Genomic DNA, 57,671 nt, shown 5'->3' on the forward strand with positions numbered 1-57,671 from the left:
CCGCTCCATCGCCTCGCGCAGCAGGGCGTAGGGCTTGGCCGCGGCGGGGCTGTCGATGCCCAGGTAGTAACCCTTGCCCATCTGCAGCGGGTCGATGTCGCCACCGGCGACGAAGGCCAGGATCGTCAGCGTCTTCGCGGTCGGCAGCGGCAGCGCGTCCAGATCGTCGTCGCTCAGCGGTACGACGGTATCGGCGCCGTCGGGCTTGTAGCCCCGCCCGATCTCGTCCGGGGTGATCTCGATGCCCTCCAGCGAGCAGACCGGCTGATTGCGCACCCGGCCGCCGTCCGCCGTATGGATCCGCACAAAGCTGACCGACGTGGAGCTGTCCGTGGCGTTGTACGCGGCGACCGGGATCGTGACCAGGCCGAAGCTGATGGAGAACTTCGCCGTGGGGCGCATGGGGGCCGCCTTCATCGGAGCCATTCGGCACCATGCTAGGCCGGGCGGACGGAGCGTACATCCCGGGCGAATCCGGGTGCACCCATCCGGTGACGGCCGTCCGGCCCGCCCCCGGCGACGCGCCCGGGTACCTGCCGCCGCCCGGCTGCCTCCCGCCCGCTCAGGAGGCCGCGGCCGCGACCCGGCCGCTCCGGACCGCCTCCCTGAGCGCCTGGTGATCGCGCTCGTTGCAGTCCGCGTAGCGCTCCGCGAACCGCGCCAGCGCCTCCTCGAAGACCGTGCTCCTGCCGAGATAGGCGCCGATCGCGATCCGGTCGCCGGACCTGGCGTGCGCGCGGGCCAGGGTGGCCCCGCAGCGTACGGCGAACCGCCGCATACCCGTCGGCACCATCGCATCCGTCGGCATGATGCCCTTCCAGTCACGCAACTGGCGTATATAGAAGTCACGTTGGCGCCCGTCGATGCCGGTGGTCCGCCCCCACCCGAGGAAGATGTCGCCGGCGGCCTGCATCAGCCGCTGGCCGGCCACGACGCGTTCGCCCTGGTGGGTGTGGAGGCTCTGTCCGGCGTATGCGGCGAGCACGGACTCATCGGCCTCCTTGGCCTGCAGCAGCAGCGGGTCGTCCGTGTCCTTGCCGAGCAGCAGCGCGATCCAGCAACGGGTGCCCACACTGCCGACCCCGACGACCTTGCGCGCCACGTCGACGACCCGGTACTGCTCCAGCAGCCGGCGATGATCCGAACGCAGCGTGCGGCCGTAGCCCTCGACCAGTTGGCGGATCTGGTCCGTCAGCTGGCCCCGTTCGAGGTCCGGCAGCAGATCGCCCAGCGGCACGATCAACGGCGGGTCGGCAGCGATCCGCACCTCGCCGCCGCTCCTCCGGGTCAGTTTGCGATAGGCCTGCACGGTGTCGTGCGTACGGGCTTCCGCGATGGTGCGGGCCAGCCCCGCACGGCCTCTGCTGCTCAGCTCCTGCGCTTCCTCGGCCTCCACGTCGGCCATATCGGCATGGGCGTACCAGACCTCCAGGGTGCGCATGTCCGCGTAGCGGCGCAGCTGCTCGCGGTAGGACGCACCGGCGGCCCGGACGATGTCGGTCCGCACCTTCTCGGGGAAGCCGTTCCCGCGTCCCGCGATGGCGAAGCTGGCGGCCAGCCGTTTGACGTCCCACTCCCACGGACCGGGCAAGGTCTCGTCGAAGTCGTTGATGTCGAACAGCAGATGGCGTTCGGGGGAGGCCAGCAGCCGGAAGTTCAGCAGATGGGCGTCTCCGCACAACTGGGTCCGCAGCCCCGTGGAGGGTGTCGTGGCCAGGTCCGCCGCCATGATGGCGGCGGCGCCGCGGTAGAAGCGGAAGGGCGACTCCAGCATCCGCCCGTAGCGGAGGGGCACCAACTCCGGTACCCGCAGGGCCGACTGCCGTTCGATGATGTCCACCGGATCGGCACGGGAAGCCGTGGGGCCGAGCTCCGCATGACGCGAGCGGGGCACTTCGGAGCGAAGTGCCCTGCCCTGTTCCGCGCGTTCCTGCGGGGTGGGTACGGAGGTCATGGCCGGGACCGGATTTCGGTGGCTTTCAGGTCACCGGGTGGCCGCGGTGTGATGGTGGTCGTCCGTACAGAGCGCCCAGATGATGAAGATGTTGATGGCGACCAGCACGATGGCCCAGAACGGGTAGTGGGGGATCCACAGGAAGTTCGCCAGCGCACCGAAGCCCGCCAGGATGACACCGAGCACCCGCGCCCACATCGCGCCGGTGGCGAGCAGTGCGACACCCGCGAGGAGGATGATGATGCCCAGGATGAGGTGGATCCAGCCCCAGCCCGTGAGGCTGAACGAGAACACATAGTTCCGCGTGGTGACGAAGAGGTGGTCCTGCGCGATGGCGGAGATGCCCTCCAGGAAGGCCATGGCGCCACCGAAGATCATCAGAACTGCGGCGAAAGCTGTCCATCCGCTCACGCTGTGCTTCTGAGTGGCCATGGGTCACTCCTCACTTGAGAAACCTGGCCGTCCGAACCGGACCTGCCGACCGTCGGTACAGCAGATTCCACGTTTACACAGGTACCGGTCGGCCGCATGTCAGGGATGTTCGAAGGCCTGGAGCACCCCGGCCCCCGCGAAGCACAGCGCTCCCGTGAGGGTCCCCCAATTGGCGATCCCGACGCTGACCAGGCTTCCGGTCTCCGGTCGGGTGAAAGCGGCCACCGCGGCCACCATGAAGAGCACGGAACCGAGCTGATTGACCGCGACGATCCACCAGCCGAGACTGCGCCGGTGGAGGCACAGCGGGCGATGGCAGACCTCGGTGACCGCCAGTTGCCCGGAAATCAGGAACAGCAGGCAGCCGATCATGTCGGGTGCCCAGACCAGGCGGTTCATCTGCCGGGCCGTGAGGCCCTGCAGAAAGGAATCCAGCAGATTGATGCCGAACACCAGTGTCCCGGCGAACAGCACGAAGGTGGTCACCCAGTCGATCCGGCCGGGTTCGTAGCTCCACCAGCGGAAGCGGTGCGTGGTGAGCGCACCCGCCGTACCCTCCCGGCGCGGTGCGTTGATGGCCTGGACGAGTGAGGCATAGCCGCCGAGGGTGAAGAACGCGCCGCCGACGAAGTAGATCGTGGCGGTCACGGTCGGTCGTCCGGCGCTGAACTGGGCGAGCGCCGCACCGAGGGCGAACAGCGCCCCGCCGAGAAGGAAGGAGACCGCGGCGATGCCGTTGAGCCTGCGCAGCCGGACCAGTGCCACGGCGTCGGCGCGCCGCGCGCGGGTCCGGGTGGCCCCGGCGGGCCGCACCGCGAGCGTCCCGCGTTTGCGGGCCGCCCGCGACTCCCAGATGGCGGTGTCGCCTGCTTCGAGGCGCCAGGTCAGCCGGGTGGTGAACGGTCCCGCACCTTCGGCGCGCTCCTCGGAATGGCCCACCTGCCGAGCCTAGCGATCCCGTACGGGAATGCCGGTAGCGCCTCGTCAGGTCTTCCGGCATTCCCCGGCTCCGCCCCGGCGGCGGAGCGTCCCACGGGCCCATCCGGCTCCCCGGAGGCCGGGGTGGCGCCGGACGGCGTCTGTCGGTGCCTGCCTGTCGATGCCTGCCCGTCGGTGCCGGTCCGTCGGTGCCGGTCAGCCCGATGGCGTGGTGGTCCGGGCCGCCGTGCCGATGCCCGGCGCAGGGACCGGACCGGGCGCGGGGCCCGGCTCCGGTCCCGGAGTCGGCGGCGCCGGGTGGGGCGGGACCGGGTCCGGTTCGGGCGCCGGCACCGGAGGTGGCACCGGATCGGGTCCCGGGGCGGGGACGGGGCCGGGCGCCGGGCCCGGCGTGGGTCCGGGCGGTCCGGGTCCCGGGCCCGGTGTGGGCGGCACCGGATCCGGATGGGTGGGCCCTGGCGGTCCTGGTGGCTGTCGCACCGTCATGTGCTCCTCACGCGTCGCTCCTCGGCGGCCGAGCGCTGCACGCTCGCTCCGCGCGGCATGCTGGTCTCCTTGCCGGTCCTGCGCCGACCATGCGAAGTGCTCCGCACGAACGTCGGCCGTGCGAAGTGCTCCGCACGAACCGGCTGCCCGGCGTACGTCCCCACTCTGCGACGGCGGGGGGCACTCGGCGAGACGGGGGGCGGACGGGCGCACCGCGCACCCCCTCACCCGGACGCGCGAGCCTACGGCGAACCAGGAGCGGGTAACCCCGGCTCGATGACCCACAACTCACCGCGCAGAGTTGGTCGTTGCAGGATGTCGCCGGTGTCCTGGAGCAGGCGGGGCCACGGCCGCGCGCCTCACCCCTCCCGCGCCGCCCCTCCTGCCCGGGCCGCCCCTCCTGCCCGGCCGGCCTCCTACCCGGGCTCGTCGTCCACCGCCTGGTCGAGCTGCCGCCGCTCCTGCCGGGCCCGTTCCCGGTCCCTCGGCGAGGCATCCGTGACGTCCAGGAAGACCTGGTCGGCGATCGGCCACCTCTCCCGGATAGTGCTCTTCAGCCGTACCAGGACCTCCTCGACCTCCTCGCTGTCCAGGCCGGCGGCGAGGTCGACACGGGCCGCGACCAGCGTCGACCGGGTCCCCAGCCGCATCGACAGCAGGGTGGTCACGGTGTCGATCTCCGGCTGCGCCTCCAGGAACTCCAGGAGGGCCCGGCGCAGAGCCGGGTCGGCGGCCTCACCGATGATCTGGCCCCGCGACTCCTTGGCGAGCTGGTAGGCGACGAACACCAGCAGCGCACCGATGAGCATGGACGCCCAGGCCTCCCACTGGACCTTGCCGGTGATCATGTGAAGTCCCAGGCCGGCCATGGCGACCAGCACACCGAAACACGCCGTCGAGTCCTCGGCCAGTACCGTCCGCAGCGCGGGGTCGTCGGCCGAGCGGATCGCCTCCCGGATGCTCCGGCCGGTCTGCCGCGCCTGGCCGGCCACCTGCAGCACGGCGCGGACCAGTGAGGAGCCCTCCGCGACCAGCGCGACGGCCAGCACGACGAGGCCGACCACATAGCCCGTATGGCTCTCCGAGCTGCCCGAGCGCAGCGCCTCGATGCCCTGGAAGACGGAGAAGCAGCCGCCCATGACGAAGATGCCGACGGCGGCGAGCAGGGACCAGAAGTACCGCTCCTTCCCGTAGCCGAAGGGGTGTTTGCTGTCGGGCGCGCGTGTGCTGCGCTTGAGCGAGGCGAGCAGAAAGATCTCGTTGAGGCTGTCGGCCACCGAGTGCGCGGCCTCGGAGAGCAGCGCGGGCGAGCCCGCGAACAGCCCGCCGAGCAGTTTGGCGAGGGCGATCACCAGATTGGCGCCGAGCGCCACGAAAACGGTGACCGCGGTCCGGCTGTCCTCCTGGTCCTTGCCCTCGTCCTGGTCCGGTCGGCCGGTGGAGTGATGCGCAGTCTCAGCGTGCCGGGACAAGCGTGGCCTCCCCGTCGTCGGTTGGACAGCCGGAGCGATCGTAGCCGCCCGGCCAGGGTGGTGTATGTGGTGCGGAGCGGCACCGTTCCGTGGGATTGCGCCCCACGGAACGGCGCCGCCTTCGCCTCGGCCTGCTGCGTGGGGGTGGTGTCCCGCATGTTCGGCCGGATGCCGTCAGCTCGCCCAGGTCCAGTCGGTGACCTCCGGCAGATCGGTGCCGTGTTCCCGGATCCAGGCGTGGTGGCGGGTACGGACATCCGCCATCGCCTGCCGCAGCGCGACGGCGTGCACCCCGAGGCCCGGGACCCGGTCGATCACATCCATCACCAGCCGGTACCGGTCGAGATCGTTGCGCACGACCATGTCGAAGGGCGTGGTCGTGGTGCCCTCCTCCCGATAGCCGCGGACATGCAGATTCGCGTGGCCGGCGCGGCGGTAGCAGAGCCGGTGGATCAGCCACGGGTAGCCGTGGTAGGCGAAGACGACCGGCTTGTCGCGGGTGAACAGGGCGTCGTACTCGGGGTCGGGCATGCCGTGCGGATGCTCTCCCGACGGCAGCAGCCGGGCCATGTCGACGACATTGACCACCCGCACCGTCAGCTCCGGCAGATGCCGGCGCAGCAGGGAGGCCGCCGCCAGGATCTCCTGCGTGGGCACGTCACCGGCACAGGCCAGCACCACATCGGGGGTGGGAGTCTCCCCTGTTCGAGCGGAGCCGAGAGCCTGGGCAACGGTGCCGTCCTCGGTGCCCGCCCATTCCCAGGCACCGGCGCCGCGCGCGCAGTGGGCGCGGGCCTCGTCCAGGCTGAGCCAGTCGAAGCTCGGCTGTTTGCCGGCCACGATCACATTGACGTAGTCGCGGCTGCGCAGTGCATGATCGGCCACCGAGAGCAGGGTGTTGGCGTCCGGCGGCAGATAGACCCGCACCACCTCCGGGCTCTTGTTGAGGATGTGGTCGACGAAGCCGGGGTCCTGGTGCGAGAAGCCGTTGTGGTCCTGCCGCCAGACATGGGAGGTCAGCAGGTAGTTCAGTGAGGCGATGGGCCGCCGCCAGGGCAGCCGGCGCGAGGTCCGCAGCCATTTGATGTGCTGGTTGACCATCGAGTCGACGATGTGCGCGAACGCCTCGTAGCTGGAGAAGAGCCCGTGCCGGCCGGTGAGCAGATAGCCCTCCAGCCAACCCTGGCACAGATGCTCGGAGAGCACCTCCATGACCCGGCCGTCGTGCGCGAGGTGCTCGTCGGTGTCGAGTGTGGCGGCCTGCCAGGCCTTGCCGGTGATGTCGTAGAGCGCCTCCAGGCGGTTCGAGGCGGTCTCGTCGGGGCCCACGACACGGAAGTCGCGGCGCTCGGCGGTGGCCTCCATGACCGCTGCCAGCAGTCCGCCCAGCACCCGGGTCGGCTCGTGCAGTTCGCTGCCGCGCTTGCCGACCTCCACCGCATACCGCTCCAGTGGCGGGACGGGCAGATCGCGCAGCAGCAGACCGCCGTTGGCGTGCGGTGAGGCGCCCAGCCGGCGCGCTCCCTCGGGCACACACGCGAGCACGTCGGGGCGCGGCCGGCCCTCGTCGTCGAACAACTCCTCCGGACGGTACGAACGCAGCCACTCCTCCAGCTGCCGCAGATGCCCCGCGTTGTCGCGTACGCCGGGCAGCGGTACCTGGTGGGCGCGCCAGGTCCCTTCGACGGGCTTCCCGTCGACCTCGTGCGGACCGGTCCAGCCCTTGGGCGTACGGAGCACGATCACGGGCCAGCGGGGGCGCTCCGTCCCCCCTTCGGTGCGGGCCCGGTGCTGGATGGCGGCGATCCGGTCCAGTGCATCGTCCATGGCGGCGGCCAGCGCCTGATGGACCGTCGCCGGGTCGTCGCCCGCGACATGGATCGGATCGTGACCGTAGCCGCGCAGCAGGGCGTCCAGCTCGTCCCGCGGGATCCGGGCGAGCACCGCCGGGTTGGCGATCTTGTAGCCGTTGAGGTGCAGCACGGGCAGCACCGCGCCGTCGTGCACCGGGTCCAGGAACTTCGTGGCGTGCCAGGACGCCGCGAGCGGCCCGGTCTCCGCCTCGCCGTCACCCACCACGCAGGCGACGAACAGCTCCGGGTTGTCGAACGCGGCGCCGTAGGCATGGGTGAGGGAGTAGCCCAGCTCACCGCCCTCATGGATCGACCCCGGAGTCTCCGGGGCGACATGGCTCGGCACCCCGCCGGGGAACGAGAACTGCCGGAAGAGCCGGGCCATGCCCTCGCCGTCCCGGGTGACATCGGGATAGGTCTCGGAGTACGTGCCGTCCAGCCAGGAGTTGGCCACCACGGCCGGGCCGCCGTGCCCCGGCCCCCACACGCACAGGGCGTCCAGCTCACGGGCTTTGATGACGCGGTTGAGGTGGGTGTGCACCAGGTTCAGGCCGGGCGAGGTGCCCCAGTGGCCCAGCAGCCGCGGTTTGATGTGCTCGGGTCGCAGCGGCGCCGTCAGCAGCGGATTGGCCATCAGATAGATCTGTCCGGCGGCCAGATAGTTGGCGGCCCGCCAGTGGGCGTCGAGACGGTGCAGCTCGGCGGCGTCGAGGGGCCCCGGCGCCGCCGGCTCCCCGCTCGTCCCCGCCCCTGCCGAGTTCTCCGTACCGTGCATGCTCATCTCCCTGTGGTGGCGTGCAACCGGTGGCGTCCCCGTTCAGTCGGGTGGCTCGGGGGCCGGGTGGTCGCCCGGCTCCGCGCCGGGGGGCTCCTCCGGGTCCGGGCCGGGCTCCTCCGGTTCCGGCTCGGCCGGCACCGGGTCGTGCGGCACCGGGTGCGGGTCACTCGGCACGGGCCCCGGCCCCCTGGGCGTCGGTTCGGTGGTCATGGCGTGGACGGTCGTCAAGGTCATGGAACTCTCCTTCCTCCCCATCGTCCGTCCAATGCCTCCGGTCGGCCCGTTCAGGAAATGACCCGTGGGTGCGTTCGTGAAACGCTCCGTTCACGAGACAGAAGAAGGCAGCGGGACAGGGGAAACGCAGCGGGCGTGCCCCGGGCCGGCCGAACCGGCCGCTCAGTACACGTCTCAGTACACGTCTCAGTACACGTCGCGGACGTAGCGCTTCTCCGCTGCGAGCTGCTTGACGTAACCGGCCGCCGACTCCTTCGCCAGACCGCCGTGTGCGACGGCGATGTCCCGCAGCGCACGGTCGACGTCCTTGGCCATCCGGGACGCATCGCCGCACACATAGAAATGGGCGCCGTCCTGGAGCCAGGACCACAGCTGGGCGCCGTGTTCGCGCATCCGGTCCTGGACGTAGACCTTGGCGCGCTGATCGCGGGAGAAGGCGGTGTCCAGCCGGGTGAGCAGCCCGTCGCGGCGCAGCCGGCCGAGTTCCTCCTCGTGGTAGAAGTCCGTGGTCCGGCGCTGCTCGCCGAAGAAGAGCCAGTTGGGGGCGCGGTGGCCGCGGGCCCGCCGCTCGTCGAGGAAGCCGAGGAAGGGCGCGACGCCGGTGCCGGGGCCCACCATCACCATCGGGGTGGCCGGATCGGCCGGCGGCCGGAAGTGGGCGGCGCGCTGGACGAACACCGGCACCGGGCACCCGGGCTCGGCATCGGCCAGAAAGGTGGAGGCGACGCCCTTGCGCGGGTGCCCCCGGCGGTTCTCGTAGCGGACCACGGAGACCGTCAGCCGGACCAGGGCGGGATCGGTCAGCGGGCTCGACGAGATGGAGTACAGCCGCGGCTGCAGGCGGGTGAGGACACCGGCCCACTGTGCCGCACCGGCCCGTACCGGGTGTTCGGCGAGGACGTCGACGGCCTGCCGGCTCCAGGCCCACTGGGCCAACTCGCCCTTGTTGTCCGGCCGCAGCAGCTTCTTCAGGACGCGGTCACCGGTGCGTTCGGCGATCAGCCGGAGGAGCCCGGGGGTGATCCGGGCGATGTCGAGATGGCGGTGCAGGGCCTCGCCCAGCGGCACCGTGCCGAGGCCCGCGAGGTCGACGGCGGCGGCGGGGTCGAGGCCGGTGACGGCCAGCCACTCCGCGACGAGGTCCGGGCAGTTCTGCGGCAGTACGCCGAGCGCGTCGCCGACCTCGTAGTCCAGGGGGCTGCCGTCGTCGTCACGGGTGTCGAAGGAGAACTGCCGTACCTCCTTGGCGGCCCCGGGGCGGCTGAGCAGCTGATTGCCGACGAGACGAACCGTGGTGGGCGCGGCCTTGGAGGGGCGGGCAGGGGCCGGGGCGGCGGGGGCCGGGGCGGCCTCCGGTGCGAGTGCCCCGGCGGCCGGGGCCCCGGCGGTGCCGGTGTCCGCACCTTCGCCCGCACCTCCGTCCGCACCTTCGTCCGGCTTCGCGTCCGGCTTCGCGTCCGGCTTCGCGCCGGACTCCAGGGCCGTGAGGACCTGGTCGAGCCACTGCCCCGCCGGCTGCTCGTAGTCCGGTTCGCAGTCCGTGCGCGGTGCCAGCCGCACCGCGCCCAGCTCGGCGAGCCGGGCGTCGAGCCGGCGGCCGTGGCCGCAGAAATCGTCGTACGAGGAGTCGCCGAGCGCGAGGACGGAGTAGCGCACGCCGTCCAGCCGCGGGCTGTCCGGCGCGTTGAGGGTCTCCCAGAACCCGGCCCCGTTGTCGGGGGCGTCGCCGTCACCGAAGGTGCTGGTGACCAGGAGCAGATCGGTGCCGCGGGGCAGGGTGGCCGGTGCGCTGTCGGCCATGCTCAGCAGCGTCGCGTCCCGCCCCCTGCCCTGCAGCCGCCGGGCCGTGTCGGCGGCGGCCTCTTCCGCGTTGCCGGTCTGGGAGGCCCAGAGGACAAGGACCGTACGTGCGGGCGGGGCATCGGCCGTGGCGGTGGTGGCATGCGCCGGGTCCGCCGCCGTCGACGGCCGGGCATCCGGTGCCCGCGAGAACATCCCGGCCAGCACGCCGTTGACCCACAGCGCGCTCTCCGGACCGAAGGGCGCCTCGGCGGGCAGCACGGGCGTGCCGGCAGCGGTTCCGGAGCCCAGCCCGGCGAGGAAGCCGGAGAGGTAGCGGCGTTCGTGGTCGGCCAGCACCGGCGGGGCGGAACCGGCGAGCCGGAACACGTCGGACAGCGCCGCCACCGTCCCCTGGGTGCCGGGGCCCCGGCCCGTGCCGGGGCCCGTGCCGGAGTCCTGGCCCGTGCCGGAGTCCTTACCCGTACCGGTCTCGGGCGCGCCGCCGCCCGTATGCGCCGCGCCCGCCCCTCCCGGCCGGTGCCCCGCCTCGCCCGCCACCCTGGCCAACGACACCGCACACACCTTGAACTCGGGCTGGAAGGAGACCGGATCGACCGCGTCATGGGTGACCGCATTGACGCTGAGGTACTCGCCGAACAGATCGTTCCAGTGGAAGGGCGCAAAACAGTTCCCGGGCCGTACCCGGTCGGTCGGCACGGCGGGCAGCACCGCCCGTCCGCGTCGCGAGGCGACCTCGACGGTGTCGCCCTCCGCGATGCCCAGCGCCCGGGCATCGTCCGGATGGAGCTCCACGAACGGGCCCGGGTTGAGCTTGTTCAGCTTGGCGACCTTGCCGGTCTTGGTCAGGGTGTGCCACTGGTGCGGCAGCCGTCCGGTGTTCAGCACATACGGGAAGTCGTCGTCGGGCAGCTCGGCCGCCGGAAGGTGCGGACGGGCGAAGAAGGCGGCCCGGCCACTGGCGGTGGGGAAGGAAAGCCGGGGTCGGGTGCCGTCCGGCCGCTCCTGAAGGGTCTGGCTGCTGCCGTCGTTGAGGTAGCGCACCGGATTGCGGTCGGGGCCGTCGGCGGCCGCGCTGGGCCACTGCACGGGGGTGTGCCGCAGCCGCTCGTAGCTCACCCCGCGCAGGTCATAGCCGGTCTGCGGGTTCCAGGCGCGCTTGATCTCCTCGAATATCTCCTCCGCGCTCTCATAGCCGAAGGCGTCCCCGTACCCCATCTCGCAGGCGATCCGGGCGATGATCCGCCAGTCCGGCCAGGCCTCGCCGGGGGCATCGGCGGCCTGCCGCACCAGCGTCAGATTGCGCTCCGAATTGACCATCACGCCCTCGGACTCGGCCCACATGGCGGCCGGCAGCACCACATCGGCGTACGCATGGGTCTCGGTCTCCGCGAAGACGTCCTGCGAGACGACGAACTCGGCCGCCTCCAGTCCCTCGATGACCGTCCGGCGGTTGGCGACCGAGGCGACGGGGTTGGTGCAGATGATCCAGCACGCCTTGATGTCCCCGTCCGCCATTCGCCGGAACATCTCGACGGTTCCCCGGCCGGGTTCGTCCGCCCGCAGCGTCCCCGCCGCAAGGCCCCACAGCTCTTCGGTGAAGGCCCGGTCCCCGGCCACCAGCGTCGAGCGCTGGCCGGGCAGGCCCGGCCCCATGTAGCCCATCTCGCGGCCGCCCATCGCATTGGGCTGGCCGGTGAGCGAGAAGGGGCCGCTGCCGGGACGGCAGATCGCACCGGTCGCCAGATGCAGGTTGATCAGCGCGTTGGTGTTCCAGGTGCCGTGGGTGCTCTGGTTCAGGCCCATGGTCCAGCAGCTCATCCAGTCGCCCGCGGCGCCGATCCACTCCGCGGCCCGGCGGAGGTCCGCCTCCGGTATCCCGGTGATCTCCGAGACCACCGAGGGCGGATAGTCGCGGAGGAAGTCCGGCATCGCCTCCCAGCCCTCGGTGTGCTCGGCGATGAACTCCGTGTCGACGGCGCCGTTTTCGACCAGCAGGTGCAGCAGGCCGTTGAGCAGCGCCAGATCGGTACCCGGCGCGATCTGCAGGAACAGATCGGCCTTGGCGGCGGTGGCGGTGCGCCGTGGATCGACCACGATCAGCTTGGCGCCCGCCTTCACCCGTTCCCGCATCCGCAGGAAGAGGATCGGGTGGCAGTCGGCCATGTTCGAGCCGATGACGAAGAAGACCTCGGCGTGCTCGAAGTCCTGGTACGAGCCGGGCGGGCCGTCCGCGCCCAGCGACAGCTTGTAGCCGCTGCCCGCGCTCGCCATGCACAGCCGCGAGTTGGACTCGATGTGCCGGGTGCGCACAAAGCCCTTGGCGAGCTTGTTCGCCAAGTACTGGGCTTCCAGGGTCATTTGCCCCGAGACGTAGAGGGCGAGGGCATCCGGGCCGTGCTCGTCGACGATCTTCCGCAGCCGCCCGGCGGTCCGCTTGATCGCCGTGTCCATCGCCTCGGCCGCCGGCTCGTCGCCGCGGTCCGCGCGCACCAGAGCGGTCGACAGCCGCCCCGGCGCGGCGAGCAGCTCGGCGCTGGTCGCGCCCTTGGTGCACAGCCGCCCGCCGTTCGCCGGGTGGGCCTTGTCGCCGGCCGCCTTGCGGACCGTCCGCCGCCCGTCGGGGCCCGTCGCGACATCCAGCACGATCCCGCAGCCGACGCCGCAGTACGAGCATGCCGTCCGCACCTGCGTGAGGCTCTCGGCCGGCGGTTCCGGTGCGGTCACGGGTGGTCCCCTTCGTGGTCGGATGCTCCGCCCACGGTATGAATCGCCCGTTAACCGGGTGTCACGTCGAGTGATCACCCGTCGTTACGGCGGCCACACAGTCGCCGGCCGCGCCCCGTGAGGACGGCCGGCGGCCGCCGCTCAGGGAAGGAGCGCCTCCAGCGGTACGTCCGTATCGGCGAGCCGGTCGGGGTCCACGGCCTGGCCGCTCGCCACCAGGGCCCGGATCGGATCGGTGACGTCCCAGACGTTCACATTCATCCCGGCCAGCACCCGGCCGCCGGAGAGCCAGAACGCGATGAACTCCCGGGCAGCGGTGTCGCCGCGGAAGACGACCCGGTCATACCCCTTCGGTTCGACGTATCCGGTGTACTCCATGCCCAGGTCGTACTGGTCGGTGAAGAAGTACGGCAGCCGGTCGTAGCGGACCTCCTGGCCCAGCATGGCCTTGGCGGCGGTCTGCGGCTGGTGGAGGGCGTTGGCCCAGTGCTCGACGCGGAGGTGCCTGCCCAGGAGGGGGTGGTAGGCGTTGGCGACATCGCCGGCGGCGTAGATGTCCGGGTGGGAGGAGCACAGCTGCTCGTCCACGACGACCCCGTTGTCGACCTTGAGTCCGGCCGCCGCGGCCGGCTCGCTGTTGGGGGTGATCCCGATGCCGACGATGACCGCATCGGCCGCGATCCGGGTGCCGTCGGCCAGCCGTACCCCGTCCACCCTGCCGTCCGTGCCGGTGATCTCCGTGACCTGGGTGCCGCAGCGCAGCGCGACGCCGTGCTCGGTGTGGAGATCGGCGAAGATCTGGGCGACCTCGCGGCCCAGCACCCCCAGAAGGGGCAGCGGCCCCGCCTCCAGCACGGTCACCTCGGCGCCGGCCGCCCGCGCGGCGGCCGTGGTCTCCAGACCGATCCAGCCGCCGCCGATCACCACGATCCGGGACGCGGTCCGGAAGACCTCCTTGAGGCGGTCGCTGTCCGCCAGGCGCCGCAGCGTGTGGACCCCTTGGAGGTCGGCGCCGGGTACCGGCAGCGGGCGCGGTGTGGAGCCGGTGGCCAGCAGCAGCTTGGCGTAGCCCAGCCTGCTGCCGTCGGCGAGCGTCACCTCGTGGCCGGCCGGGTCGAGGGCGGTGACGGCGTTGCCAAGGCGCAGATCGACGTCGTGCTCGGCGTACCACTGCGGCGGGTGGACGTACACCTTCTCCTTCTCGGAGGTGCCCAGCAGATAGCCCTTGGACAGCGGCGGACGCTCGTAGGGACGCTCGCTCTCGTCACCCAGCAGCAGAACGGGGCCGTCGAAGCCCTCCGCCCGCAGTGTCTCCGCGGCCTTCGCGCCGGCCAGCCCCGCTCCCGCGATCATGAATGCTGTGTTCTGGGCCATGTCCCGCTCAGCTCCTTCGGACGATCGGTTACCCGGTCATCAGTTACCCGCCCGGAGCCCGGGCGGGTACCGCCGAAGGAGTTGCCGTCAGTCCCGCCCGGCGGTCCGCTCCAGATGTCCCCGCAGCGCCCGCGCCGTCAGATCGCGGTCCTCGCCCACCACGAAGGCCCGGACGCCGTCGGCGCGCCACTCGGCGCGGCGCTCCGGCGTGGTGGACATGGCGCAGAAGGGAACGGAGTGGCGGCCACAGGCGTCGCTCAGGCTCCGGACCGCTTCCCGGACGCGGGGGTGCCGGACCTGCCAGGGCACCCCGTACGACTGGGAGAGATCGCCGGGTCCTGGCAGGACCAGGTCGACGCCGCCGGGGGAGAGGATCTCGTCGATCGCCTCGACCCCCTCGGCGTCCTCGATGAGCGCCACGATCATGATCTCCGCGTTGGCCCGGCGGAGGTACTCGGCCGGGTCGATGCTGCCGAAGCCGGGGCCCCGGCCGCCGTTGAGGGAGCGCATGCCCTCGGGCGCGTAGCGGGCGGCGCGGATCGTGGCGTCGATGTCCGCGCGGCACCGGACGTGCGGGACGACGATGCCCATCGCCCCGGCGTCCAGGGCGCGCAGCACGGCGCCCGGATCGGCCTCGGGGACCCGGACGAAGGGCGTGAGCCCGGTCGTCTCGGCGGCCCTGATGAGGTTCTCCAGCCGCTGCGGGTCGACGAGGGTGTGCTCGGTGTCCAGGATGACGAAGTCGTAGCCGGCGCAGCCGATCATCTCGACCATGGTGGGCTCGGGCAGCGTGCTGAACAGCCCGTACACCTCCTCGCCCGCGGCGAGCCCGCGCCGGACCTGGTTGGGGCGGAGCATCTCAGACCTCCCCGGCCGCACCGGGCTCCCCGGCCGCACCGGGCTCCCCGGCGCCGAGGAAGTGGAAGCCGGGACGCGGATGCATCAGGAAGTCGTGGTGCGAGATGTTCCAGGCGTACGCCCCGGCGACCCCGAAGACCACCCGGTCACCGGCCCGCAGCCCCGGCGCCGGGACGTTGCGGGCGAGGACGTCCTTGGGGGTGCACAGCTGACCGGTGACGGTGACCCGGCCGCTCTGCGCCGCCGACCGCGGCCAGGGGTGCGGCCAGGGCGCGTCGGACGGCAGGACCGTGCAGGGCTGGTCGTGGCCCTTGGTCGCGGGGGTGCGCAGATGGTGGGTGCCGCCGCGGACCACGGCGAACTCCTCGCCGTGGCTGTGCTTCACATCCAGCACCTCGGTGGCGTACCAGCCGCAGTACGCGGTCAGCGCACGCCCGGGCTCGATGCGCAGGGTGAAGCCGGGGTGGGCGTCGGCGAGCCGCGCCAGGCCCGCACCGAACGCCGCCCAGTCGAACCGGCGCTCCGGGGCGGCGTAGTCGACGGCCATCCCGCCGCCGATGGTCACCTCGGTGAGCGGAATCCGGTGGTGCGCGGCCAGCCCGGCGGCCCAGGTGACCACGGCCTCCGACACGGCGAGCTGCTCGGGTGCCTCCAGGCCGCTGGCCAAGTGGGCGTGGATGCCGCGGAGTTCGAGCTGCGGGTAGGTGCCGTCGGTGAGCAGCGTGACGACCTCACCGGCCTGCGCGGGGTCCAGGCCGAAGGGGGTGGGGCGGCCGCCCATGGCGAGCGAACTGCCGTCCAGGGAACCGTCGTCGACCGGCAGGTTGAAGCGGGCCAGCACCGCGATACGGCGCTGTGGCGCCAGGCGGCCGGCCAGGCTCGCGAGCATGTGGAGCTCGTACACGCTCTCCACGTGGAAGCGCTGCACACCCAGCTCCAGCGCCTGGGTGACCTCGGCGGGCGTCTTGCCCGGTCCGCCGAAGGCGAGCGGCGCGTCCGGCACGGCCTTGCCGACGTGCGCCAGCTCGCCGCCCGAGGAGACCTCGTAGCCGTCCACGTACGGGCGCAGCGCCTGAAGGATCTCCGCCTCCGGGTTGGCCTTGGCCGCGTAGTACAGCTCGACGCGCTCGGGCAGTGCGGCCCGGACCTCGGCCAGATGCGCGCGCAGCGCCGTCAGGTCGTAGAGGTAGGCGGGCAGCTCCTCGGGAGCGAGGGCCAGGGTGCGGTCGCGGACGCCCGGGGTGAGGGCGGGGGCGGGAGTGGTCATCGTGCGCTCCAGGGGGTGGTGTCGTCGGTACGCACGGCGCCCGACAGAACGGCCTCGGCCAGCGGCGAGGGCAGCAGGACATAGCCGGCCTCACGGTCGGCCTTGCGCTCCCAGCGGGTGAGCAGATTGGCCTTCGCGGGCAGCGGGACGCCGGCCAGCAGGGCGGCCAGCCGCGGCGGGCAGCCGTACCGGTCCGCGTGGGTCTGCAGGGTGCGGCGGACCTGCGCCCACAGCTCCGTCTCGGTGTCCGGGTGCAGGTCGGCGAGCGCGGCGAGCATTTCGGCGACGTGGTTGACCAGCAGGCAGTACACCACGCGGTCCCAGCCGCGCTGGGCGTCGTAGGTCATCGGCGCCGCGATCTGCTCGGGCAGCGAGGCCAGCAGGTCGGCGTGGTGCTCGGGGACGAGCTTGGTGCCCTCCAGGTCGCGGAAGAGGACCTGGGCGGGCATCCCGTCGCCGTCGACGCAGACCAGCACGTTCTGCAGATGCGGCTCCAGCACCAGACCGTGGTCGAAGTAGGCGGCGAGCACCGGCGGCAGCAGCAGGTTGAGGTAGGCGGCCCACCACTCCAGCGCGGCCTGCGGACCGGCGCCGTCCAGGAGGCGGGAGATGTGCGCGGGGCTGCTGGGGTACTCGTCGGCGACCGCGCCCGCCAGCAGCGGGGTGGTGCCCGGCAGCAGCCGCTGGGACAGGCCCTCGCGGACGATGACGCCGAAGCCCTCCAGCAGCTCGGTGTCCGGGCGGCCGTCCGCGCCGGGCAGGGCGAGGCTGCGGTAGGCGGGCTCCCGGAGCACCGCCGCGCCGGGGAACCGGGTGGCGAGATCGGCGAGCGCGGGCGCCAGCAGCCGGGTGAGGGCCACGGCCCCGGACAGCTCGTAACTGGCGTTCTTGCGGAGGCAGTTGGTGATGCGGACGTTCAGGCTGAACTTCAAGAACGCGTCGCCGTCGTAGAGCGTGCGCACCGACGCGGTGGCGGCGAACGGCGTTTCGCTGCTTCCCAGGACGCGGATGTCGTCGCGGTCCAGCGCCTCTTGAAGGCCCGCGTGGTCGCGCAGCAGCTCGTACTGCCAGGGGTGGACGGGCAGCAGCCGGTAGCCGTCCGGGACGTCGGCGTGCAGCGCGTCCAGCGGGTCGGTGGCACCGTCGCCGGACCCCTCCTCGGCGATCAGCTCCTCGCGTACGGCGAGCAGCAGCAGCGGGAAGACGGCCCCGGTCTCGGGGGCGTAGGACTGCCAGGCGGTGGGGTCGCCGGTGCGGGCCTTGGGGGTCGGGTGGAAGCGGTGGCCGAGGATCAGCGACTGCTCGGAGGTGACGTAGGCGGCCTGCCAGTCGTCCGCATCGGCCGGGCCGGCGGCGGCGCCCTGCTCCGTACGGGCCGCCAGCGCCGCCGAGACGGCCTGGTGGCTGGAGGTGATCTGCGCCAGGAACTCCTCGTTGTCGACGCCGGTGCGCAGCGACAGCTCGGCGTGTACGTACTCGGCCAGCCGGCGCCAGCCGACCTCGGCCCAGCCGTCGGCGGTCTGCTCGGACACCGGGCCGGTGAACCGGTGCGCGCCGAGCAGCGAGGTACGGCGCAGCGCGACCCGCAGCAGCACGCCGCGCCGCGGCAGCCGCAGCAGCAGCCGGCCGTGGTCGACGGCGGTCTGGTGCTCGGGTCCGGACACCTCCCGCAGCAGGCAGTTGAGCAGGGTGTGTGCCACGGCCTGGTCCGCGCTGGGCAGAGTGGCGGGGGCGGCGCAGGCCGCGGCGGGGGCGGGTGAATTGGTCAGCGAGGGCATCACAGGCTCCTGCGGGTGCGGAGAGTACGGGGAAGGCGGGGGGCGGCGGTCGCCAACACGGTGACCAGCGCTATCGCGGTGCCGGTCAGGACGGGCGCGGTGGGGCCGAACCAGTCGTTGCCGACCGCGGCGGCCACCCCGGCGGCGACCGCGCCGGCCTTGGAGAAGAATTCGATCGAGCCGAACAGCCCGCCGGGGGCACGGCCCTTGGCGCAGTCGGCGGCCAGCACCGACATACAGACCAGGCCCAGGGTGAGGCCGGCGCCGAGCACCAGACGCACCGCGATGAACGAGGTGAGCGAGTCGGCGATGCCGTGCCCGGCCAGGCCCAGCGCGATACAGCCGAAGCCGAGCGCTATGCCCGCCCGGGGGCGGCTGCGGAAGAGCGAGTGCACCGGGATCGCGGCGATCAGGTAGCACATGTGCGGCAGGGCGAACAGGACGCCGGACACCATCGGTCCGGTGCCGGGTATGCGCTCCTTGATGAGGGAGATCAGGTACGGGAACGAGATGACGGTGGAGAAGACGAAGGCGAACTCGATCGCGTACAGGGCCCGCAGGGAAGCGGCGGGGGCACGCCCGGAAGGTTCGGCTGCGGCCTCGACCACCGGCGTTCCGTCCGCCTCGGCCTCCGCGGTGGTGGCCTGCGGTGGTGCCGGGCGGGACCGCGGCGGCTCCGGGAGCGCCGCGAGCATCGCCGCGGCGGCCAGCGGCAGCACGGCCAGCAGCGCGTACTGGCGGTGCGGCGACAGCCACGGCGTCAGCGAGCCGACCACGATCGGCGCGCACACCAGCGCCGCGCGGGCACTGCCCTGCATCAGCGTCAGCGCCCGGGACAGCGCATGGCCCTCCAGCGCCGCCCCCAGATAGCCGTTCGACGCGGCGAAGGTGCCGCCCAGTACGCCCTGGATCACCAGCGCGGCGGCGAAGGTGCCGATCGAGTCGGCCCAGCCCGCCAGCAGGAACGCCGCGGCGAGCCCCAACTGCGCCCGCAGCAACAGCCGTTTACGGCCGAACCGGTCCGCGAGCCGCCCCCACAGCGGCGCACCGATGGCGCCGAAGATGGTGGGCACGATGTAGAGCAGACCGGCCCAGCGGGCGGCACCGTCGCCCAGCTCGGGCAGGATCTCGGTGAGGTACGGCGGCAGGCCCAGCGCGGCGAACGAGGCCACGAAGTAGCAGCCGGCCACGGCGAACACCTGGCGGCGGGCGAGTCCTGGGCTGACCTTGGTCTCGACGGCGGCCGGTTCGACGCGTGCGGTGGTGGCGGTTTTCGTCGGGCTCATCGGGCTCATCGGGAAATCCCCGTCGGCAGCAGATAGTTGGGGCCGGTGGTGTAGTGCTTGTTGATGTCGGCCGCGCCGGACCGCTCCTTGGACAGCAGGGTGCCGGCGCTGACCATCGCCTTGACCGGCAGCTCCGGGGCGTCCAGGACGTGGGCGCGCAGCGCGGCGCCGGGCCCGCCCGGCGCGGTGCCGAGGCGTGCGACGGCCTCGGCGAGCCGGTCGCGGACCAGGCCCAGCAGCCGGTCGAGCGGTGCCCGTCCGTGCCGGGCCAGCCCGAAGGCGTAGGAGCCCGCGCACAGATGGAGGGTGATGGTGGTGAACAGGTCCAGCACCGGTTGGTCGTGGTCCGCGAAGATCCGCGGGTCGGCGAAGTCGGCGGGGTCCGGGGCGTCCTCGCCCAGGGTCTCCCGCAGCCGTACGGCGTTGATGCGCGGCGCGTCGTTGTCCTTGAACAGCAGCCGCAGCCGGGTGCCGTGTGCCCCCTCGTCCAGTACCAGCGAGATGTTCTGCTGATGCGACTCCAGGCCGAAGCCATAGCCGAACAGGGTGGTCTGCCAGTCGAAGAGCAGGGCGAGAACGGCATCCAGCAGGGCCAGCGGGTCACCGCCGTAGAAGCGGTCGGCGAGCTCGTCGATCACCAGCCGTCCGCCGGGCGCCCGGCCCAGCAGCGCGGCCATCGGCACCACGGCACTGCCGTCCAGCCCGGCCGGGTAGCGCCGGCACAGCACGGCCAGCAGCTCGTGGCCGGCATGCGCGTAGACCGTCTCGTCGGCCTGCAGGATCGATGCGGCGAACCGCGGCTCGCGGGCGATCACCTTGTCCAGCAGCCGCTGGCCCTCGGCGCCGTCGATGAGGGTGCGGGGCTTGATGGTGCGCCGGTTGCGCAGCCCCAGCGTCGCGGTGGCCAGCGGCAGCTTCAGATGCAGCCGGGGGTCGGCGTCCACCGCCACGGTCCGCATCGACAGGGTCGGCACCGCGCGGAGCAGGGCGCGCCCGGACAGCACCGCCTCGCCCTCCAGACCGGTGTCGCGCAGCGCCTCGTCCAGCGCTTCGCCGAGCGTCAGCGGGTGGACGGGCAGGGCGAGATGGCTGTCGTCGAGGTGCGGCAGCTCCAGCTCCGCCGGCGTCGGCCAGCAGCCGGGCAGTGCCGCGGTGCCGCCCGCGACGGTCATCGCGGCGCGCGGTACGGCCAGCCAGCGCAGCGGGAATTCCGGATGGAACTCGGGGGCGTAGGACCGCAGTTGGTCCTCGTCCAGGCCGGAGCGGCCCCGCGAGGTCGGGTAGACCGGGTGGTCGATGCGTGCGGCGAGGGTGTCGTACGCCAGCCCGCCGTCCACTCCCTGCCAGGCGCCGGTAGCGGCGCCATGGCGCTTTGCCAGTACCCGGTCGGCCTCGTCCCGGGTGCGGGTGTGCAGCCGCATCGTCGCCAGGGTCTGCCGGCACTCCTCGGCGAAGGCATCGAAGCCGGGGCGGTCGGCCGGGTCGGCGAGCGCGCGCAGAGCGGTGAGGACCGCGTCGACCGAGGTGAGCCGGGCGCCGTCGGACTCGCGGACGAGCAGTGGCAGCCGGGCGGCATGGGTGCTCTGGTAACCGTCCGCGCCCAGCGGCAGCAGCAGGGCAGCGGCGTCCGGGCCGGCGGGCAGCCGCAGCCAGGGGCCGTCCGGCCGCTCCAGCAGCGTGCCGCGGGTGCGCAGACCGACCACGTCCTCGCGGAGCAGTGCACCGAGCACCCGCACCAGCAGCTCGGACTCCTCGGCCCCGGCCGTCTCCGGCCCGGTCGTGTCGGCGGTCGTGTCGGTGGTGTTGTCGGCGGTGATGTCGGGGGAGACGGTCATGACGAGATCTCCCAGCGCTCGGCGGCGAAGAAGCCCTTCGCGGCCTGCTCCAGGGCACTGCGGTCGGTGCCGGTGGCCCGCAGGACACCGAGGTAGTCGCGGTTGGTGCGGTACAGCGGGTGCTCGGTGCCGACCGCGCGCAGCGGCCGGTAGGCCAGCCGTACGCCGTCCGTCTCGCGGTCCGTGGCGGCGGGGGCGGCGGTGAGCGTCCCGGCCCGGTCGGCGAGGGCGTACTCCACCCGGCCCGCGCCGTCCTGCCGGGCACCGAGGTCGGCGGGCAGCGGCTCGCCGAGATGGGTCCGCAGGACGTGCTCGAACAGCTCGATGCCCAGGACCCGGGCGAGCAGCAGATCGCACTGATCGCCGATGACGCGGTAGTTCACCTCGATGAGCCGGGCCCGGCCCTCGTGCACCACGAACTCCGTGTGGCAGGCGCCGAACCCGACGCCCAGCGCGTCGAGTTGGGCCAGCACCTGGGCGACGACGGGCTCCGGGTGGGCGGCGACGAAGTCGTGCCGCTCCTCGATGAAGGACGGCGGCGCGGAGAGGGTGGTGTGGAAACCGCCCAGCACATGGCGCAGCCGGCCGTCACCGAGGGTCTCCAGGGTGTAGAGCTCGCCGGCCAGGAACTCCTCGGCGACCAGCGCCCCCTCCGGGCGCCGGGCCTGTATCTCCTCGGCGCGCGCCACCAGTTCCCCGGGGCCGGCGGCCAGCATCACGTCCTCGCTGGCCACGCCCTCGCGGGGTTTGACGACACAGGGGTAGGGCAGCTCCGCCGCGGTGAGCGCCGAGGGGTCCTGCCCGGGGGCGAGCTCCGCGGACCGCACGGTGTCGGCGCCGGACGCGGCGAGGTGGCGGCGCATCTCGGCCTTGTTCTTGGCGCGCAGCGCGGCCCGCCAGTCCTTGCCCGGCAGCCCGAAGTACTCCGCGGCCAGGGCCGCCTGGGTCTGCAGATGGTCGCTGTTGGTGAAGACCGCGGCGGCCGGGTGGTGGGTGGCGATGCGGGTGATGACGGCACGGAAGTCACGGACGTCGCACTCCAGGACCTCTGCCCGGCAGCCGGTGCGCCGGTGCGCTTCGGGCTGGTCCGTCAGCAGCGTGACATCGAGACCGAGGCGGGCGGCGGCGGGGAGGAATCCCTCGGTGACCGAGTCGGTGGGGTTGAGAGCGAGCAGATACATCCGCATGGGCGGGGCCCTTCAGGATCAAGGGTGGTGCGGGGGACATCGAGGGCGGGGGCGGGCCGTGGGGACGGCGGCCCACCCCCGTTTCGGGCGGGTCAGCTCTTCGGCAGCGGCACGCCGGTGGCCTTCGCCACGTCGGCGAGCATGTGCTCGGCGGCCTGGATGCCGATACCGGACATCCAGGTCTCGTCGGGCACATTGATGACCTTGTGCTTCTTGACGGCCGGCAGGTCCTTCCAGACCGGGTTGGACGTGACGTCCTTCTGCTGGGTCTTGCTCGGCGTGTCCGCGGTGGTGACGAACACCAGGTCCGCGTCGGCCTTGTCGATCTGCTCCGGGCTGACGTCGAGCATCGTCTTGGCCGGGTCGGTCGAGCTCTGCGACTTCGGCCGGGCCAGGCCGATGTCGTTCAGCACCACGCCGCTGTAGGAGGACTTCTGGTAGAGGCGGGTCGGGCCGGCGACGAAGCGCACCACGGACGCCGACGGCATCGTGCCGTGGTACTTCTTCTTGATGGCCTCGCCCAGCGCCTTGGCCCGGGTCTGGTACTCCTTCAGCTTCCGGTCGGCTTCCTTCTCCAGACCCAGCGCCTTGGCGTGGACCTTGAGGTTGGCCTTCCAGGGACCGCCGGTGGTCTCGGTGAAGACGGTCGGCGCGATCTGCTGGAGCTTGTCGTAGATCTTCTCGTGCCGGACCTTGGAGGACAGGATCAGGTCGGGCTTCAGGGCGATGATCTTCTCCAGGTTCGGCTCCAGCAGCGGACCGACGTCCTTGACACCCCCGATCTCGTCCTTCAGGTAGGAGGGGAAGCCGCCCTCGGTCTTCATGTGCGGGGAGACCGCGCCGACCGGCTTGATGCCGAGCGTGGCGACGTCGTCGAGCTCACCGGTGTCCAGGACGACCACGCGCTTGGGCTTGGCGGGGATCTTCACGTCGCCGCCCATGGCGCTCTTGACGGTGCGCGGGAAGCCGGCGCCGCCCTTCGCCGCGTCGTCGCCGCCCGAGGACGTGCCGCCGCCGCACGCGGTGAGGGCGCCCGTGCCCAGGACGACGGCGAGCAGCGCGGCCGGCAGCCGGCCGGCGCCGTGAAGAGTGGATCTGGTCAGCATGAGGGTTCAACTTCCTGAGGGGGAGCGGAAAGGGGAGAGGCTGTGGGGGGAGAGGCCGGGTCAGGCGGAGACGGCGGTGTGCCGTTTCGCGCTGCCCTTGGGGACGACCAGCGGGGTGCCGGTCTCGGGGTCGGGGATCACCCGGCAGTCCACGTCGAACACGGACTTGACCAGCTCCGCGTCGAGGACGTCCGCCGGTGCACCGGCCGCCGCCAGCTGCCCGTCCTTGAGGACCACGAGGTGATCCGCATACCGGGCCGCCTGCCCGAGGTCGTGCAGCACCATCACCACGGTGCGGTCCGCCTCGGAGTGCAACGCGGCGACCAGATCGAGGACATCGAGCTGGTGCCGCAGATCGAGGAAGGTGGTCGGCTCGTCGAGCAGCAGCAGCTCGGTGTCCTGGGCCAGCGCGAGCGCGATCCAGGCGCGCTGCCGCTGGCCGCCGGAGAGCCGGTCGACGGGCTGGTCGCGCAGCTCCAGGGTGCCGGTGCGCCGCAGCGCCTCCTCCACCGCCTGCTGATCCGCCGTCGACCAGGGGCTCAGCAGCCGCTGGTGCGGGTAGCGGCCCAGCCGGACCAGCGCCTCGACCGTGATCGCGTCGGGGGTGACCGGCTGCTGGGGGAGCAGCCCCATCCGCAGGGCCAGCGCCCGCGCCGGCATCCGGTGGATATCGGCACCGTCCAGTGCGACGGTGCCGGCGGACGGCGCCAGCAGCCGGGTCAGCCCGCGCAACAGGGTCGACTTGCCGCACGCGTTGGGGCCGACGACGGCGGTGACGGCGCCGCCGGGCAGCACCAGGTCGAGGCCGCCGACGATCAGCCGGTCGCCGTAGCGCAGATCGAGGCCCTGGGTGGAGAGCTGGTTGGCGGTCATCGGACACTCCTGTTGACGGAACTGCTCTGACGGATCATCAACACCAGCAGCCACGGCGCGCCCAGCGTGGCGGTGACCACGCCGACCGGCAGCCCGCCGACCGGCAGCAGGTACTGCGCCACGAGATCGGAGGCGAGCAGCAGCACGGCGCCGGCCAGGCCGGACAGCGCCAGCGTCCCGGCGGTCGGCGGCCCGGCGAGGAACCGCACCATGTGCGGGACGGCGAGCGCGACAAAGGCGACCGGGCCGGTGAGCGCGGCGGCCAGCGAGGCCAGCACGATGGCGACGACCAGGATCTGCAGGCGGGCGGTGTGGGTGCGCAGACCGAGCGCGCCCGCCGAGTCGTCGCCCAGGTCGAGGACCGTGAGCCGGCGGTGCAGTGCGAAGGCGGCGAGCAGCGCCACGGCCATCGCCCCGCCCGCGGACCACACTTCGGTCCAGGTCCGCCCGTAGACCGACCCCGTCGTCCACTGGAGGGCCGAACCGGCCAGCTCGGTGGGGAAGCGGACCACCATGAAGCTCACCGCCGCGGACAGCCCCGCCTGTACGGCGAGACCGACCAGCACCAGGCGGGTCACGCTGACCCCGGAGCGCCAGCCGAACACCCCCAGCAGCACCGCGGCCAGCAGCCCGCCACCGAGGGCGGCCAGCGGCATCAGCGCCTGTGAGGCCCCGGCGGCCAGCATCGCCACCGCGCCGAACGAGGCACCGCCGGTCACCCCCATCACATCGGGGGAGGCGAGCGGATTGCGGAACAGCCGCTGCAGCAGGGCACCGGCCACCGCCAGGCCCGCGCCGGCGACGATCGCCGCGACCATGCGCGGGGCCCGGAACTCCTGGACCACCAGCACCGTGGCGGAATCGCCGATCCCGAACAGTCCCTGGACCGCATCGGCGGGCGGCAGCGGCATATCGCCGTTGGCCACCGACACCGTCACCAGTACGCCGAGCACCACGAGGCCGGCGAGGGCGAGCAGCAGGGTCCGGCGGACCGTGCGCCCGCGTCGGGGGGCGGGGGAGAGGGAGGAGGACGGGGAGCCGAGCGGCTGCTCGTTCCGTGCGAGGTCGGTCATCGGGCCACCTTCCGGGCCAGCAGCGCCAGCAGCGGCGCCCCGAGGAATGCGCTGATGATGCCGACCTGCAGCTCGGACGGCCGGATGACGACCCGTCCGAGGATGTCGGCGGCGAGCAGCAGCAGGGGACCGGCGATCAGACAGCCGGGCACCACGATCCGGTGGTCGGAGGTGCGCAGCAGCTGGCGGACCAGATGCGGTGCGGCCAGTCCGATGAAGGCCAGCGGACCGGCCACCGCCACCGCCGACGCGGCGAGCAGGACGACGGCCAGACCGCCCGCCACCCGGATCCGGGACACCCGTACGCCCAGCGCCTGCGCCGCATCGTCGCCCAGCGCCAGCGCATTGAGGGCGGGGGCCAGGGCCAGTGCGAGGAGCAGGCCCAGCGCCAGGGTCGGCAGCACCGGGTAGAGCACCGACAGCGGGCGCTCGGCCAGCGAACCGGCCATCCAGAACCGGGCCTCGTCCAGCGACCGCTTGCTGGCCAGCATGACCGTCGAGGTCCAGGAGACCAGGACGAGTTGGAGGACGGTGCCGCCCAGCGCGAGTCGCGCCGGGTCGAGATCTCCCGCGCGCCGGGCCAGCGCCTGGGCGAACAGTGCGGCGGCCGCGGCTCCGGCGAATGCGAACCAGACGTACTGGCCGGGGCGGGTCAGGTGCAGTGCATAGATCGCGGTGACCACCGCGAAGCCCGCGCCCGCATTGATGCCGAGCGTCGTCGGGGAGGCGAGCGGGTTGCGGGTGACGCCCTGGACGACCGCACCGGCGACGCCGAGTGCCGCGCCGACCGCGAGGGCCACCACGGTCCGCGGCAGCCGAAGTCCGGTCACCACCAGGGCATCCCGTCCGTGGACGGCGCCGGACAGCGCGTCCCACACGGTGGACAGCGGTACGGACCGGGCGCCGAGGGCGAGGCTCAGGGCGGTACAGGCCGCCAGGGCACAGAGCCCGGCCACGAACAGCGGGACGCGCCGCAGGAGGTTCGCGGCGGGACGCGCATCGGGCACAGGGGGTGCGGTGGCAGGTGGTTTGATCGTCGGCACGCGTCGTTACATTAGGTTAGGCATACCTAAATCTGCAAACGCGACAGCGTTAAACAATCAACTGTCCTTTTTGTCGGACGAGTGTCCGCCGCCGGACGGTCGCGAGGCCCCGACCTGGGGTGATCTACCCCTCCAGGTCCCCGCTCACTCCGGCGAATCACCGCGACTTCCCTGTCACGCCTCTCGCGTGCAGGGGGCGAGTTGCGCGGAAAGTGCATCGATGGAGCTTTTCGACCGATGTGCTTTTCTGAGGGAGAGGCCCCGCCGTCCTGCCCGCCTGAGGAGCGCCATGACCCCCACCACTCCCCGTATCGCGATCATCGGCGCCGGCCCCGGCGGGCTGACCTGTGCCCGCGTTCTGCAGCGCAACGGCGTACCGGTCACCGTCTTCGAGCACGACGCCTCCGCCGGCGCCCGCCCGCAAGGCGGCACGCTGCAGTTGCACCTGACGACCGGTCAGGCGGCGCTGCGGGCCGCCGGTCTGCACGAGGAGTTCGCCGCGCTGGCCCGCCCCGAGGGGCAGGAGGTGCGGCTGCTCGACCACACCGCGAGGGTCCTCTTCCAGTACGCCCCCGCCCCCGGTGCGCCCGGCCGTCCCGAGATCGACCGGGGCGAGCTGCGCCGGCTGCTGCTGGACTCCCTCACCCCCGAAACCGTGCGCTGGGGCAGCTATCTGCGCACCCTGCATCCGCTCGGCGACGGCCGCCACCGGGCCGAGTTCGACGACGGCCACACCGAGGCCTTCGACCTGGTCGTCGGTGCCGACGGCATCTGGTCCAGGGTCCGGCCGATGCTCTCCGACGCCACCCCCCGCTACACCGGTGTCACGTTCGTCGAGTCCGGATTCGAGGACGCCGACGCCCGTCATCCCGAGGTCGCCCGTCTGGTCGGCGCCGGCAGCATGAGGGCGGAGTCCGCGAGTAAGGCGCTGATCGCCCGGCGCAACAGCCGCGGCCGCATCCGCCTCTATGCCGCCTTCCGCGCCTCCCAGGACTGGGCGCTGGAGGCCGGGGTGCGGATGACGGACACCGAGGCCGTCCGCGCCGTACTCCTCGACCGGTTCGCGGGCTGGGACGAACGCCTGCTGGCGCTCCTGCGGGACAACGACGGCGGGTTCGCCAACCGGCCGCTGTTCGCCCTGCCGGTGCCGCACACCTGGACGCACACCCCCGGCCTGACCCTGCTCGGCGACGCCGCGCATCTGATGCCGCCGTTCGCCGGCACGGGTGCCGGCCTCGCCATGCTCGACGGCGACGAACTCGCCCGGGCCCTCGCCGGACACGGCGACCCGGACGAGGCGGTACGCGCCTACGAGGCGGCCCTGCTGCCCCGCGCCGCCGAGGCCGCCGAGCGCGCCGCCCGCGGCCTGGCCGAGGCCCTCACCCCCGACGCCCCGCGCGGCTCGCTGCGCCATCTGCGCGCCCGCCTGCGGTGATCTGCCGGCTCTCCGGTTGCGGCCCCGTCGCACCCGTCGGACGATCGGCAGCGTACGAATGCCGACCGGCAGTGTGCGGACGCGAGCGCGGCACCGCCCGGCCACGGCCGGGCGCGGAGGGACGGAACGCACCGTGAAGATCACTGAGCCCACACCCGGCGCGCCCTGCTGGGTGGAGCTGGGTACGTCGGACGTGGACGCCGCCAAGGTGTACTACCGGCAGGTCTTCGGCTGGCGCGCCGAGACCGACCCGCGCGACGAGGCGGGCGGCTACACCATGCTGTACCTCGGGGCCGCCCCGGTCGCCGCGCTGACCCCGCTCCACGTCCCCGGGCAGCCGACCGCCTGGACCGTGTCGTTCGCGACCCCGGACGCCGATGCGCAGGCCGCGGCGGTCACCGAGGCGGGCGGACGCCGGCTCACGGGGCCGATGGACGTCTTCGACCTGGGCCGCTTCGCCGTACTGGCCGACCCGGAAGGCGCGGTCTTCTCGCTGTGGCAGGGCCGGTCGTTCGCCGGCGCCGCGGTGTTCAACGCACCGGGCTCGCTCGGCTGGGTCGAGCTCGCCACCCGGGACGAGGAGGCCGCCAAGGCCTTCTACACGCGGATCTTCGGCTGGACCGTGGGCACCCACAAGGACTACCCGCAATGGGGGGTCGACGGCGCCGACTTCGGCGGGATGAGCGCGCTGGACGAGTTCTACCCGGACGACGTCAGGGCGCACTGGCTGCCGTACTTCGCAGTCGCCGATGTCGACGAGACGGCCGCCCGGGCCGCCGAGTCGGGGGGCATGCTGCTGGTGCCCCCGACCGATGTGCCCGCGGGGCCGAGAATCGCGGTGATCCGGGATCCACAGGGAGGGCACTTCGGGATCCACGGCGCCGGTACCGAGGGCTGATCCCCGCCGCTCCGGTGTGCCCGCGGGACGGCGACTGCCCGTGTCACGGGCGCACTTGTGCTGTCACACGATCGGCGGCCTGTTCGTCGTTTCACCACATTCCGCGAGTGGTTTACGCGTAATGTCCACTTCGCGGCAATGGGTGGCATTGCGCGTCGAGAACAGGAGACCCCTATGCCCACGACCGACCTCCTCGTGGCCCGAGGCAAGAAGCTCGCGGCCGGCGCGGGCGCACTGACCGCGGCCGCCGCCCTTGGCGCGACGCTGCTGGCCGCGGCCCCGGCGCACGCGGCCCCGGCGCACACGGCCCCCGGGCCCACCAAGCCCTTTGGTGTGGTCACCGCCAAGACGGGCCTGAGCCAGCGTCAGTACCCCAGCACCGACTCCTCCGTGCGGGGTCACCTCCACCACCGTGCGCAGGTCGGCCTGGTCTGCAAGGTCCGCACCCAGAGCGTCGGTGGCAACACCGTCTGGTACCTGACCCGCGAGGAGCGGGCGACCTGGGTCTCGGCGAAGTATGTGACCAACAGCGGCGTTGTGAAGTACTGCAAGGACGTCCAGCGCAGCCGGCTGCACCCGATCAACATTTCGAAGCACGCCGTGGGCTGATGGAGCCCCGGGAAGGCCCGGTCCGGTGCCGCGGAGGTGCCGGACCGGGCTTTCGTGTATGCGTCGGGCGCCGTCCTCCGTTCGCGGAGTTCAAGTGACCGAAGCCGAGGACGGAGAAGGGAGGGAATCCGAGAGTCGAGGAGGGGGACCGGGAACGGACAAGGGGAGGAGAGGGGAGGAGAGGGGGGGAGGACCGAGAACGGACAAGAGAAGGAGGGGAGGGGAGAGGAGAGGAACCATGCAGATCGATCTCACCGGACGGACCGCCATCGTGACCGGGTCGACGCAGGGCATCGGGGCAGCCATCGCCCTGGGGCTGGCCCGCGCCGGAGCCCGGGTCGCCGTGAACGGCCGCAGCGCCGGGTCCGTGGACGCGGCGCTGGAGCGGATGCGGGCCGAGGAACCGGGCGCGGTACTTCTCGCGGCGCCCGGCGACATCGGCACCGACAGCGGCCTCGACCGGATCGCCGAGGCCGTACCGCAGGCGGACATCCTCATCAACAATCTGGGCATTTTCGGCCCCCGGCCCGCCCTGGAGATCGAGGACGCCGAGTGGCGGCGGTACTTCGAGATCAATGTGCTCACGGCCGTCCGGATGATCCGCCGCTATCTGCCCGGCATGACCGAACGGGGCTGGGGCCGCATCCAGAACATCGCCAGCGACTCCGCCCTGGTGATTCCGGCGGAGATGATTCATTACGGGATGTCCAAGACGGCGCTGCTCGCGGTGTCCCGGGGCTTCGCGAAGGAGGCGGCGGGGAGCGGGGTGTGCGTGAACTCGGTCATCGCCGGACCGACCCATACGGGCGGGGTGGAGGACTTCGTCCATGACATCGTCGGCCGGGACCTGTCGTGGGACGAGGCGCAGCGCACGTTCATGCGGGAGTACCGGCCGCAGTCGCTGATCCAGCGAATGATCGAACCGGAGGAGATCGCCGCCATGGTGGTCTACCTCAGCTCCCCGTTCGCCTCGGCGACGACCGGTGCGGCGGTCCGTGTCGACGGCGGGTACGTCGACTCGATCGTCCCCTGACCGGGGGCGAGCGTCTCGCTGCTGCCTCCCGCCGTCCGGACGCACCTCCCGCCCCGCTCTGCCGCAGCCCCTTCCCCATTGCCCCATTGCCGCATTGCCGCCCTTCCGTATTACTGGAACAAGTTCTACTGTGCCCCTCGATCCGGCAGCCGACGGACCGTCAGCATTCTGTGGCCCCTCGGACCGGACGACGACCGGACCGGACGAACTGGAGGGGCCGTGCACCTCGAATACACCCCCGAGCAGCAGCAGTTGCGCGCCGAGCTGCGCACCTACTTCGCCGAGCTGGTGCCGGACGGTGCCCACGCCGGCCCCCACGGCTCCGAGGCCACCACCGGAGGCGGCCCCCTCGCCGGCCCCGCCGAGCAGAAGCGCTTCTACCGCGAGACCGTACGACGGCTGGGCACCGATGGCTGGCTCGGTGTCGGCTGGCCCAAGGAGTTCGGCGGGCGCGGCCTGTCCCCGACGGAACAGTTCATCTTCTTCGACGAGGCGGCCCAGGCAGGCGTGCCGCTGCCGCTGATGGCGCTGAACACCGTCGGTCCGACGATCATGCAGTTCGGCACCGACGAACAGAAGGCCTACTTCCTGCCCCGGATCCTCTCCGGCGAGATCGATTTCGCCATCGGCTACAGCGAACCGGACGCCGGGACCGACCTGGCCGCCCTCAAGACCCGCGCCGTACGGGTGGGCGACGAGGAGAGCGGACATTACGTCGTCAACGGTCAGAAGATCTGGACGACCAACGGCGACACCGCGGACTGGGTATGGCTCGCCGTGCGCACCGACCCCCAAGCCCCGCCCCACAAGGGCATCACCATGCTCCTCGTCCCCACCAGCGACCCCGGCTACTCCTGCACCCTGATCAACACCCTCGCCTCGCACGACACCACCGCCAGCTACTACGAGAACATCACCGTCCCGGCCTCCCGCCGCGTCGGCCAGGAGAACAAGGGCTGGCGGATCATCACCAACCAGCTCAACCACGAGCGGGTCACCCTCGCGGCCCACGGGACCATGGCCATCCGCGCGCTGCACAACGTCCAGCGCTGGGCCGCCGGCACCGAACTCGGCGACGGCCGCCGGGTCATCGACCTGGGCTGGGTACGCGGACGGCTGGCCCGCACCCACGCCAGACTCGACGCCATGAAGCTGCTGAACTGGCAGATGGTCGACGCGCTCCAGCAGGGCACCCTCACCCCGCAGGACGCCTCCGCGGTCAAGGTCTACGGCTCCGAGGCCCGCCGGGACGCCTATGCCTGGCTGATGGAGGTCGTCGGGTCCGCGGGCCCGCTCAAAGAGGGCTCGGCCGGCGCGGTGCTGCACGGGGAACTGGAACGCGGCTACCGGTCCGCCGTCATCTTCACCTTCGGCGGCGGCAACAACGAGATCCAGCGCGAAATCATCTCGTGGATCGGCCTCGGGATGCCCCGCGTACGGCGCTGAACCGGTGTGACGAACCATTCCACCAGCGGCGGATGGATTCGACGGCGAACGTGGCGGTGTCGTGGGCGGTGCCCACGTTGCCTCCACCGCCCGCTTCCGCACACCAGCCGACAGCACGACTTCCTCGCTTCAGAGGACGTTCTTGAGGCTGTTGGCAGCACCGGCCCGGTGTGCTGTCGCCGTCCTCCACCGGCGGGTACCGGGTCAGAGCTCTTTGATCAGCCGTGTGATCACCGGCACCGGGAGGTGCGGGTACAGGACCCTCAGATGCCGCACGATCGCCGCATCACCCTTCTCGTGCCTCACTTGGCGCACCTCCTCGATCACCTCGGCGCGGAAGTTCTCGTATGTGCGGAACGTTCGGTGGAACCAGTCATGCTTTCGCCTGTAGTGGTTGTAGATCTGGCCCGTCATGAGCGGGACGAAGGAGATCAGAAAGAGGGCATTCGGCGCACGAAACCCATTGACCGCGAGCGCCACCGACGCGCAAAGGCCACCTATCCCCAGAAGTATCAGCAGTGCCGCCAACGGATATACGCGCTTCGGCACGCTCCTCCTCACGCCGTGCCCTTGGGCCATGTGCCAACAGGGGGGCCGGGGTAGTCGCTGACGTCTTTCGCCTGGCCCTTGATGCGGTTCAGTTCCTCAATCTGGGTGTCCAAGACCCCGAGCGCCGCCAGAACCGTTGCGCCTGCGGCCGCGCCGTGAGCATGGTGAAGCCTTCCCAGTGCGTCGCTCTGTTCATCCCGCCTGCGCGCTTCGGAGCGCAGCACATGGGTGGCCGTCTCGATATCGGGATTTGGCACGGGCGTACTCCTGTCAGAGGTTGTTGAGGCGCCAGGGGTCGCGGAGGACAGTCATCGCCTCGTTGATCAGGCCCCAGGGACCGGTTGATCCGGATCACCGATGCCTTTGTGGCCCAACTCGCGTCCACGTCACACGATGTAAGGGATGCGGAGTGAGAGTGATCGTCACGCGGCCGGTCGGAGCCGATCCCGACGCCTGCGCCCCTTGGTCGAGAGCGGTTTCGAAGCTGCCTGCAGCCCACATTTCCCCTTCCCGGGCTCGTGCCCCAGGGGCCGCTGGGAAGGTTCTGTGACCAGGTATCCATGAGTTCAGAGTGTGCATTGCGAGCAGCCTCGACCACAGCCATGCCGAGATCATCGGGCTTACCACGCTTCCCCCGGTCCGAAGCGGCCGCTATGTCCTGCGGGAGCCCCCGTCACCGTCCACCCTGACCCGAACTGCACCCTGTGTGTCCGATGCTTCCGCCCTTTCGGGGCGGCTTCCTTGAAGACCGGAAAGCCTGCCTTGGAGCTCAGCGGTGTAACTCTGGAACTCCTCCAGCTCCTGGCGGAACGCATTGTCCATGTCAGCTTCATCCCCCCGTATTTCGGTACCTTTCCACGCGTTCGCATGCAAACTCAACGCGCCGACCGTAACAACGCCCACCGTCAACGCACAGCGCCAACTTGGTGCATGATCACACGGTTTCCGTGCCTTCACCGCATGGTCACACAACTGGTAGAAACTTAAATGGCCAGGTCGGAGGCCAGGTCGGAGGCCAGGTTCGTTGGAGAATTGGGCGGCGCCGACAATCGTCGAGCGGTCCTCGGCCCACCTGAAGCGCACCCGCCGCTGGCTGCGCCACGCCGCCGGCGAGTGTGAACCGGCCGTCACAGGCTCGGCCGGTCAGTCCCGGGCCACCAGGTGTTTCGCCCTCGGTCGCAGAGCTTCCGCCTTCGCCGGTACCTAACCTGCTGAAGCAGGCTCCTCGCCCACAGGGGCTGTCCGGACCTCGGCACAACGCCGGATGAAGGCTGACGTGGACGTCCCTCTCGATCACACCTACCGCTTTGCCGCGGCGCTTGCGGCCCTTTGAGGAGACCGCGCCTCTCCATCAGCGGGCCGGCCCACCAGTCACCAGTCACCAGTCACCGGGTGGCGATGGGGCTTCAGGGCGCGATGTGTGACGACGGAAGTCGTAGGTGTGGTGAATGAAATGCGACTTCCTTGCCGGTGCAAGTGTCGATAAGCGGGGGGGGGGCGGGAGCGGCCGCTGTGGGGCGCTGAAAAGGGCGCTGCGCACGGCAGGAAATGGGCAGGGAGAACTCGTGATGTACGAGCGCCGGTGTTGTTTCCGCTGAATGCGGTGGGGCTTTTGTGGCTGGGTGTGCGGAGTCGGCGCGACATGCTGCGTCGAGCAGCTTGTGCTGTGCGCGATGCCCCTGTGGCCCCGTTCGCCGCTGGTCTTGTGCCACCGAACGGAAGGCCCTTTTGCCCGCATGAGCGTCTGACCTGTGGTTTACAGCCAAAAGTATGGATTGCGACGTACATGTTACGTGCTGGTGCGGTACCGAAGTGTCTGCTCTGTGGTGATTGGTAGGTCGGCGAATGCGGCCAAAATGGATATTTGGTTTGAAGTGGAGTGACGGGAGGTGGTGGGGGTGCGGGGCGGGCAAGTGGCCGGAAGGGGCGACTGTGGGCGCATCGGGTTGCGGCGACCTGATAGAAATCGAGCGCGGCGCGACGACTCCGCGTTTCTCGCGCTGCGGCCGGTTTCCAGACCCTTTGGTCTGACGCGGTGGGAAGGTCCCGGTGGCCGGACTCACATGCATGACGGGGGATCAGAAGTGCGTCATTCGTTCGACTCCGAGAATGCCCGATTTCCGGTCGTGGTCAACAAGGAGAGGACGTACTCTCTGTCGCTCGAATTCGCAGAAGTGCAGACGGGGGACGTCGTCTCTGGCCCTTCTGGCCGGCAAAGTCGCCTTGACCACGAAACCGCCACCTGGGCCGACATGAGGCCGGAGAGTCCGCTGTCGGCCGGGGACCGGGCCGGCACCTGAGGGCGGCAGCCGTGCAACGGCGACAACGGGGGATTCAGTTGAGTCAGGACTCAGGGCATGAAGCACCCGCACAGCCGCCGCAGGGAAAGCGGCGGGGTACAGGGCCGGAGCCGGGGCAGGACGGCGGACTGCGTGCGGGTGTCTTCACCATGCCCGGCAGCAGACCCGGCCTCCGCTCAGAGAGGTGCTCCGGGGTGGAGAGCAACATCGAGGTGAACCGTGGTGGCCGGTCCTCGACGAGGGCGGTCACGGTATCCCTGCGCGCCGTGCTCGACAGCTTCGACATCAGCTTCGACATCTTCGACGGGGGACTCGGCCACTGCTGCGTGGCCCGGCCTGTCGTCGAAGGCTGGGTAGCGGGGCCGGGCCAGGACACCCGGCCGCGGCGGTATGCGACGTGAACGCCGGATGCGTCGGCGTTTGCTGCGCCCTCGGCATCACGGACGGTCCCCTACGGGCTGGGACGAGCCGCCGCAGCTTTCGTCTGGAGCGGCAACACCTCCGCGGTGTCCGTGCCCCTGGCGCTTTCCCGGCTTATCGGTACCGGCGAGATCCGGAGCGGGGACCCGGTTCTGCTGCCGGGCCCCGGTGCGGGCCCGAGTTACGCGCTCGGGCCCGGGGGGTCCGAAGCCTCTGGCCGAGGACCGGATCTCCCGCAACCGCCCGCTCAGCGACCAGGAGGACACTCCCTTGACCGGTCAGATGCGCACCACACGGTCCATGCTCTCCCGGGGGCTCTCGATCCTGGCCTGTTTCCGCCCAGGGGACTTCGAGCTGGCCCTGTCCGAACTCGCGCGCCGTGCCGACCTGCCCAAGCCGACCGCCCACCGCCTGATAGCCGAACTCGTCGACGCGGGCATGCTGGAGCGCGGGGACAGAGGCCTGCGCCTGGGGCTCAGTCTGTTCACGCTGGGCACGCGCGTGCCCCGTCAACGCATGCTGAGTCAACTGGCGCATCCGCATCTCAAGCGGATGCACGACCTCACCCGGCAGAGCGCGTTCCTGTTCCTTCCGAACGGCCTCGACCCGGTCATGGCGGGCGGGGTGCTCGGCGGCCGGGGGGCCGACCCCGCCACCGGCTCCCCGGCGGAGAGCGAGGCGGCGGCGTGCGCGGTGGCCAAGCTCCTCCGGGTCCACCGCGCCCGGCTCGCCCCCGCCGGTACCGGCCGTGTCGAGTGGCGCGGCCCTCGCAGAGCCGTCCGCGAGCCGTCGGCGGAGGAACTGGCCCGCGTCGCGGAACAGGGCTTCGCGATCGCACGCCGTGGATCGGAGACGGTGGCGATCGCCGCGCCCGTACTGGACGCTTCCGATGCCCTGATCGCCGCGCTGGCCGTCGCGGGTCCCCCGGAGCTGACGCACCCGGCACGGATGGCCGCGCACCTCCGGGCCGCCGGGGCGGGGCTCTCGCGCGCCCTGCGGAGCGCCTCCGGTCCGGTTCCCGTGCAGTGAACCGCCGGTCCGTGAACCGCCGGTCCGTGCGCCGCCGAATCCTGTCCGTCATCCGGCACCGGCCCGGCCGCGGGCGGCCCGCACCCTGCGACACCGCCCGGGACACCCATGTGCTGGTCAAGCCGGACGGAGTCAGCCGCGGGCTGGCCCCGGAGGTGGTCCGGGCACTGCAGCAGGCCGGACTGACCGTCGAACCCGTCGGCCGTCTCCGGCTGACCCGGGCCCAGGCCGAGCACTGGTACCCGGAGAAGCTGAACGAGCCGGACGGCCCCCTCACGCTCGCCTACCTCTGCGAGGGGCCCATGCTGCTGCTGGCCGTCGTCGGGGACGACGCGCTGCGCCGGACGCGCCGCGTCAAGACGGACATACGCCGCCGCTTCGGCACGGACGAGCGGCGCAATGTCGCCCACTGCCCGGAGACATGCGGCGAACGGGACCATGAGCGGGGGGTGTTCGGCCCCCTGGTACGGCCGTGCCGGTAGCGGGCGGCAGTACCGGCCCCGCCGGCCGGGCCCGTCCGGCCGCTCACGCACGGTGGAAGACCACTTGGGCCGACAGCCGCTCCAGTCCACCCGCCTCGCCGTGCACCCGCTCCACGGCGTGCCAGCTGTCCTCGCCCCGTACGAGGAGGACTCCGGTGTTGGCGGCGGGAGTGACCCGCCGCACCACATCGTCACCGGACGAGGAACCCAGCAGCAGGAGATCACCGCCCCGCCTCGCGGGCCACGCTTCGTTGAAGTACAGGACGTGGGTGACCAGCTTCTCCGGCTTGTCGACATGCGGGTCCAGCCAGCAACGCGCGCCGTACCGCCAGACGTTCACCTCGACGGGCGCGTCGCCGACCGGCAGGCCCGTCAGCCCGGCCACGGCCGCACGGTAAGCCGGCCCCGTGACCTCGGCGACCAGCCGCCTCCAGAGTCCGGCGAGCCCGGCGACGTCGGCCTCCGCCTCGTCCACGGGGTGCAGTTGGCGGTGGTACATCGCATACGACTTGGCCAGGCCCGTGCGGGTGACCATCCGGAAGCCGTCCCGGGGAAACGTCTCGCGCAGCGCTCTCGCATCGGCGGGAGCGAACGTGTCCCGGACGTGGTACCAGCGGAACGGGTCGTCCTCGGCCGTCGTGCGGTCGAAGGAGACCAGCGGTGTGCTCAACGGGCCTCCCCGGCGCGCAACGGCTCGGGGGCACCGGGCGCCAGCTCCTCTTCCACGTCGAAGAGGAAGTGTTGAAGCTCGGCCGACCCCACCGCGTAATGACAGTATTCACGCCGGATCCGCTCCAGGGCGGCCTGCGCCGTGACCCCGCCCAGGACCACGTCCAGGCAGCACAGCACGGTGCCCGTGCGTCCGTGTCCGCCGAAGCAGGCCACCTCCACGGTGGTGCCGTTCTCCAGCGCCGCGGCTGCCTCCTTGATCCGCCGCACCAGCAGCGACCTCTCCACCGGGGCCTCCAGCGTGGGCCAGTACACGAAGTACGGGGTACGGGCGTCCGTTTCGCCGCGCCAGCGCTCGTCGAGGTAGAGGCCGATCTCGGCCGGTTCGGCGTACGGTGCCTGCCGTCGGCGCTCCTCACTGTCCAGCGAGGTACCCCACACCTCGTACGCGCCGACACGGTAACGGGTCCTCCAGTGACGGTCTTTCATGACGTCCTCATGTCTTCCCTCTCGTCCTCTGCCGGCGCTCGCCTGCCGGCGCCCGTCCCCGGGAGCCAGTAGCCGGCAGTGTGGTACTCATCCGGGCCGAAAGCCGTCTTGAAACGGGTCACCGACGTACCGGGATAGGTGTCCCCCATGTGGAGCGCCCGTGCGCCGCGCGCGCAGGCGTCCTCGATGACCAGGTGCAGCAGGTACGGCGCCGCGTAGGTGGGCGCGGCCCGGGCCTTGTCCATGGCCCCCTGCCAGTAGACGACGTACGGCCCCTGGTAGAGCGCCACCACCGCGGCGGCCGCCTGCCCGCCATGGCGCGCCAGCCAGACCCGGCAGTGCGGGCCCAAGTGGTCGGCGACGGCGGTGAATTTCGTCAGCGGGTTCTTCGCGCGCACCCTCCGGCGCACTTCTCCCACCGGCTCGTCCGACTGGCGGTCCCATCGGTCGAGCGAGAGCTCGAAGAGCCGGTCGAACTCCGGGAGCAGCCGGCCCGAGCTGTCGTGTTCGACCGTGAGTCCGGCCCGTTCGGCTCGTCGTACGGCGGAGCGCAGCTTGCCACGGAAGCGGTGGCGCCACACGTGGTCGAAGTCGCCCTCCAGGGGCAGGATCTGCGTCATCCGCGGATTGCGCCGGGTGCCCGGTGGAACCAGCGCATCCCACATTGCTGTCGACGCGGGATGCGGACGCAGGTAGACCCGGCCGGCGGGCAGGGACGCCAGGTCACGCAGTACGGCCCTCGCGCGGTCTGGAGTGACCGCGCCTGGGGCCCCGAGCACACCGCCCACGCCCCACCCCTCCGGCCACGACGCGTACTCCGCACAGGCCCCGTCCGCGGACCGCACCAGCGGCACCAGCAGCCTGGTGCCGTCGGGCCAGGTGTAGAGGCGCGTCGCGTCCCGCCAGCCGTGCCCGCACACGGCCGACCGCCATCCCGGCGTCTGGCTCGGCAGCGCGTCCTGGCCGGCCTCGGCCAGCGTGTTGTGCCACTCGTGATCCGGCACCGGCGTCCGCACCTGGACGCCGTCCCCCGGTGCGCGGGCGCTCATCGAAGGTCCTCCGGCACGTCACCGGCCGGGTGCCGGGGACGCACGGACGCGCTCGCGGCCAGCAGCCCGCGCACCCGTGCCACGTCGTCCGCCGCCACGCCGAGCGCCAACAGCGCCTCTTCGATGCCGCCGTGACGCCTGGTCACCTCGGTCAGCCAACGTTCCATCGTCACGGGGGAGGTGTGCAGCCGGGAGAGGTACTCCTCACGGGTGTGGCCACGCCGCAGCCACTTGTCCCTGAAGCGGTCGGCCTTGGCGACCAGATCGGCCAGGCCGGCGGCGTAATCGGCGGCGATCTCGTGCCGGGGCGCGCCGACCAGCGCGAGCACGGCGGCCACGACCACACCGGTGCGGTCCTTGCCGAAGTGGCAGCTCAACAGGAACGGACGGTCCGCCGCCCCGGCCAGTGCCCGGAACAGAAGCGGCCAGCTCTCGGGGGCCGCATCGGTCAGGATGCCGTGCAGGTACCGCGTGCGGTCGGCGACGCCGGGCCGCCGCGCGGCGATGGTGTCACGCGGATACCCGGTGAGCGGCACGCGCAGCCAGCGCACGCCGCGGGCGAGCAGTCCGCTCGGCGGCCCGTAGCGCGCCACCTCGGAATCCGAGCGGAGGTCCAGTACCGAGGCCAGGCCGTGCCGCGCCACGAGCACACCGGCCTCGTCCGCCGTGAACGCGGTGAGGTCACCGGACCGGTGCAGAACGCCGGGCCGCAGACCGGAAACCAGCGGCATGCGGTAGTTGATTCCGGGTGCGGCGGACACGGCGCTCACCGCGCCCCGACCGGCAGGGCGAGCGCCGCGGTGACCTCGTCCCAGAACCGGGGGAAGTCGGCGTTGACGTCCGGGCCATAGCGGACCCTGACGCACGGCAGGGCCCCGAGCGCCGCGAGGACGTCCGCGCGGACAGCGGGCTCGGGGCGCGGGCGTGGCAGCAGGCCGAGGTAGTCGGTGTAGTGCCGCAGGTCCGGCCCGGACAGCAGGGCGCCGTCGAGCGCCTCCGTCCGGTCGGTGACGGGGTCGATCTGCCAGCCCCTGCGGTCCCCGTCTGCCTGTGGCAACACGATGCCCGCCGGGCGGGTGTCCGTGGCTACGGCGGCTCCGGTCAGCGACGTGAACTCGTCCAGATCCGCGAAGATCCGCTTCCGGCCGTCGGGCGCGGTGCTCCAGGCGGCGTCGGCGCATACCCGCTGAGTGCCGGAACCGTGGCGCCGCAGCGACGCGCGCTCGAAGGCACCGCGGGCGGGATGGCCGGCGAGCAGGGCCGTGGCGATGCCGATGCGCTTCGGCCAGCCACGCAGGGCCGGCGGGACGCCGCCCCGTCGTGACCAGGCGACGAGGGTGTCGTCGGACACGAAGCCCGCGCCGCACAGCGTGACGGCGAGGAAGGCCAGCGACGACTTGCCCCGGTGCTTGGGCCCCAGCATCACCACCGAGGAACCCTTCACGGCCACGGCCGATCCGTGCAGGAACACCGCCCCACGACCGGTGAGCTGCCCGCCGAGGAGCGTGCCCAGCAGCCGGACGACGGCCCGTACGGAGGCGGGCCCCGCGTCCGGCGCCTCGGCTGACACCGCTCCTGCGCCGGGGGTCGCGGTGATGACGAGGGGTGCGCTGTCGGCCTCGCCGTCGCGCAGGAGCACGGTGCGGCCGGCGGAGCGCTCCAGGACGACGAAGCGGGGCCCGTCCGGGTGCACCAGCAGCTGTGGTGCGGTGCCCAGTTCCTGCGGGCCGGGCAGGGCGGTGTTGTCCCCCGCGCGGGCCGTTACGGTCAGGCGCGGTGCCGTCGGGGACACGGTGTCGCCCACCTCGAACAGGGGGTGCACCAGGGCGCTGATCGCGGCTCGGAGCCCGGGCAGCGCACTGTGCACGGTCAGTTCCGCCGGTGGAAGCACGAGCCGGAACGTCTCGGCGGCCGCAAGCGGGCGCGCCGGACGGGGGCCGATCTGCGGGGATGCGGCGGTGACGGCCATGGGCCTCCTTCGTCGGGGGCGTGGAGGCGCGAAGGCTCCGCGGGTCCTGACGGTGTGATGGTGTCCGACCCGACGGAGCCGGAGAAGGTGGTGTTCCCCCACGTGGAACGGCGATCTGCGCGGCCCGCCCTTTCGTTCCGCCCGGCGGAACGCCGGAGGCGCCCGGGCCCGGTGGCACGGACCGGGCACGGACAGGGCCCGGTGGCACGGACCGGGCACGGACAGGGTCCGGTGACACGGATAGGCTGCGGTGCGTGATCGAGATCGTGGAATACCGCGATGCCTGGCCCGCGCTCTTCGCGGAGCTGGGCCTCCGCCTGCGTGCCGGGCTCGGGGACGTCGCACCGCGTATCGACCACATCGGCTCGACCGCGGTGCCGGGTCTGAGGGCGAAGCCCGTGATCGACATCCAGGTCTCCGTCGGCGCGCTCGAACCCGCCGCCTTCCGCGCACCGCTGGAGGCCGCGGGGTTCGTGTTCCGCGCCGGCAACCCCGACCTGACCAAGCGGTACTTCCGTGAGACGTCCGGCCCCCGTACCCATGTGCACGTCCGGCGGGCGGGCAGCTTCGCGGAGCAGTTCTGCCTGCTGCTGCGCGACTACCTTCGGGACAGCCCCGCCGATGCGGAGCTGTACGGCGCGCGGAAGGCCCTGCTGACCGAGCGGTACGGCACGGACCGGCGTGCTTACACCGCGGAGAAGTCCTCCTTGGTCTGGGAGCTGGTCCGCCGGGCCGACGGGTGGGCGCAGGCCCGCGGCTGGCAGCCCGGTCCGAGCGACGCCTGACCGACGCCCTCAGGTGCCCGACCGGCGCCGGACCGACGCCGGACCGGCGCTTGACCGATGCCCTCAGGTGTCCGGGCCGCCCAGCTCGCCGTCGCGGCTGAGCGGCGTCGTGACCACGGTGAGGAACACGGTGACGGCCGTGACGGCGGCCCCGCGGCCGGTCGGCATCGGGTCGGCCAGCGTGAGCGCCGTGGCCGAGAGCACCAGGGCGTACAGCACGGGCAGTCGGGCGCGCACGCCGTCGGCTGCGGCGCGGCGCGCGGCCCGGGCCGTGGCCGTCGCCACGCGCGCGGAGAACTCCGCATGGCGCAGCAGGAGCAGCGGGACGAGCGCCGCCCCGGACGGGCCGGAGGCGTCCTCCGTGGCGGTGCGCACGATGCGGCGCACCGCGCGGGCCGCGTCGGCGTCCGCACCGCTGAGGGCCGGCGCAGCGGGGGCCGACACGGTCCGGCACAGTGGGAGGAAGGCCAGTGGTAGCGCCGGGTGCACGGCGAATGCCACCCCCAACCGCACGGCACGGTCCACGGTATGACGGACCGTTGGGGACGGGGGCCCGGCGGGTGAGTGCCCGGGCTTTCGTACGGCGGTGGCGCGGGCGCTCGTCCAGTGGCCCACGGCGCAGGCGCAGCAGAACGCGACGACCGCACCGTACAACGGCGGCTCCAGGGGCTCGCCGGTCCGCGCCGCGTGCGCGATCAGGCCCACGGCAGCCCCCAGCAGGGCGGCGGCCGCGCCCAGCAGCCCCGCGACCACCGTCACGAGCCCCGCGCGCTTCACGACGGGGCCCCCTCGGGTGCGGCCCCGTCGGGCGAGGCTCCCTTGGGCACGGCTCCCTCGGGCGCGGCCCCGTCGGGCTCGGCAGACACCCGCACCCGCACCCCGGTACGGGAACTCCAGTCGGTCAGTACCGCACTGAGGAAGGGGTCGGGCTCCCCGGGCAGCAGCACTTCTGTCGCACCCAGCTCAAGGCGGGCACTGACTCTGGCGGCGGCGATCCTCCGCCACGTTTCCTCGTCCAGGTCGACACCGCCCGAGAACTCTGCGGACGGCACGGTGTGCCAGCCGCGCGGCAGCGACTGCGTGAGATCCTCCAGGTGGCACAGCCGTACGGTGTGGGGAAGCCGGTCCGGTACGGAGACGTCCGGGCCGAGGGCGCCCAGGTGCACGTTCTCGGCGAGGTCGGCAAAGCCCAGGCGGCTGGGCCGAGCCGGGACGATGACAAGCCCGGTGGACGTGTCCCCCGGCTCCCCGCTGTCCGATGCCGCCGCCCGCTCCACCGCCCGCTCCACCTCCCGCAGATGGCGCTGCGTCATCCGCCGGTGGCGTACGGCCGTCAGGTCCACCGCCGTCAGGCCGTACAGAAAGCGGGCGAGCAGGACCGCGGCCGAACCCAGACCCACGGCGGCGTCCGGACGGCGCACCGCGGCGAGCGCCGGAACGAGCGCGGCCCCGGCGGCGAGCACGCCGATGAGCACGGCGACGGCCCGCGTCTCGCGGCGGCGGGCGTCCCAGCCGGCCCGTCCGGTGCCCTCCGCGCGCAGTCCGTGAGGCCGCACCACCAGACCGAGCGCCAGCGCGACGCACAGGCTCGGACCGACCGCCAGAGCGGGGTCCACAACGGCGATCGCCGCGCACAGACTTGCCGGCGTCAGCAGGGAGTCGGTGAGCTGAGCGAGGACGGCGACGGCCGCGCCCGGTTTTGGCTCCCAGCGGATCGCGACGCCCGCCGCGGCGTACAGGTGGTCCCGAAGCGGCTCGGGGTCCCGGTGGTCTGGAGCCGCGCCCAGTCGCTGTACGGCGCACAGCAGCCGGATGCGGGCGGCCCGGTCCCGGGCGCGGGCGGCGGGGGCCATCGCGGCGGTGCCCAGGGCGGTCCCGGCCTGGTACAGCAGCCAGCATCCGATCAGCCACCAGAGCACGGCGGCCGTCGGGTGGACGAGCAGCAGGACGCCCGTCGCGCACCCGGCGCCGCGCAGGACGGCGCCGCCGATGACCCCCGGCCACCCCCGCACACCGGTCACGGCGCCGCGGCACGGCGGCCGGACGGCGGGGCGCCGGGCGCATCCGCCAGAGCGCGGCGCAGGGCGTCCTCGGCCCGGTGACGGACGGGATCCCAGGCAAGGGCGGTCCCGCCCACCTCTTCGACGAGCCCGGCGATGCCCCTCACCCGGGCGGGACGGCAGGGGAACGGCCACGCCAGGCAGCCGGCGTCGGAGGGGAGTGAGTGCGCCCGGACGGCTGCGGCCGTCACCCCGGGGGCGACCGCACACGCCACGGGCACGTCCCCCTCGGCCGGGGACAGCGCGACCAGCGTGCCGAGCGGCGCGCAGTCGGCGGTGCGGACGCCCAGGACGCGTGCCGACTCCGCGGGGGTGAAGACCACCTTGTCCGGTGTCCGCGGCAGGTCGGCCACCCGGCAGCGGCCGTCACCGTGGCGCAGCAGAGCGGCATCACGCACCCGCATCGCGAGGCCCAGCCCTTCGAGCGTGCCCCAGCGGAAGCGGGGCAACAGCCCGGCCCCCACGGCCCACCAGCCACCCGGCCCCGGCACCAGCAGGGTCCGGTCGCCGCTCACGAAACGGCCGCCCGCCTGGGCGAGACACAGGGCGAGCGTGCTCTTGCCCGTACCGGAGTCGCCCAGGAACACGACGGCTCGTCCGTCCCGTCCGGTCGTGGCGGACGCGTGCACCGTCAGGCCCCCGAGGTCCGCGAGTGCGGCCGCCACCAGGGCCCGCAGCACGATGTCCCCGGTCCGCGCGCGCTGAGCGGTATCGCTGCCGTCGTCGTGCAGGATCGTCCACCGCCCGTCGTGGTGGCCGACGGCGTGGCGGGGGAGCGCCGGATCCGCCGCGTCCGCGGGGCGGTTGCCGCAGCACAGCCACGTCCCGTCCGGCGCACGCCGGTAGTGCTCCTCGCGCAGCCGCTGGGCGGGCCCTGCGGCGACCCGCTCCAGCCGGTCCAGCGCTGCCCGGTCCCGTGTCGCGCGCACACGGAGGCGGAGGCGCCCGGACGAGGGCCAGACCGAGGGCGCGGTCGGCACGAGCTGCGCCGCGACCCGTGCGGCCTCGGCCTCGTCGTCGGCCGTGTACGACCAGTCCACCGGCCCCCACCGGGCGCCCGCCGTCCGGCGGTCGGGCGGTTCGGCCGTCATGTCAGGCGGCCTCCGCCCGGCGTGCGGTGAGCAGCGAGGGCAGCAGCCGCCCGCTCAGGTATTCCTCCCGGGCGGTGGTGAGCGTGCGGCGGATCAGGTCCACCGGCTCCGTGCCGTAGATGCGGGCCACGCTCCCGTGGAACAGCCTCACCACCTTCAGCCGGTCCGCCAGCAGCGCGACGGCCCACTCCCGCAGATCCCTGCGCACCACCTCGGTGAACCCGGCCTCGCGCAGCTGCCGCAGCCGGTCCGGCAGGGACGTGACGAAGAAGACCTCCGGCGGGTGCACCTGCTGGAAGGCAGCGGACGGCCGACGGCCCGGCGGCGCGAGGCTCACCTCCTCGGTGACCACCAGCAGCCCCCCGGGGCGCAGCAGGCGGGCCGCCTCCCGCAGTACCGCGCCGGGCCGCGGGAAGTGCGGCATCGAGCCGGTCACGACGACGACGTCGAGCGTCCCGTCGGGCAGGGGCACGTAGGACGCATCGGCGCAGATCTCGGTCACTTCGGAGCGTCCCTGAGCGGCGGTGATGCGCCGGCTGACGGCACAGTGCTCGGGGACCAGGTCGATGCCGTACATCCGCGCCACGCCACCGCCACCGTCGGTGAGCGCGTCCGCCAGGTACCGCAGCGCGCCGCCGAAGCCGCTGCCCAGTTCGCCCACGGTCAGCACCTCGTCCGGGAACGCCTCGCGGACGAGACGGGCGACGAGATCGCAGCCCTGGGGGCCGAAGTGGCCCATCTGGTCCAGGCCCAGCAGTCCCTTGGGGCCGCTCTCCCCGGTGAACTCGACGATGGAGGCTTCCGTCCGCTCCCAGTCGTGCAGGGCGGGGAAGAGTTCCCGGTGATAGCGGTGCTGCACCCGGGTCTGCTCGGTGTCGCCGTGGCGGCCGGGTACCGGGGTCACCATGTCGCGCGCTCCTCGGACACGAAGTGCACGAGCAGGACGCGCCGGTCCTGCTCCGCCCGGTCGGCGACCGGCATCACGGTGTGCCACGAGTCGGGCGAGGGGACCAGCAGCACCGAGTCGGTCAGTCCCGGCAGGACCTCGGCGGCGACGTCGTCCACGGCGGGGGAGCGCAGGATCCGCAGCGCTCCGCTCCATTCCGGGCGCCAGCCCTCGTTGAAGTACCAGGTCTGCGTGACGATCTTGTCGGCGCGGTCGGTGTGCGGGTCGATCCACGACCCGGCGCCGTACCGTACGGCGCGCACCTCCAGGGCACAGCCGCCGAGGTCCCGGCCGGTGGCTTCGGCGACCGCCGTGCGGTAGCCGTCGTCCAGCAGGGACGCGACCAGGCCCTGCCACAACGGCGTCAGTCGGCACATGCCCTCGGGCCGGGGGACGCCGCCTCGGACCAGCGTCAGGTTCCACGTGCGGTACCCCTTGCCGGCGGTGGTGCCGCCCGCCCGCTCGGTGAGGGCGAATCCCTCGCCGGGGAACTCCGCGGCGAGACGGCGTCGGACCACATCCCCCGGTAGGGAGTCCGCCACCAGCCCCCAGACGAAGGGGTCGCGGGCCATGGTCGTGCGGGCGATGGCGTCCCGGTCGAGCACTGCGGTGGTCGTCACGCGGTTTCTCCCGTCTCCTCCGGCACGTCGAGGTGCGCTCCCAGCGCGGCGAGCTTCGCGGGCAGGTCCTCGTAGCCGCGGGCCAGGTGGCCGACGCCGTGCAGCCGGTGCGGGGCGCCGGTCCCCAGCGCGGCGAGGAGCAGGGTGGCGGCCGCCCGCAGGTCACCGGCCACCAGGGGCCGGGGAGACGGCTTCAGCGGACCGGGGGAGATGCGCAGCTCGTTTCCGGCCCGGTCGAGCACGGCGCCCATGCCGCGCAGGCCCTCCGCATAGCCGAAGCGGTTCTCCCATACGCCGTCCGTCAGCCGTGACGGTGCGTCCGCTCCCAGCAGCATCAGTGCGAACAGCGGACCGGCGTCGCTGTACACGTGGTGCGAGGCGGCCAGGACGTCGGTGCCCCGCAGGTGCTCCGGCGGCCTGATCCGCAGCAAGGAGCCCTCCCAGCTCAGTGGCACGCCCATGGCGGCGAGGCACGCCAACTCCGGGGCGAGACCCGAGCGGACCACGTCGGGCCGCTGGAGCACCAGATCCAGATCGCGGCGCAGATGGACCGCCCACGCGATGAACGTGACGATCTCCATCAGGTCGGAGGGCAGCGTGATGTCCGCACCGCCGAGCGGACCCTGCAGGCCCTCCACCGTGATCCGCTCCCGGGACACCTCGATCCGCGCTCCGGCCCGGCCCAGCACCCGCGCCAGCTCCAGCGCATCGGGCTTGGGGTACGGGTTGTCCAGCACCGTGGTTCCCCGTGCGGTGACCGCGGCGAGCAGCGCCGTCTTGGTCGCACCCGAGTAGTGCGGACCGGTGGGAGTCCCGGTGCGGGGCTCCGGCTCCGCGAAGTCCGCGAGGTCGATGCGGGTACCCCGCAGCCCGCCCCGGGGCGCCGTGGCGCGGAACGCTGCGCCGCTCACTTCGCACGCGGCACCGAACCGTTCCAGGACCGCGGCTATGTGGGACAGCGGACGGGAGCCCTGCGTCCCGCCCCCGATCGCACAGCCGCCGTGCAGGCCGGAGCTCACCTCGCCGCGCGTCGCGAGCACCGTGGGCAGCAGGTACACGCCGCCGTGGATGCCGGCACTCCAGTGCGTCGGAATACCGGCTCCGTTGAGGCCGGACGCATCGACGGTGACCCGGGGCCCGTCATCGTCCACCGTGGCACCGAGGTGCCGCAGCATCGCGGAGAGCAGTCTGCGGTCCTCGATCCACGGGGCGTTGGCGATGCGCCACGGACGGTCGGAGAGGCAGGCGGCGGCCAGGCTCGGTACGAGCAGGTGCTTGAAGCCGCCCGGGGTGAGCGTGGGGCGCGGGACAGCCGGTCCTGCGAGGACGGTCCAGTACGCCGCCGGTGCGGCGGGCGTGCGCTGGTCGTCGGGCCGTCCGCCGGCCACGACGGCCACGGCGGGTGGGGTGTTCGGCACGCGGCTGCTCCTTGGGATGTGGTCAGCCGGGCGGGGTCACCCGGCGGTGTGTGCCGTCCCGTCCTCGGCGCGGTCGCCCGGATGACCGAGGACCAGCACGAGGAACCACGGCTTGCGCGACAACTTGTCGAACCTCTTCCCGAACTCCTCCCGCCGGGCCGGGTCGGCTCGGGGTTCGTACAGCTCACGCAGGGCGAGTCCGGCGCGGTGCACATCGGCGACCATGCGGCCGAGCGGGCGCCGGAAGAACCGGACGACCGGCGTGGGCGGTCCGAAGCCGGGCCATTCGTCCTGCAGTTCCTCGACGCGGAAGTAGTCGCCGCTGGGGGACATCTCGAAGTCGTTCAGCGGATGGTGCGTGGAGAGCACCACGGTGCCTCCCGGAGCAAGGACCCGGCGGAACTCGGACAGCGCCGGAACCCAGTCCTCCAGGTAGTGCAGGGTCAGCGAGGACACCACCACGTCGATGGAGGCATCGGCCAGGAAGTCCAGCGGCTCGCGCAGATCGTGCACCCGCACCTCGGCCCGGTCGCCCAGCCGTTCGCCGGCCAGCTTCACCAGGGTGGGACTCGCGTCCAGCGCGACCACCCGCGCCGCCCCCTGGTCCACCAGCCAGCGCGTCAGCTGGCCGCCCGCGCATCCGGCCTCCAGCACCCGCCGCCCCGCGAGCGGTGGACACTTGCTCTGCACCGCGGGACGGTCCAGCAGCGTGTTGTAGATGTTGTCCGCACTGCCCCGGTCGTACTGGACGGCGAATTCCTCGTAGCTCCTGTCGCGAGCCATGGTGCTCCACTCCTCATCGCACTCGGCGACGGCCGGGCACCGATGCCCCGCCCTCCGCGTGCGCGCCGCGGCGGCCTCCTGGGCGACGGTCCCCGGCCCGCCGGCCGGGCCGGCAAAAGCGCCGTCCTCCGGCAACCTATCGCGGGGTCCGGAGCCGGCGTCGGAGGCGTTTCGTGCGGCGGAACGGAATTCGTCGGGGACCGCCGCACAGGTCGCGTCCAGGAGGTCCAACGCCTCCTCGGCCTCCTCGTCGGTGGCCACCATCGGCGGGAGCAGGCGGATCACCTCCGGCCGTCCCAGGCACGGGGACACCACGAGCCCGCGCCGGCTCAGCTCGATCAGGACGTCACCGGCCGCGCCACCCGGGCCGAACTCGACGCCCCACAGCAGCCCTTGGCCGCGGACCTGGGTGACCAGCCCGGCGTGACGGCGGGCGATCCGGCGGAGCCCTTCCGCCATGAGGCCCGCCAGCCGCTCGCCCCGCGGCGCGAGATCCTCCACCGCACGCAGCGTGGCGCTTCCCGCGGCGGCCGCGAGGGGGTGGCCCGAGAACGTCGTGGTGTGCACGAACGGGTCGGTGGCCAGCGGCCCGTACAGCTCCTCGGTCGCCACCAGTGCGGACAGCGGCTGGACACCGCCGCCCAGCGCCTTGCCGAACAGCACCGCGTCGGGCCGCAGCCCGGCGGCGACGCTCAGCGCCCGCTCCCCGCACCGCCGCAGGCCCGACTGGATCTCGTCGGCGATCACGAACGCCCCGTGCTCACGGGCGGCAGCGGTGAGGGCGGCCAAGAACGCCGACGGCAGTGGCCGGACGCCGCCCTCGCCCTGCACCGGTTCCACGATCACCGCGGCGACATCCCCTTCCGCGAAGGCCCCGGGCACCGCTTCCGGGTCGGCGGGGATGTGCGCCACCCCGCCGAGCAGCGGCTCCAGGGACTGGCGGTAGCGCCGGTTCCAGGTGGCGGCGAGCGCCCCCAGCGACTTCCCGTGGTAGGCGCCCTCGACGGCGACGACCCGGGTCCGGCCGGTGGCCAGCCGGGCCAGTTTGAGCGCGGCCTCCACGGCGTCGGACCCGTTGAGACCCAGCCACACCCTGGTCAGACGACCGGGGTCGGTGTACTCGACCAGCTCGGCCGCGAACCCGGCCGTCGTGCCGTTCGCCAGGACGCGGGTGGAGACCGGCATCGCCTCCAGTTCCCCGCGGACCGCACGCAGGACGCCCGGATGCCGGCGGCCGAGCAGCGTGACCGCGTAACTGCCGAAGTCCAGCGCCGACCGCCCGTCGGAGAGGACGACCCTGGCCCCGTCCCCGTGGGATTCGACCGCCCCCGCGCCGTTCATGCCGTACACCAGGGCCAGCCCCGGCGAGAGGTGCGCCCGTACCCGGCCCAGCACGGTGCGCGCGTCCGGGCCCGCCCCCGCCCGCTCCGGCGCCGCACTCACGCGCGCCCGCCTCCCGCCGGCACGGCCGTGGCCACCGCGGGGCCCGGCGCGCCGTCCCCGGGTGCGCCGAGGAGCTGGACGAACCACTGGTGCACGGCCGCCGTCGCATAGCCGCCGGACGGCAGAAAGAACGAGAGGGCACAGGCGAAGCGGCCGGGGTGCAGCGGATCCGGCTCGACGCGGTGTACCGAGATGTGCGTCTGCAGCACGGTCGGGCGTGCGGCGGTGCTGCGGACGCACACCCCGTCCGTCCACCGGTAGCGCACGTAGTCCAGCTCCGGGCAGCGCGCCGCGAGGCCGAGCACCGCGCCGCGCGTGGTCGCGAAGGCATAGGGCAGGCCCGCCCGCTCGACGTGGACCACCTCCGCGCCGACCGGTTCCCGGAGCAGGGCCCGCACCTGCGCATTCCACTCGTACGAGGCGTGCGCGCATCGGTAGAAGACGGGGATTCGAGGATCCAGACGCTGCCAGAATTCGTGGGCGGGCCCCTGGTGGTCCAGGGCCTGCGCCCCCTCGGCGGACCCGGAGCGGCGCAGCAGGTCCAGCGCCGTGTCCTCGTCGCCGGCGAGCAGGGCCCCGCCGATCAGATGGGTCTGCTTGGGGCCGCCCGGCACCCCGAAGCGCTGCGTGTCGTAGTAGTTGACGAAGAAATGGGTGTGCCGTCGGGGGCCCTCGGCCAGGGCCGTGGCCGAGGGATCGTCCAGGTCCCGGACGATCAGCCGGAAGCAGTTGCCGTCCAGCTCTCCGGTCCGCAGTGCCGTGGTGCCGGTCCCGTGCGGCGCCACCTGCCAGGCGCGGTCCTCGCCGCCGGAACGGCCGCGCGCGTTGGCGCGTTCGACGTCATCGGGCGACAGTGCGGCCCGCACCGAGACGAACTGCTCCGTGATGCCGTCCTCGTCCTTGAGCCCGGCCGCCGCCACGTCCTGCACGTCCACGCCGAACTCCTCGGCGAGTGCGCCGAGCGCCTCATGAGTGGTCAGGCCGCGCTTCCACAGCAAGAGGTAGGTGTGGGTGGACGCCTCGGGCGGTGCCGTTTCCAGTCCGAGGGTCTCGGTGACGCGGAAGTCCTCCGGCAGGACTTTGAGCAGGGGCAGGTGCATCGGGTCTCTCCGGACTCTGGACAGCTGACGGGCAGCCGCTCGGTCGACAGGGCGGGGGCAGTGCCGGGCGAAGCTCCGGAGCGTGCTCGCCGGGGCACGGGAGCCCCCGGAGAGGTCCGCCGGACACCCTCCCGGGTGAGCCGCTCTCCGCGCGCCAGCCGCCGTGGTGACCGGTGGTTGCGCCCTGCTCGCGCGGAGGAGCGTCTACGGGTGACTGCCGCCCGCTGCCTTCGGCGTTCCCGTACCCGGACGGGGAGCCCGACCGTCCGGCGCACGGGCCGGAAGGGCGCCTCGCCGCGTACGACCGACACGACGACCACTGAAGTGGATCACATGGGATTCATGAGGTGACAGGTGAAGACTCAATGGCGTCGAGCCGTGGCGGCAGTTCTGCCTGGGCAAGTTGTACCGGTCGGCCGCTGCCCGGATAAGGGCCGTTCCGCGCACCGGAACACTTCCCGGTCCTCCTTGCCGCGCGATCTGCCGCCTGCCTACGGTGACCGGGCTGTCGGGCCCGTGGACGTCCGCTCCCCAGCTCCCCCGCTCCTCGTCAAGCTGCGCCGGGAGGCCCCAGACCGTCATGGAACACACCTCTGTACCGGCCGCCTTTCCGGAGCGGCACGTTCTCGAAGGGCGCTTCCAGAAGTTCCTGGAGGAACGCGGCCTCGACATCGGCGACGTGATCGGCGAGACCGATCAGGGCCTCGGCCGGCCGGCGCTCGCCGTGGCCGCCGGTTCGGTGCTGGCCGGGTTCGGCAACCACCGCAGCGACCTCGATCTCCTGGTGCTCGTCGAGAACGATCAGCTCACCAGGTTCCCCATCCAGTCGCACCGGCACGGCACCCTGATCGACGTCAACATCCGCCAGGCGAGCGCGGTCCGGGACCGTACCGCGCGCCTTCGTGACAGCTCCTGGCCCCGCTTCGCCTCGGTCACCCAGGAGGCGTGGAACCACCGGCGCCGCACCATCAAGACCGCGAGCAGGCTGGCCCTCGGCCTGCAGCTGCTCGTCACCGAGCCGTGGGAGAGCTGGCACGCCGGCCTGCGGGAGCCCTGGCTCGCGCGGGTGGTCGGGCAGTGGTGGACGGTCGAGGCGCACCGGCTCGCCCGCGCCGCCCGACTGCTCGCCGCCGACCGGCCGATGGCCGCCGCGGTACGGGGCCGGGAGGCCGTCGTGGCCGCCCTCAACGCCCGGGCCGCCGCTGCCGGACGGATCTACTTCACCGAGAAGTGGGTCGGTGAGAAGCTCAGGGCCGCCGGGGACCATGCGTCCCTCGCCCTCCTCCGTGAGGTCCTCACGCCACCGCTCGCCCCCCTCGACCGGGTGGCGCGCTGCCTCGCTCTGGTCCATGAACTGACCGCCCCCGAGGCGCCCTTGCACGCCGTGCTGCGCTGGGCGACCGGTATCGGCACGGCGCAGTTGGACGACCGCACGGTCGTCGACCGCTGGCAACTGCGCGCGCTGGAGATCCCGCGCACCGACCTGCCGCCCGCCGATACCGACGACATCCTCTGGTCGGGACCGCCCGACGCCGACCCGCCCGCGGACATCAAGCGGCTGTTCGTGCACGACATGCTGTGGCTCGGCATGGCGATGCCGAACGAGGAGGTGTCCGGACGATGACAGCACCGCACACCGAGACCCACGAGCCCCTGCCGGAGGTGCGCCGGCTCATGGCGTTCCGCGCCCACGGGGCGGTTCGCCTGCTGCTGAAGTGCCGTGCTGCACAGGAGGACGTCGAGGGCGCGGTATCGGCGGGACAGCCCGAGGTCGCCGTCCTCATGGCCTACGACCTGGTGCAGCTCTCCCTCTCCGTACGGAGTCTGCGCACCCACGGCGAACTGATCTACACCGGTGAGCAGGCGGGCTTCGACCCGTTCGCCGGAGTGCCGGCGCCGGACGTCGAGGACGGTCTGCGGCTCGCCGCCGCCGGGCTGGAAGCCATCCCCCAGGGCCGGGGCGAGGAGTGGTTGGACCGGCTGCGCGCCCATCTGGACGTCACCGAGGAACAGCTGGGCTACGCGCAGAAGCTGCCCAACGTCCGCGCCGGCAGCGGTCTGATGAAGGGGTTCAAACTGGCCCGCACCTGGTCGCCCCATCTGGAGCGGCTCGGTCTGCCGGACGTCATGCCGAGCAACTGGACCCGGCGTGCCGACTGAACGCCGCACCGCCCCCGCCCCCGGCCCCGACGGGACGGGCGACGGCCCCGCGCTGACGCTGCACGGCATCACCAAGCGGTACGGGCCGGTGACGGCGCTGAGCGAAGTGGACCTGGACATCGCGCCGGGTGAGATCGTGGGCCTGCTCGGGCACAACGGCGCCGGCAAGACGACCCTGATGTCCATCGTGGCGGGGTTGCTGCGTCCGGACACCGGGTACGTCCGGGTCCTCGGCAGGGACCCGGTGCGGGAACCGCACGAGGCCCGGCGCCGGCTCGGACTGGCCCCCCAGGAGCTGGGCCTCTACATGCCGTTGACGGTGCGGCAGAACCTCCTGTTCTTCGCGGAGCTCGCCGGACTGCGCGGCCGCGCGGCCGACCGCCGCATCGAGGAGGTCGCCGAGCCCCTGGGGCTGACCGAACTGCTCACCCGGCGGGCGTCGCGGCTGTCCGGCGGGCAACAGCGGCGGGTGCACACCGCGATGGCCCTGGTGCACCGGCCGCCCCTGCTGCTGCTGGACGAGCCGACGGCCGGGGTGGACGTACAGACCCGTGAACAGCTCCTGGAGATGGTCCGCACCATGGCTGCCGAGGGCACCGCCGTCTGCTACTCCACGCACTACTTGCCCGAGGTGGAGACTCTCGACGGCTCCGTCGCCGTGCTGAACGGCGGCCGCATGATCGCCCGCGGCACGCTGAAGGAACTGGTGAGGCGGCACGGCGACAGCGGCGTCGAGCTCTCCTTCTCCGGCGGCCCGCCCGACCTGTCCCTGCCCTGGCCCGTGGTGCGCGACGGCCGGGTCCTGCGAGTGAGCGTGGACCAGCCGCATCTGGCCGTGCCGCAGGTGATGGAGGCCCTTGGCGAGGCGGCCGGCGAGCTGGTCAACCTCAGGCTCGTCCAGCCCAGTTTGGACAGTGTGTTCCTGCGGGTCACGGGACGCCGGTACGACGCGGCCGCCGAGGAGGAAACCAGATGAACCAGGGTTCGCCGGGACGGATCGCCGCTCTGGTCCGGCACGACATCCGGCTCCAACTGCGCGACCCGGCACCGCTGCTCGTCCGTACCGTGATGCCCCTGCTCCTCATGGGATTCATGCAGCCCCTCTTCCGTACGGCGCTGCGGGCCGAGCAGGTCGAGGGCGCCACGGGCGCGGAGCAGGCGGTACCCGGCATGGCGGTCATGTTCACGTTCTTCCTGGTGAACCTGGTGGGCTTCGGGGTCTTCCGGGAGCACGGGTGGAAGACCTGGGACCGGCTCCGGGCGGGACTCGCCAGGCCCGGCGAGGTCATCGCCGGCCGTGTCGTCGTCCCGCTGGGCATCGCCGTGCTGCAACTCGCGGTGGTGTTCTCGACCGGCGGGCTCCTGTACCGCCTGCGGGTCAGCGGGTCGTGGCCGGCGCTCGTGGCGGTCGGCGCGGCACTGGCGCTCTGCGTGGTCATGTTCGGCATGGCGCTCGTGTCGCTGTGCCGGACGGTCTCCCAGCTGGCCGTGTTCGCGAACCTCGCGGCGCTGCTGTTCGCCGGCCTCGGCGGTGCGCTGACACCACTGTCCGCCCTGCCGGACTGGGCGCGTCCGCTCGCACCGGGAGTGCCCAGCTACTGGGCGATGCGCGGCTTCACCACCGTCGTCATCGACGGCGGCGGAGCCGGTGCGGTGCTGCTGCCCGTGGTGGTGCTGCTCGGCTTCTCCGCCGTATTCGCCGCGGTGACGCTGACGTTCTTCCGCTTCGAGCACCAGAAGGTCTCGTGGTCATGACGGCCGGGAAGGCGGACCCGGGGGACGACGTGGATGACATGGACGACGTGGACGACATGGATGACGTGGACGACGTGGATGACACGGCACCCAGCACGACAGTGGTGGTCTTCGACTGCTTCGGCACGATCATCACCGAGCGGCGCCCCATGCCGGGCCCCGACGACTTCACCCGGGCGGTCGCCGAGGTGCTCGCCTTGGACCGGAGACCGGCCGACGAGGTCGTGAAGGAGGTGTTCACCACGTTGTACACCGCACTTGTCGACAAGTCGGCGCTCCAGCCGGCCACCCGCGGCCTGCTCGACACGGCCCTGCGGAACCGGGGCGTGGTCCGCCCGGCGGCGGACCTCGACCGGGCGCTGTGGCGGGCCCTCGGGTGCGAGGACGACGAGCGGTACGAGTTGTGCGAACCTGCCGCCGAAGCCATGCGCCGGACGGCCGAGGCCGGGCACACGGTCCGACTGCTGTCGAACTGCTACCTCCCCGGCGGCCTGATGCGCCGCCTCCTGACCGGCCTTGAGGTCCCCCAGGTGTACGACCGTGCCCACTTCACCGCCGACGGCGGACCGAAGAAGCCGGATGTCCGGGCCTTCGAGCTGATCACGGCCGGCCCGTTCGGGCGCAGGATCATGGTCGGCGACTCCGACGACAACGACCTCACCCCGGCCCGCCGGCTCGGCTGGGACGTGGTTCCGGTGGATCCCGGCCGCCCGGACTTCGGGGAGCTCTCCAGGCTGCTGTTCCGTGACGCGCCGGAAATCCGTTCCGTACAGAGAAACACCCGCTGATCGACCGGCCACCCGCGGGCTAGCTTTGACGGCACATCGGCACATCGGCACCCGCACCGCAGGGCCCGTCCCGCCCTTCCATTCCGCGCCATGCCGAAGGAGTTCCCTGTGAGAGTCCTGGTCATCTGGCCTCCTCATGTACCCAGTTACTTCAACGCGGGCCACCACACCCCGCTGTACATGACGGCCCGGCACCTGCGCCGACTGCCGTCGGTGGACCGGGTCGACGTGCGGGACGCCGGTGTGCTGAACACGCACTGGAAGGCGATCGGTGATCTCCTCTACCAGGGCCGCTACGACGTCATCGCGATGATGAACGACTTCGACGCCGTCGACGGCTTCGAACGGTTCACGGCTTACGCCCGCGAACTGTCCCCGGACAGCCGGCTGATCACCTTCGGCCGGCTGAGCAGCATGAACCCCGGCTTCTTCCAGCGGTACGGGCTGGATGCCATCGTCCGGTCCGGTGACTACGAGCCGGGCGTCGCGCACTACGTCGAATCCCTCGCCACCGGTACACCCCACGCCGCCCTGCCCGGCGTCGTCGTACGCGACGGGGAACGGTGGGCTCCGCCCTCGCGCGACGGCGACGGCCTGGCCCCCGAGGAGTGGACGCTGCCCGATGTGCGGGAGATCCCGTACGAGCACTACGACCGGCTCTACGTGCGGGACGAGGACAAGTTCTGCGGCATCCCGTTCCGCCGCGAACTGGTGGTCCCGGTGGCCCGCGGCTGCCCCATCGGCTGCGAGTTCTGCGAGGTGCACGAGATCTTCGGGCTCCGCGAGCGGCGGCTGTCCGTCGACGCGACCGTCGCGTACATCGAGGAGAGCCTGCGGGCCCTGCCGTTCGAGTACGTCTCGTTCTACGCGCCGACCTTCACGCTCGACAAGCGGTGGGTGCGGGAGCTGTGCGAACGGTTCCTGGCCGGCCCCGTGTCGCCGCGGTGGAAGTGCGCCACGACGGTCCACCATCTCGACGCGGACCTGGTGGAGTTGATGGGCAGGACGGGCTGCGTACGCATCTCGGTGGGTCTGGAGACCCTCGAACCCGACGGCCACGGCTCCCTGCCCCGGGCCAAGCGGATCGAGGAGGAGAGGTTCCGGGAACTCGCGGAGCAGTGCGCCCGGGCGGGCATCGAGCTCAACGCCTTCGTGATCATCGGTCTGCCCGGCACCGGACCGGAGGGAGCCGGACGCACCCGGGAACTGGTGGAGCAGGTGGGCGCGCGCTTCCGCCCCACGATGTACACGCGCCTGCACGACATGACTCCTGCCATGACACCGATGCAGATCAGCCGGTACAACCGTCACCTGATCGCGGACCCTGACCACGCACCGGACGACGGCCTCTACGACTTCCTGTTCGGCCGGGAGCTCCGGGTGACGTCCGTGCACGAGCGGATTCCCACGGCCGCCGCTCGGAGCGGCGCATGAGCGTGCCGCCGGCCGCGCCGCTCGCGGACGCCGTGCCGTTCCCCACCCGGCCGGCGGTGTGGGGGCTGCCGTGGGAACCCCGGTGGCAGCGGGCCGGTGTGCTGAACCTGAAGAGCTGCGAACTGCGTCACCCCGTGGCGGCCGAGCTGGTGTCGGCGGCGGCGCACCGGCTCGGCGCCGCGGACCTGATGTTCTACCCGTACCAGCAGAACCTGGTAGCCGCGCTCGGCGACCACCACGGTCACGAGCCGTCCGGCATCCTGCTCACGGCCGGCTCCGACTCCGCCGTCGGTCTCGTCGTCGACGCCCTGGCGACCGGCGGTGGGAGCCTGATCCTGCACGAGCCGGCGTTCGAGAGCTGGCGCTACTACGCGGCCCTGCGCGCCGTCCCCGTCGTGAGCTGCGCCGCACTGGAGGCCGGGGCCTCCCGCCTCGAACTGACCGGGCTGCACCGCACAATGGCGGACCACCCCCCGGCGGTCGTGGTGCTCACCAACCCGGCGAGCCCGTCCGGCCTCGCCCTGTCACCGGCGGAGATGGCGGAAACGGCCGAACG

Annotated in this window: 51 protein-coding genes and 2 pseudogenes (2 of these 53 cut by a window edge); 18 read left to right on the plus strand and 35 right to left on the minus strand. The window is 72.4% G+C overall.

The window, feature by feature from the left end; genetic code table 11:
- From ACF088_RS25375 to ACF088_RS25465, 19 genes are all read right to left on the minus strand, one after another.
- Positions 1–402 carry the 5' end (the start) of a Ku protein gene (locus ACF088_RS25375; RefSeq protein WP_392378191.1) on the minus strand. The gene continues 570 nt to the left of window position 1, outside the view, so the window shows 402 of its 972 coding nt (coding positions 1–402); its start codon is at positions 400–402; its stop codon lies off the left edge, out of view.
- Positions 403–562: 160 nt separating this feature from the next.
- Entirely contained in the window at positions 563–1,954 is a 1,392-nt protein-coding gene (locus ACF088_RS25380; RefSeq protein WP_392378072.1) for a DUF2252 domain-containing protein, read from the minus strand.
- A 30-nt stretch (positions 1,955–1,984) separates the two neighbouring features.
- On the minus strand, positions 1,985–2,386 hold the full coding sequence (locus tag ACF088_RS25385) for a hypothetical protein (RefSeq protein WP_392378073.1): 402 nt from the start codon (positions 2,384–2,386) through the stop codon (positions 1,985–1,987).
- A gap of 99 nt (positions 2,387–2,485) precedes the next feature.
- The gene (locus ACF088_RS25390) at positions 2,486–3,325 is read right to left on the minus strand and encodes a hypothetical protein (protein WP_392378074.1); all 840 of its coding nucleotides are present in this window, start codon (positions 3,323–3,325) and stop codon (positions 2,486–2,488) included.
- A gap of 902 nt (positions 3,326–4,227) precedes the next feature.
- Entirely contained in the window at positions 4,228–5,283 is a 1,056-nt protein-coding gene (locus ACF088_RS25395) for a cation diffusion facilitator family transporter (RefSeq protein WP_392378075.1), read from the minus strand.
- A 174-nt stretch (positions 5,284–5,457) separates the two neighbouring features.
- Positions 5,458–7,911: a phosphoketolase gene (locus ACF088_RS25400; RefSeq protein WP_392378076.1), complete on the minus strand. Its 2,454-nt coding sequence runs from the start codon at positions 7,909–7,911 to the stop codon at positions 5,458–5,460.
- A 42-nt stretch (positions 7,912–7,953) separates the two neighbouring features.
- Positions 7,954–8,148 (minus strand): hypothetical protein, encoded by a 195-nt coding sequence (locus tag ACF088_RS25405; protein WP_392378077.1) that lies wholly within the window; start codon positions 8,146–8,148, stop codon positions 7,954–7,956.
- Between the two features lie 186 nt (positions 8,149–8,334).
- Positions 8,335–12,675 carry a molybdopterin-dependent oxidoreductase gene (locus ACF088_RS25410; protein ID WP_392378078.1) on the minus strand — a complete coding sequence of 1,447 codons (4,341 nt, stop codon included), beginning with the start codon at positions 12,673–12,675 and terminating at the stop codon, positions 8,335–8,337.
- 141 nt (positions 12,676–12,816) lie between these two features.
- On the minus strand, positions 12,817–14,049 hold the full coding sequence (locus ACF088_RS25415) for an NAD(P)/FAD-dependent oxidoreductase (protein WP_392378079.1): 1,233 nt from the start codon (positions 14,047–14,049) through the stop codon (positions 12,817–12,819).
- Between the two features lie 87 nt (positions 14,050–14,136).
- Positions 14,137–14,907 carry an HpcH/HpaI aldolase/citrate lyase family protein gene (locus ACF088_RS25420; RefSeq protein ID WP_392378080.1) on the minus strand — a complete coding sequence of 257 codons (771 nt, stop codon included), beginning with the start codon at positions 14,905–14,907 and terminating at the stop codon, positions 14,137–14,139.
- Position 14,908: 1 nt separating this feature from the next.
- On the minus strand, positions 14,909–16,174 hold the full coding sequence (locus ACF088_RS25425) for a type III PLP-dependent enzyme (protein WP_392378081.1): 1,266 nt from the start codon (positions 16,172–16,174) through the stop codon (positions 14,909–14,911).
- Positions 16,171–17,952 (minus strand): IucA/IucC family protein, encoded by a 1,782-nt coding sequence (locus tag ACF088_RS25430; protein WP_392378082.1) that lies wholly within the window; start codon positions 17,950–17,952, stop codon positions 16,171–16,173. The genes ACF088_RS25425 and ACF088_RS25430 overlap by 4 nt, the downstream gene beginning before the upstream one ends.
- A complete protein-coding gene (locus ACF088_RS25435; protein WP_392378083.1) occupies positions 17,952–19,238 on the minus strand; it encodes an MFS transporter in 1,287 nt (428 codons plus the stop codon). Before ACF088_RS25435 ends, ACF088_RS25430 begins: the two co-directional genes overlap by 1 nt.
- A gap of 5 nt (positions 19,239–19,243) precedes the next feature.
- Positions 19,244–21,073: an IucA/IucC family protein gene (locus ACF088_RS25440; RefSeq protein ID WP_392378084.1), complete on the minus strand. Its 1,830-nt coding sequence runs from the start codon at positions 21,071–21,073 to the stop codon at positions 19,244–19,246.
- On the minus strand, positions 21,070–22,260 hold the full coding sequence (locus ACF088_RS25445; RefSeq protein WP_392378085.1) for an acetyl-CoA carboxylase biotin carboxylase subunit family protein: 1,191 nt from the start codon (positions 22,258–22,260) through the stop codon (positions 21,070–21,072). Before ACF088_RS25445 ends, ACF088_RS25440 begins: the two co-directional genes overlap by 4 nt.
- A gap of 92 nt (positions 22,261–22,352) precedes the next feature.
- The gene (locus ACF088_RS25450) at positions 22,353–23,366 is read right to left on the minus strand and encodes an ABC transporter substrate-binding protein (RefSeq protein WP_392378086.1); all 1,014 of its coding nucleotides are present in this window, start codon (positions 23,364–23,366) and stop codon (positions 22,353–22,355) included.
- A 60-nt stretch (positions 23,367–23,426) separates the two neighbouring features.
- Positions 23,427–24,239 (minus strand): ABC transporter ATP-binding protein, encoded by an 813-nt coding sequence (locus ACF088_RS25455; protein WP_392378087.1) that lies wholly within the window; start codon positions 24,237–24,239, stop codon positions 23,427–23,429.
- Positions 24,236–25,312 (minus strand): FecCD family ABC transporter permease, encoded by a 1,077-nt coding sequence (locus tag ACF088_RS25460; RefSeq protein WP_392378088.1) that lies wholly within the window; start codon positions 25,310–25,312, stop codon positions 24,236–24,238. The genes ACF088_RS25455 and ACF088_RS25460 overlap by 4 nt, the downstream gene beginning before the upstream one ends.
- On the minus strand, positions 25,309–26,319 hold the full coding sequence (locus ACF088_RS25465) for a FecCD family ABC transporter permease (RefSeq protein ID WP_392378192.1): 1,011 nt from the start codon (positions 26,317–26,319) through the stop codon (positions 25,309–25,311). Before ACF088_RS25465 ends, ACF088_RS25460 begins: the two co-directional genes overlap by 4 nt.
- Positions 26,320–26,644: 325 nt before the next feature.
- Here ACF088_RS25465 and ACF088_RS25470 point away from each other — a divergent pair, with 325 nt between their 5' ends.
- The 5 genes from ACF088_RS25470 (at position 26,645) to ACF088_RS25490 (ending at position 31,776) form a co-directional block, all read left to right on the plus strand.
- Positions 26,645–27,790 (plus strand): FAD-dependent oxidoreductase, encoded by a 1,146-nt coding sequence (locus tag ACF088_RS25470; RefSeq protein WP_392378089.1) that lies wholly within the window; start codon positions 26,645–26,647, stop codon positions 27,788–27,790.
- A 133-nt stretch (positions 27,791–27,923) separates the two neighbouring features.
- Complete coding sequence (locus tag ACF088_RS25475) at positions 27,924–28,688, plus strand: VOC family protein (protein WP_392378090.1); 765 nt, start codon at positions 27,924–27,926, stop codon at positions 28,686–28,688.
- A gap of 174 nt (positions 28,689–28,862) precedes the next feature.
- Complete coding sequence (locus ACF088_RS25480) at positions 28,863–29,297, plus strand: SH3 domain-containing protein (RefSeq protein WP_392378091.1); 435 nt, start codon at positions 28,863–28,865, stop codon at positions 29,295–29,297.
- A 238-nt stretch (positions 29,298–29,535) separates the two neighbouring features.
- A complete protein-coding gene (locus ACF088_RS25485) occupies positions 29,536–30,330 on the plus strand; it encodes an SDR family NAD(P)-dependent oxidoreductase (protein ID WP_392378092.1) in 795 nt (264 codons plus the stop codon).
- A 219-nt stretch (positions 30,331–30,549) separates the two neighbouring features.
- A complete protein-coding gene (locus tag ACF088_RS25490) occupies positions 30,550–31,776 on the plus strand; it encodes an acyl-CoA dehydrogenase family protein (RefSeq protein WP_392378093.1) in 1,227 nt (408 codons plus the stop codon).
- On the opposite strand, the pseudogene ACF088_RS25495 reads toward ACF088_RS25490, so the two are convergent.
- From ACF088_RS25495 to ACF088_RS25505, 3 genes and pseudogenes are all read right to left on the minus strand, one after another.
- Positions 31,736–31,864 (minus strand): annotated as a pseudogene (locus ACF088_RS25495) (ISAzo13 family transposase); the annotation flags it as partial. The gene ACF088_RS25490 and the pseudogene ACF088_RS25495 sit on opposite strands and share 41 nt — an antisense overlap.
- 116 nt (positions 31,865–31,980) lie before the next feature.
- The gene (locus tag ACF088_RS25500; RefSeq protein ID WP_392378094.1) at positions 31,981–32,325 is read right to left on the minus strand and encodes a hypothetical protein; all 345 of its coding nucleotides are present in this window, start codon (positions 32,323–32,325) and stop codon (positions 31,981–31,983) included.
- Between the two features lie 8 nt (positions 32,326–32,333).
- Positions 32,334–32,582, minus strand: coding sequence for a hypothetical protein (locus ACF088_RS25505; RefSeq protein WP_392378095.1), 249 nt, complete (start codon positions 32,580–32,582; stop codon positions 32,334–32,336).
- Between the two features lie 1,806 nt (positions 32,583–34,388).
- On the opposite strand from ACF088_RS25505, the gene ACF088_RS25510 reads away from it, so the two are divergent.
- From ACF088_RS25510 to ACF088_RS25530, 5 genes and pseudogenes are all read left to right on the plus strand, one after another.
- Positions 34,389–34,625, plus strand: a complete 237-nt coding sequence (locus tag ACF088_RS25510; protein WP_392378096.1) for an MbtH family NRPS accessory protein — start codon at positions 34,389–34,391, stop codon at positions 34,623–34,625.
- Positions 34,626–34,819: 194 nt separating this feature from the next.
- On the plus strand, positions 34,820–35,026 hold the full coding sequence (locus ACF088_RS25515) for a hypothetical protein (protein ID WP_392378097.1): 207 nt from the start codon (positions 34,820–34,822) through the stop codon (positions 35,024–35,026).
- Between the two features lie 57 nt (positions 35,027–35,083).
- A pseudogene (locus ACF088_RS25520) lies at positions 35,084–35,221 on the plus strand (3-oxoacyl-[acyl-carrier-protein] synthase III C-terminal domain-containing protein); the annotation flags it as partial.
- Positions 35,222–35,315: 94 nt separating this feature from the next.
- Positions 35,316–36,074 (plus strand): IclR family transcriptional regulator, encoded by a 759-nt coding sequence (locus ACF088_RS25525; protein ID WP_392378099.1) that lies wholly within the window; start codon positions 35,316–35,318, stop codon positions 36,072–36,074.
- A gap of 26 nt (positions 36,075–36,100) precedes the next feature.
- Complete coding sequence (locus ACF088_RS25530) at positions 36,101–36,556, plus strand: nucleoside-diphosphate kinase (protein WP_392378100.1); 456 nt, start codon at positions 36,101–36,103, stop codon at positions 36,554–36,556.
- A gap of 43 nt (positions 36,557–36,599) precedes the next feature.
- Here ACF088_RS25530 and ACF088_RS25535 read toward each other — a convergent pair whose 3' ends face one another.
- The 5 genes from ACF088_RS25535 to ACF088_RS25555 are packed head-to-tail and all read right to left on the minus strand — an operon-like array spanning position 36,600 to position 40,732.
- Positions 36,600–37,226, minus strand: a complete 627-nt coding sequence (locus ACF088_RS25535; protein WP_392378102.1) for a 2OG-Fe(II) oxygenase — start codon at positions 37,224–37,226, stop codon at positions 36,600–36,602.
- A complete protein-coding gene (locus tag ACF088_RS25540; RefSeq protein WP_392378104.1) occupies positions 37,223–37,714 on the minus strand; it encodes a hypothetical protein in 492 nt (163 codons plus the stop codon). The genes ACF088_RS25535 and ACF088_RS25540 overlap by 4 nt, the downstream gene beginning before the upstream one ends.
- On the minus strand, positions 37,711–38,763 hold the full coding sequence (locus tag ACF088_RS25545) for a GNAT family N-acetyltransferase (RefSeq protein ID WP_392378105.1): 1,053 nt from the start codon (positions 38,761–38,763) through the stop codon (positions 37,711–37,713). Before ACF088_RS25545 ends, ACF088_RS25540 begins: the two co-directional genes overlap by 4 nt.
- Positions 38,760–39,524, minus strand: coding sequence for a tyrosine-protein phosphatase (locus ACF088_RS25550; protein WP_392378107.1), 765 nt, complete (start codon positions 39,522–39,524; stop codon positions 38,760–38,762). The genes ACF088_RS25545 and ACF088_RS25550 overlap by 4 nt, the downstream gene beginning before the upstream one ends.
- 5 nt (positions 39,525–39,529) lie before the next feature.
- The gene (locus ACF088_RS25555; RefSeq protein WP_392378109.1) at positions 39,530–40,732 is read right to left on the minus strand and encodes a hypothetical protein; all 1,203 of its coding nucleotides are present in this window, start codon (positions 40,730–40,732) and stop codon (positions 39,530–39,532) included.
- 254 nt (positions 40,733–40,986) lie between these two features.
- Here ACF088_RS25555 and ACF088_RS25560 point away from each other — a divergent pair, with 254 nt between their 5' ends.
- Positions 40,987–41,517, plus strand: coding sequence for a GrpB family protein (locus tag ACF088_RS25560; protein ID WP_392378110.1), 531 nt, complete (start codon positions 40,987–40,989; stop codon positions 41,515–41,517).
- 63 nt (positions 41,518–41,580) lie between these two features.
- On the opposite strand, the gene ACF088_RS25565 is transcribed toward ACF088_RS25560, so the two are convergent.
- From ACF088_RS25565 to truD, 8 genes are read right to left on the minus strand one after another with little or no spacing between them, the layout of a single operon-like run.
- Entirely contained in the window at positions 41,581–42,294 is a 714-nt protein-coding gene (locus ACF088_RS25565; RefSeq protein ID WP_392378111.1) for a hypothetical protein, read from the minus strand.
- Positions 42,291–43,538, minus strand: coding sequence for a hypothetical protein (locus ACF088_RS25570; protein ID WP_392378113.1), 1,248 nt, complete (start codon positions 43,536–43,538; stop codon positions 42,291–42,293). The genes ACF088_RS25565 and ACF088_RS25570 overlap by 4 nt, the downstream gene beginning before the upstream one ends.
- On the minus strand, positions 43,535–44,668 hold the full coding sequence (locus tag ACF088_RS25575; protein WP_392378114.1) for a hypothetical protein: 1,134 nt from the start codon (positions 44,666–44,668) through the stop codon (positions 43,535–43,537). The genes ACF088_RS25570 and ACF088_RS25575 overlap by 4 nt, the downstream gene beginning before the upstream one ends.
- Before the next feature lies 1 nt (position 44,669).
- Positions 44,670–45,575 (minus strand): class I SAM-dependent methyltransferase, encoded by a 906-nt coding sequence (locus ACF088_RS25580; RefSeq protein ID WP_392378115.1) that lies wholly within the window; start codon positions 45,573–45,575, stop codon positions 44,670–44,672.
- Positions 45,569–46,234 carry a 2OG-Fe(II) oxygenase gene (locus tag ACF088_RS25585; RefSeq protein WP_392378117.1) on the minus strand — a complete coding sequence of 222 codons (666 nt, stop codon included), beginning with the start codon at positions 46,232–46,234 and terminating at the stop codon, positions 45,569–45,571. Before ACF088_RS25585 ends, ACF088_RS25580 begins: the two co-directional genes overlap by 7 nt.
- Complete coding sequence (locus tag ACF088_RS25590) at positions 46,231–47,652, minus strand: hypothetical protein (protein WP_392378119.1); 1,422 nt, start codon at positions 47,650–47,652, stop codon at positions 46,231–46,233. The genes ACF088_RS25585 and ACF088_RS25590 overlap by 4 nt, the downstream gene beginning before the upstream one ends.
- A 36-nt stretch (positions 47,653–47,688) precedes the next feature.
- On the minus strand, positions 47,689–49,878 hold the full coding sequence (locus ACF088_RS25595; protein WP_392378120.1) for an aminotransferase class III-fold pyridoxal phosphate-dependent enzyme: 2,190 nt from the start codon (positions 49,876–49,878) through the stop codon (positions 47,689–47,691).
- Positions 49,875–50,978: a tRNA pseudouridine(13) synthase TruD gene (gene truD, locus ACF088_RS25600; RefSeq protein ID WP_392378122.1), complete on the minus strand. Its 1,104-nt coding sequence runs from the start codon at positions 50,976–50,978 to the stop codon at positions 49,875–49,877. Before truD ends, ACF088_RS25595 begins: the two co-directional genes overlap by 4 nt.
- 580 nt (positions 50,979–51,558) lie before the next feature.
- Here truD and ACF088_RS25605 point away from each other — a divergent pair.
- The 7 genes from ACF088_RS25605 to ACF088_RS25635 form a co-directional block, all read left to right on the plus strand.
- Positions 51,559–52,602, plus strand: a complete 1,044-nt coding sequence (locus tag ACF088_RS25605; RefSeq protein WP_392378124.1) for a hypothetical protein — start codon at positions 51,559–51,561, stop codon at positions 52,600–52,602.
- The gene (locus ACF088_RS25610; protein WP_392378126.1) at positions 52,599–53,138 is read left to right on the plus strand and encodes a hypothetical protein; all 540 of its coding nucleotides are present in this window, start codon (positions 52,599–52,601) and stop codon (positions 53,136–53,138) included. Before ACF088_RS25605 ends, ACF088_RS25610 begins: the two co-directional genes overlap by 4 nt.
- A complete protein-coding gene (locus ACF088_RS25615) occupies positions 53,128–54,114 on the plus strand; it encodes an ATP-binding cassette domain-containing protein (RefSeq protein WP_392378127.1) in 987 nt (328 codons plus the stop codon). The genes ACF088_RS25610 and ACF088_RS25615 overlap by 11 nt, the downstream gene beginning before the upstream one ends.
- Positions 54,111–54,893 (plus strand): ABC transporter permease, encoded by a 783-nt coding sequence (locus ACF088_RS25620; RefSeq protein WP_392378129.1) that lies wholly within the window; start codon positions 54,111–54,113, stop codon positions 54,891–54,893. Before ACF088_RS25615 ends, ACF088_RS25620 begins: the two co-directional genes overlap by 4 nt.
- Positions 54,890–55,681, plus strand: coding sequence for an HAD family hydrolase (locus tag ACF088_RS25625; RefSeq protein WP_392378130.1), 792 nt, complete (start codon positions 54,890–54,892; stop codon positions 55,679–55,681). Before ACF088_RS25620 ends, ACF088_RS25625 begins: the two co-directional genes overlap by 4 nt.
- Positions 55,682–55,789: 108 nt before the next feature.
- Positions 55,790–57,115, plus strand: a complete 1,326-nt coding sequence (locus ACF088_RS25630; protein WP_392378132.1) for a B12-binding domain-containing radical SAM protein — start codon at positions 55,790–55,792, stop codon at positions 57,113–57,115.
- A protein-coding gene (locus ACF088_RS25635; RefSeq protein ID WP_392378134.1) for an aminotransferase class I/II-fold pyridoxal phosphate-dependent enzyme crosses the window boundary here: on the plus strand, positions 57,112–57,671 show its 5' portion. It continues 559 nt past the right edge of the window; only the first 560 of its 1,119 coding nucleotides appear in the window; its start codon is at positions 57,112–57,114; its stop codon lies off the right edge, out of view. The genes ACF088_RS25630 and ACF088_RS25635 overlap by 4 nt, the downstream gene beginning before the upstream one ends.

The sequence above is a fragment of the Streptomyces sp. NPDC015125 genome (assembly GCF_043080045.1).
Classification (GTDB): Bacteria; Actinomycetota; Actinomycetes; order Streptomycetales; family Streptomycetaceae; genus Streptomyces.

Coding starts and splice junctions, on each gene's coding strand:
- ACF088_RS25385 (WP_392378073.1), bottom strand. CDS start 2,386: ATGGCCACTCAGAAGCACAGCGTGAGCGGATGGACAGCTTTCGCCGCA.
- ACF088_RS25510 (WP_392378096.1), top strand. CDS start 34,389: ATGCATGACGGGGGATCAGAAGTGCGTCATTCGTTCGACTCCGAGAAT.
- ACF088_RS25425 (WP_392378081.1), bottom strand. CDS start 16,174: ATGACCACTCCCGCCCCCGCCCTCACCCCGGGCGTCCGCGACCGCACC.
- ACF088_RS25455 (WP_392378087.1), bottom strand. CDS start 24,239: ATGACCGCCAACCAGCTCTCCACCCAGGGCCTCGATCTGCGCTACGGC.
- ACF088_RS25400 (WP_392378076.1), bottom strand. CDS start 7,911: ATGCACGGTACGGAGAACTCGGCAGGGGCGGGGACGAGCGGGGAGCCG.
- ACF088_RS25555 (WP_392378109.1), bottom strand. CDS start 40,732: ATGGCCGTCACCGCCGCATCCCCGCAGATCGGCCCCCGTCCGGCGCGC.
- ACF088_RS25545 (WP_392378105.1), bottom strand. CDS start 38,763: ATGAGCGCCCGCGCACCGGGGGACGGCGTCCAGGTGCGGACGCCGGTG.
- ACF088_RS25580 (WP_392378115.1), bottom strand. CDS start 45,575: ATGGTGACCCCGGTACCCGGCCGCCACGGCGACACCGAGCAGACCCGG.
- ACF088_RS25620 (WP_392378129.1), top strand. CDS start 54,111: ATGAACCAGGGTTCGCCGGGACGGATCGCCGCTCTGGTCCGGCACGAC.
- ACF088_RS25405 (WP_392378077.1), bottom strand. CDS start 8,148: ATGACCTTGACGACCGTCCACGCCATGACCACCGAACCGACGCCCAGG.
- ACF088_RS25470 (WP_392378089.1), top strand. CDS start 26,645: ATGACCCCCACCACTCCCCGTATCGCGATCATCGGCGCCGGCCCCGGC.
- ACF088_RS25605 (WP_392378124.1), top strand. CDS start 51,559: ATGGAACACACCTCTGTACCGGCCGCCTTTCCGGAGCGGCACGTTCTC.
- ACF088_RS25415 (WP_392378079.1), bottom strand. CDS start 14,049: ATGGCCCAGAACACAGCATTCATGATCGCGGGAGCGGGGCTGGCCGGC.
- ACF088_RS25435 (WP_392378083.1), bottom strand. CDS start 19,238: ATGAGCCCGACGAAAACCGCCACCACCGCACGCGTCGAACCGGCCGCC.
- truD (WP_392378122.1), bottom strand. CDS start 50,978: ATGCACCTGCCCCTGCTCAAAGTCCTGCCGGAGGACTTCCGCGTCACC.
- ACF088_RS25420 (WP_392378080.1), bottom strand. CDS start 14,907: ATGCTCCGCCCCAACCAGGTCCGGCGCGGGCTCGCCGCGGGCGAGGAG.
- ACF088_RS25485 (WP_392378092.1), top strand. CDS start 29,536: ATGCAGATCGATCTCACCGGACGGACCGCCATCGTGACCGGGTCGACG.
- ACF088_RS25430 (WP_392378082.1), bottom strand. CDS start 17,952: ATGCCCTCGCTGACCAATTCACCCGCCCCCGCCGCGGCCTGCGCCGCC.
- ACF088_RS25445 (WP_392378085.1), bottom strand. CDS start 22,260: ATGCGGATGTATCTGCTCGCTCTCAACCCCACCGACTCGGTCACCGAG.
- ACF088_RS25440 (WP_392378084.1), bottom strand. CDS start 21,073: ATGACCGTCTCCCCCGACATCACCGCCGACAACACCACCGACACGACC.
- ACF088_RS25610 (WP_392378126.1), top strand. CDS start 52,599: ATGACAGCACCGCACACCGAGACCCACGAGCCCCTGCCGGAGGTGCGC.
- ACF088_RS25480 (WP_392378091.1), top strand. CDS start 28,863: ATGCCCACGACCGACCTCCTCGTGGCCCGAGGCAAGAAGCTCGCGGCC.
- ACF088_RS25625 (WP_392378130.1), top strand. CDS start 54,890: ATGACGGCCGGGAAGGCGGACCCGGGGGACGACGTGGATGACATGGAC.
- ACF088_RS25540 (WP_392378104.1), bottom strand. CDS start 37,714: ATGAAAGACCGTCACTGGAGGACCCGTTACCGTGTCGGCGCGTACGAG.
- ACF088_RS25450 (WP_392378086.1), bottom strand. CDS start 23,366: ATGCTGACCAGATCCACTCTTCACGGCGCCGGCCGGCTGCCGGCCGCG.
- ACF088_RS25460 (WP_392378088.1), bottom strand. CDS start 25,312: ATGACCGACCTCGCACGGAACGAGCAGCCGCTCGGCTCCCCGTCCTCC.
- ACF088_RS25380 (WP_392378072.1), bottom strand. CDS start 1,954: ATGACCTCCGTACCCACCCCGCAGGAACGCGCGGAACAGGGCAGGGCA.
- ACF088_RS25575 (WP_392378114.1), bottom strand. CDS start 44,668: ATGACGGCCGAACCGCCCGACCGCCGGACGGCGGGCGCCCGGTGGGGG.